At 60.9% G+C, this 57671-nt stretch carries 44 protein-coding genes; 23 read left to right on the forward strand and 21 right to left on the reverse strand.

The window, feature by feature from the left end; genetic code table 11:
• Positions 1–242: 242 nt before the first annotated feature.
• From C5J24_RS10725 to C5J24_RS10760, 8 genes are all read right to left on the reverse strand, one after another.
• Entirely contained in the window at positions 243–1154 is a 912-nt protein-coding gene (locus C5J24_RS10725; protein ID WP_105417780.1) for a bifunctional 2-polyprenyl-6-hydroxyphenol methylase/3-demethylubiquinol 3-O-methyltransferase UbiG, read from the reverse strand.
• The gene (locus C5J24_RS10730; RefSeq protein WP_105417782.1) at positions 1151–1867 is read right to left on the reverse strand and encodes a ThiF family adenylyltransferase; all 717 of its coding nucleotides are present in this window, start codon (positions 1865–1867) and stop codon (positions 1151–1153) included. The genes C5J24_RS10725 and C5J24_RS10730 overlap by 4 nt, the downstream gene beginning before the upstream one ends.
• Positions 1868–1931: 64 nt before the next feature.
• Positions 1932–3380, reverse strand: a complete 1449-nt coding sequence (locus C5J24_RS10735; protein ID WP_105417784.1) for an HEXXH motif-containing putative peptide modification protein — start codon at positions 3378–3380, stop codon at positions 1932–1934.
• 272 nt (positions 3381–3652) lie between these two features.
• Positions 3653–5350: a S8 family serine peptidase gene (locus C5J24_RS10740; protein WP_245437563.1), complete on the reverse strand. Its 1698-nt coding sequence runs from the start codon at positions 5348–5350 to the stop codon at positions 3653–3655.
• A 33-nt stretch (positions 5351–5383) separates the two neighbouring features.
• Positions 5384–6409: a phosphatase PAP2 family protein gene (locus tag C5J24_RS10745; RefSeq protein WP_105417786.1), complete on the reverse strand. Its 1026-nt coding sequence runs from the start codon at positions 6407–6409 to the stop codon at positions 5384–5386.
• A 39-nt stretch (positions 6410–6448) separates the two neighbouring features.
• Positions 6449–8401, reverse strand: coding sequence for an SARP family transcriptional regulator (locus tag C5J24_RS10750; RefSeq protein ID WP_205836935.1), 1953 nt, complete (start codon positions 8399–8401; stop codon positions 6449–6451).
• Between the two features lie 289 nt (positions 8402–8690).
• On the reverse strand, positions 8691–10412 hold the full coding sequence (locus C5J24_RS10755) for a M28 family peptidase (RefSeq protein ID WP_105417788.1): 1722 nt from the start codon (positions 10410–10412) through the stop codon (positions 8691–8693).
• Positions 10413–10590: 178 nt separating this feature from the next.
• Entirely contained in the window at positions 10591–11391 is an 801-nt protein-coding gene (locus tag C5J24_RS10760; RefSeq protein WP_046665647.1) for an IclR family transcriptional regulator, read from the reverse strand.
• 285 nt (positions 11392–11676) lie between these two features.
• Here C5J24_RS10760 and C5J24_RS10765 point away from each other — a divergent pair, with 285 nt between their 5' ends.
• The 10 genes from C5J24_RS10765 (at position 11677) to C5J24_RS10810 (ending at position 24691) form a co-directional block, all read left to right on the forward strand.
• Complete coding sequence (locus C5J24_RS10765; protein ID WP_105417792.1) at positions 11677–13329, forward strand: ABC transporter substrate-binding protein; 1653 nt, start codon at positions 11677–11679, stop codon at positions 13327–13329.
• Positions 13330–13450: 121 nt separating this feature from the next.
• Positions 13451–14428, forward strand: coding sequence for an ABC transporter permease (locus tag C5J24_RS10770; protein WP_105417794.1), 978 nt, complete (start codon positions 13451–13453; stop codon positions 14426–14428).
• Positions 14421–15335, forward strand: a complete 915-nt coding sequence (locus tag C5J24_RS10775; protein WP_105417796.1) for an ABC transporter permease — start codon at positions 14421–14423, stop codon at positions 15333–15335. The genes C5J24_RS10770 and C5J24_RS10775 overlap by 8 nt, the downstream gene beginning before the upstream one ends.
• A complete protein-coding gene (locus tag C5J24_RS10780) occupies positions 15332–16348 on the forward strand; it encodes an ABC transporter ATP-binding protein (RefSeq protein ID WP_105417797.1) in 1017 nt (338 codons plus the stop codon). Before C5J24_RS10775 ends, C5J24_RS10780 begins: the two co-directional genes overlap by 4 nt.
• 98 nt (positions 16349–16446) lie before the next feature.
• A complete protein-coding gene (locus C5J24_RS10785; RefSeq protein ID WP_205836939.1) occupies positions 16447–17349 on the forward strand; it encodes an oligopeptide/dipeptide ABC transporter ATP-binding protein in 903 nt (300 codons plus the stop codon).
• Positions 17350–17361: 12 nt separating this feature from the next.
• The gene (locus C5J24_RS10790; protein WP_105417799.1) at positions 17362–18369 is read left to right on the forward strand and encodes an NADPH:quinone reductase; all 1008 of its coding nucleotides are present in this window, start codon (positions 17362–17364) and stop codon (positions 18367–18369) included.
• A complete protein-coding gene (locus C5J24_RS10795; RefSeq protein WP_105417801.1) occupies positions 18366–20252 on the forward strand; it encodes a hydantoinase B/oxoprolinase family protein in 1887 nt (628 codons plus the stop codon). Before C5J24_RS10790 ends, C5J24_RS10795 begins: the two co-directional genes overlap by 4 nt.
• Positions 20239–22296 carry a hydantoinase/oxoprolinase family protein gene (locus tag C5J24_RS10800; RefSeq protein ID WP_105417803.1) on the forward strand — a complete coding sequence of 686 codons (2058 nt, stop codon included), beginning with the start codon at positions 20239–20241 and terminating at the stop codon, positions 22294–22296. The genes C5J24_RS10795 and C5J24_RS10800 overlap by 14 nt, the downstream gene beginning before the upstream one ends.
• Positions 22289–23665, forward strand: coding sequence for a M20/M25/M40 family metallo-hydrolase (locus C5J24_RS10805; RefSeq protein WP_105417805.1), 1377 nt, complete (start codon positions 22289–22291; stop codon positions 23663–23665). The genes C5J24_RS10800 and C5J24_RS10805 overlap by 8 nt, the downstream gene beginning before the upstream one ends.
• 267 nt (positions 23666–23932) lie before the next feature.
• The gene (locus C5J24_RS10810) at positions 23933–24691 is read left to right on the forward strand and encodes a GGDEF domain-containing protein (RefSeq protein WP_105417807.1); all 759 of its coding nucleotides are present in this window, start codon (positions 23933–23935) and stop codon (positions 24689–24691) included.
• A 64-nt stretch (positions 24692–24755) separates the two neighbouring features.
• On the opposite strand, the gene C5J24_RS10815 is transcribed toward C5J24_RS10810, so the two are convergent.
• The 7 genes from C5J24_RS10815 to C5J24_RS10845 form a co-directional block, all read right to left on the reverse strand.
• Positions 24756–25880 (reverse strand): glycoside hydrolase, encoded by a 1125-nt coding sequence (locus C5J24_RS10815; RefSeq protein ID WP_105417809.1) that lies wholly within the window; start codon positions 25878–25880, stop codon positions 24756–24758.
• A 4-nt stretch (positions 25881–25884) separates the two neighbouring features.
• On the reverse strand, positions 25885–27057 hold the full coding sequence (locus C5J24_RS10820) for a polysaccharide pyruvyl transferase family protein (protein WP_105417811.1): 1173 nt from the start codon (positions 27055–27057) through the stop codon (positions 25885–25887).
• Positions 27058–27111: 54 nt separating this feature from the next.
• Positions 27112–28290: a polysaccharide pyruvyl transferase family protein gene (locus C5J24_RS10825; protein WP_105402681.1), complete on the reverse strand. Its 1179-nt coding sequence runs from the start codon at positions 28288–28290 to the stop codon at positions 27112–27114.
• 39 nt (positions 28291–28329) lie between these two features.
• Positions 28330–31008 (reverse strand): glycosyltransferase, encoded by a 2679-nt coding sequence (locus C5J24_RS10830; RefSeq protein WP_105417813.1) that lies wholly within the window; start codon positions 31006–31008, stop codon positions 28330–28332.
• Positions 30998–32479, reverse strand: coding sequence for a DUF6212 domain-containing protein (locus C5J24_RS10835; protein WP_105417815.1), 1482 nt, complete (start codon positions 32477–32479; stop codon positions 30998–31000). The genes C5J24_RS10830 and C5J24_RS10835 overlap by 11 nt, the downstream gene beginning before the upstream one ends.
• A gap of 180 nt (positions 32480–32659) precedes the next feature.
• Positions 32660–33907 carry a glycosyltransferase family 4 protein gene (locus tag C5J24_RS10840; RefSeq protein ID WP_105417817.1) on the reverse strand — a complete coding sequence of 416 codons (1248 nt, stop codon included), beginning with the start codon at positions 33905–33907 and terminating at the stop codon, positions 32660–32662.
• Between the two features lie 43 nt (positions 33908–33950).
• Positions 33951–34463: a MarR family transcriptional regulator gene (locus tag C5J24_RS10845; protein WP_371674243.1), complete on the reverse strand. Its 513-nt coding sequence runs from the start codon at positions 34461–34463 to the stop codon at positions 33951–33953.
• 255 nt (positions 34464–34718) lie between these two features.
• On the opposite strand from C5J24_RS10845, the gene C5J24_RS10850 reads away from it, so the two are divergent.
• The 9 genes from C5J24_RS10850 to C5J24_RS10890 all read left to right on the forward strand — a co-directional run bounded on the left by C5J24_RS10850 (position 34719) and on the right by C5J24_RS10890 (position 47577).
• Positions 34719–36479, forward strand: coding sequence for a type I secretion system permease/ATPase (locus C5J24_RS10850; protein WP_105417819.1), 1761 nt, complete (start codon positions 34719–34721; stop codon positions 36477–36479).
• 17 nt (positions 36480–36496) lie between these two features.
• Entirely contained in the window at positions 36497–37897 is a 1401-nt protein-coding gene (locus C5J24_RS10855; RefSeq protein ID WP_105418405.1) for an HlyD family type I secretion periplasmic adaptor subunit, read from the forward strand.
• Between the two features lie 272 nt (positions 37898–38169).
• Complete coding sequence (locus C5J24_RS10860) at positions 38170–38829, forward strand: calcium-binding protein (protein WP_105417821.1); 660 nt, start codon at positions 38170–38172, stop codon at positions 38827–38829.
• Positions 38830–38894: 65 nt separating this feature from the next.
• Entirely contained in the window at positions 38895–41150 is a 2256-nt protein-coding gene (locus tag C5J24_RS10865) for a glycosyltransferase family 2 protein (RefSeq protein ID WP_105418410.1), read from the forward strand.
• Entirely contained in the window at positions 41147–41986 is an 840-nt protein-coding gene (locus tag C5J24_RS10870) for a class I SAM-dependent methyltransferase (RefSeq protein ID WP_105417823.1), read from the forward strand. The genes C5J24_RS10865 and C5J24_RS10870 overlap by 4 nt, the downstream gene beginning before the upstream one ends.
• A complete protein-coding gene (locus C5J24_RS10875; protein ID WP_105417825.1) occupies positions 41983–43245 on the forward strand; it encodes a glycosyltransferase family 4 protein in 1263 nt (420 codons plus the stop codon). Before C5J24_RS10870 ends, C5J24_RS10875 begins: the two co-directional genes overlap by 4 nt.
• Positions 43242–43973, forward strand: a complete 732-nt coding sequence (locus C5J24_RS10880) for a hypothetical protein (protein ID WP_105417827.1) — start codon at positions 43242–43244, stop codon at positions 43971–43973. The genes C5J24_RS10875 and C5J24_RS10880 overlap by 4 nt, the downstream gene beginning before the upstream one ends.
• A gap of 17 nt (positions 43974–43990) precedes the next feature.
• A complete protein-coding gene (locus C5J24_RS10885) occupies positions 43991–46261 on the forward strand; it encodes a glycosyltransferase family 2 protein (RefSeq protein ID WP_105417829.1) in 2271 nt (756 codons plus the stop codon).
• Entirely contained in the window at positions 46258–47577 is a 1320-nt protein-coding gene (locus C5J24_RS10890) for a glycosyltransferase family 4 protein (protein ID WP_105417831.1), read from the forward strand. The genes C5J24_RS10885 and C5J24_RS10890 overlap by 4 nt, the downstream gene beginning before the upstream one ends.
• A gap of 81 nt (positions 47578–47658) precedes the next feature.
• Here C5J24_RS10890 and C5J24_RS10895 read toward each other — a convergent pair whose 3' ends face one another.
• Complete coding sequence (locus C5J24_RS10895; RefSeq protein WP_105417834.1) at positions 47659–48612, reverse strand: hypothetical protein; 954 nt, start codon at positions 48610–48612, stop codon at positions 47659–47661.
• A gap of 372 nt (positions 48613–48984) precedes the next feature.
• Between C5J24_RS10895 and rfbC the strand changes: the two genes are divergently transcribed.
• The 4 genes from rfbC to rfbA are packed head-to-tail and all read left to right on the forward strand — an operon-like array spanning position 48985 to position 52433.
• On the forward strand, positions 48985–49557 hold the full coding sequence (rfbC, locus tag C5J24_RS10900) for a dTDP-4-dehydrorhamnose 3,5-epimerase (RefSeq protein ID WP_105418414.1): 573 nt from the start codon (positions 48985–48987) through the stop codon (positions 49555–49557).
• Positions 49558–49567: 10 nt separating this feature from the next.
• On the forward strand, positions 49568–50629 hold the full coding sequence (gene rfbB / locus C5J24_RS10905) for a dTDP-glucose 4,6-dehydratase (RefSeq protein WP_105417836.1): 1062 nt from the start codon (positions 49568–49570) through the stop codon (positions 50627–50629).
• Positions 50629–51573 carry a dTDP-4-dehydrorhamnose reductase gene (gene rfbD, locus C5J24_RS10910; protein WP_371674246.1) on the forward strand — a complete coding sequence of 315 codons (945 nt, stop codon included), beginning with the start codon at positions 50629–50631 and terminating at the stop codon, positions 51571–51573. The genes rfbB and rfbD overlap by 1 nt, the downstream gene beginning before the upstream one ends.
• The gene (gene rfbA / locus C5J24_RS10915; RefSeq protein WP_105402666.1) at positions 51570–52433 is read left to right on the forward strand and encodes a glucose-1-phosphate thymidylyltransferase RfbA; all 864 of its coding nucleotides are present in this window, start codon (positions 51570–51572) and stop codon (positions 52431–52433) included. Before rfbD ends, rfbA begins: the two co-directional genes overlap by 4 nt.
• 215 nt (positions 52434–52648) lie before the next feature.
• Here the strand turns inward: rfbA and C5J24_RS10920 are convergent, their stop codons facing one another.
• From C5J24_RS10920 to C5J24_RS10940, 5 genes are all read right to left on the reverse strand, one after another.
• Positions 52649–52861, reverse strand: coding sequence for a hypothetical protein (locus C5J24_RS10920; protein WP_105417840.1), 213 nt, complete (start codon positions 52859–52861; stop codon positions 52649–52651).
• 185 nt (positions 52862–53046) lie between these two features.
• Positions 53047–54105: an ABC transporter ATP-binding protein gene (locus C5J24_RS10925; RefSeq protein ID WP_105402664.1), complete on the reverse strand. Its 1059-nt coding sequence runs from the start codon at positions 54103–54105 to the stop codon at positions 53047–53049.
• A gap of 86 nt (positions 54106–54191) precedes the next feature.
• Positions 54192–55082, reverse strand: a complete 891-nt coding sequence (locus tag C5J24_RS10930) for a carbohydrate ABC transporter permease (protein ID WP_105417842.1) — start codon at positions 55080–55082, stop codon at positions 54192–54194.
• Between the two features lie 2 nt (positions 55083–55084).
• Entirely contained in the window at positions 55085–56053 is a 969-nt protein-coding gene (locus C5J24_RS10935; protein ID WP_105402662.1) for a carbohydrate ABC transporter permease, read from the reverse strand.
• A 62-nt stretch (positions 56054–56115) separates the two neighbouring features.
• Entirely contained in the window at positions 56116–57474 is a 1359-nt protein-coding gene (locus C5J24_RS10940) for an ABC transporter substrate-binding protein (protein WP_105417844.1), read from the reverse strand.
• Between the last annotated feature and the right edge of the window lie 197 nt (positions 57475–57671).

The raw sequence follows: 57671 nt of genomic DNA on the forward strand, positions 1-57671 counted from the left end.
GTCAGGCGGCGCCGGAGAGCCGGATGTCATGGGAAATGAGCCGCTACAACTGAAATGGAATGTGCGCCGGACCTTCGATCGGAGGCTCTCCCGACGTGACTAACGGCGCAACCGTGGCCAAAACCGAAAATTTTATCGCAGCATTGCCGTCGTAAAAGCTTGGCTTCCACGACGGACGTTGTCTGAGCGCGCCTGCTGTTTTCAGGAAAACGTGGGAGACAATTTGGGTTATGATTCCGGTTTTATGAATATGCGCTTCGCAGGCCAACCGCTCTTGCGGCCTCCCTCCAAAAGCTGCATCCGACCACGGTCTGGCGACGAACGGAAGCATGGCGATTGGACGTGATCGCTTCGAACGCCATCGGGACTTCTGCGCGTTTGCGGTGCGTCACGCCTTCGGCGACGATCTGTTCGCCGGCGCGCGCGACCAGCAGATAAGGGTGTCGGTGATGCGCCAGCTTGCTGATCAGCCGGCGGCGTTTCGCCATTGCCTCCGCCAGTTCCTGCATCTTTGGAACGGTGTGCAGGATATCGCGCGCCAGCCGGGCTGCAGCGCTGTCTTCAAAATGGAACCGAGGCAGCCGCTTGATTTTCCCGACGCTCAATCCCGCGTCTTCGTGAACGGACACGATGTCGTCCAGTCCGTCAGGCATCCACCCCAGGCCGAACGTTTCTTTCTCCTCCTGGCGAAGAGAAGGAGGCGCATCGGCGTCGTAGACATAGTGGCAATCCATCAGGAGACCGCCGGGCCTCAGACATCTCGCCACCATCCGGTAGAGATCCAGCGGCCGCTCGAAAAAGGCAGCACTTCCTCCGCAGATGATGACATCTGCCTCCGATATGATGTCCGGGAGCGCGGCAATGTCGACGCAGGAAAATATCGCCGCCGACTCCTCCCGCCGTGCGACCTCTCGCGCGACCTCGATTATCGCCGGATTTTCGTCCACACCGATTACTTCGGCTTGCGGAAAAGCCCGTGCAACCCTGCGGCTGATCCAGCCGGTGTTGCAGCCGAAGTCGACGATTTTCCGCGAGCCGCTGGGAAAGGCGGCAAGGATCGCCTCCATCATTGCTTCCCCGCCAGGCGGTACGTTCTTCTGTTTCAAAGCTGCGACGATCGAGAAATAGTAGTCCTGGGAAGAGAGGGGCTTCATGGCTGACACACCTTGCAATCGAGGTTCTTGGAAACAGGATGGAGCGAGGCGTGGCCCGTGGCCGGATTGAAGAGCCAGCGATGGCCGCGCAATGAACTGCGGTGGGTCAGGCGTTCGATGGTGATCTGCGAAACCGCAAAACAAGCGATCAGGGCGTTATCGGCCGGCGACGGCGGCGCTGCAACCCCCGTGTCGACCGATGCCGGCGATGTCGAGCAGCAGAAAGGGCAGGCATCACCCGGCTGCGCCACCAGTGGCCCGGCGACACAAAACGGTCCGACCTGGCCGACATGCAGGTAAGGCGGAGGCTCCGGCGCCGTCGCGTGATATTCCGCCAGGAATTGGCCGGCCAGGCAAACGTCGTCCTCTGCAAGTAGCAGGAAAGGTTTACGTGTCCGGGCCAGAGTGAGCCGGGCAGCTTCCGCCCCATCGGCGAACTGGGTCATGATTGCGACCGCGGCGGAAAAGCGGGAGGCGAGATAGGTTGCCAACCGGTCGCTCTTTGATCGACCGGTATCCTCCGCCGCCGCCCCGCTCATCTGTCTTTGGCTGCTCTCTTCGATGCGGTCGCCGTCCACCAGGAAGAATTTGCGAGCCCCGAGCGCTGCAAGCTGGGAGGCGATCTGGGAGCCGAGGCCTCCGCATCCGACAATTATGAAATCCGTGTCGTGAATGACATCGAAGAGATCGGCATGATATTCGAAGGCTCTCATGATCGTTTACCTTGCTTGAACCGGTCGGGAACTGCTGAGAATTCACAGGAACCGCGCCCACCCATCACGCATGCTCCATCACCGTCGAAACTGACGTTCCCGCCAGCGCGACATCTTGGATGGACAACTCGTCGGGAGGCTGCCTGGCGGCTTTGCGGATCACATGGAGCCGGCCATCGTACCAGAGGCTCAGACCATCGCCGCTGCTCTGCAGCATCGGGCGGCCCATTCGCGGGTCGATGGGCTGCTCCCCCCGCAAAAGCACCTGCCCGAGATCCCAGGCCTGACGATCCACGACACACAGGCGCTGGGCATAATAGGCCTTGCGCCGAGCCGGCGGCTCGCATTCCAGAAGCCGGTCGATGAGCGCCAGGATTGCGGCGCCCCAGGATGGAATGACGGCGATGTCCCGGAGGTCGAGAAGAACATCGCCGCCCAGACGCTCGACCCCCTCGCGGGCGATATCGATGAGCGGTATCAGGCGGGCAGCATACGCAATGACAAAAGCTGCTTCCCGCGCTCGGTGCTCAGGCGGTGCTCTGAAAGGCAAGCATGCGATGCGGACGGCGCACTCCCAGGGAATGGCGTAGGCCGTATGCAGGATGCTTTCGAGCGTCTGTAAACTGTGTGTGTATGGCGATACGTATCGCATCTCCACGGGCAGCGATAACGGCGCGGCTACCGTATACAGCCGCAGCAGGACATGCCCCGCTTCGCGCAGAAGCTCAGCGGCAGTCGCCGGATAGTCTTCGGCGTCCAATTTTTCCTGCGACAGGACCACGATGGCACTCCCCGGCAGGTCGCCGGAGCTGGAGAACGAGCTTATCGCACCGCGCCGGGTGCCGATATAAAGTGTGTGAAGGCCCGCAGTCAGCCGTTGATAGCCACCGGGATCGACGCTCGAAATCAACTCGATTGCCTTGGTGAGATGATCGTCGATCCTGTCCAGGTCATGGTCGCTCATCTGGGCCTGCTCGAAGCCGGGATCGGCCGGCCGGCAATGAGCGATGCGCTTGCGCATGGTGCGGCTCGCGTCCAGACTGTCGATCGGGACGAGACCGATACCACAGGCAAGCCGGCGGGCTGGACGGCGCTCGAGAGCAAGGTCCTCGGCCACGAGATCAGGCTGCAGGCTGTGGTCTACAACTTCAGAACTGGCGCCGTCGACGTAGCTTTCCAGCCCGCGCTGAAGCTCGTCCATCCAAGCCGCCAATGCGGGAGACCGGTAAGGGTCGCTTCGCACGGGCAGGAAGGCTGTGGTGGGCAGGAACGCGTCGGCATCATGATATCCGCCATCGGCAAGGCCTGGAAAATAACGGGCCAATGCCTCGACCCTTTCTCCGCAACCCGGCAGTTCGGAAGCGGCGGCAAGAATTCGGGCATAACGGGGTCGCTGTTTCAGCATGTTGCCCGTTGCAGCCGCATTGACGAAACCGGGCTTTGAAAAGAGCGGATTGCGCTGGAGCAAGGCTCTGGCCTGATCCGCCAACGGCTCGATCTGATAAGCAGACATCTTAAGCTCTCCTCGCCCCGGACGCTTCGAACCTCATCATGAGGCGCGCCACTTCAGGGAAGATTAGTTGCCACCAGAACCGGCCGTACCGACGGCCCTCCGGCTTTGAAACCACGATCTCGTCTAGTCTTCCGTTGAGAGGAGCTTCTTGTGGACCCGTCATCGGCACGCCAGCACCGCGTTAAACTTCCGTGAAAAGGAAGCTAAACCGACAAAAAAGCCCCCTTTTTTTAGGGGGCTTTAATCCTGGTGACCTTTGCCGAGAATCGGCCTTACGGAGACAATACGGCAGCGATGGCTGCCGGGACATCGGGCAGGCCGAACCCGAAGAAATAGCTCATATCGAGAGCATCTTCGCCATCCGCATTCATGCAGTCGGCGGTCAATGCGCGTATTCCCGGCGCGACCATCGCATCCAGCCGGGCCGTGGACTGGAGGATTGACTTGACCAAAGGGCCGGAGAGCCGTGCATCGCCACCGTTCTTGGTCTTATGGGCCCGCTGGATCAAGGCGCATATGCCCCCCACCTGTGCGGAGGCTCCCGACGTGCCCCCGAACGTGGTGTAGTAGCCTCCACCAATGCCGGGATTGGCTGCGGACGGCACCATGGACGACCACGGATCCGCCCCCCGGTCGTAACCGAATGCGCCGGGCAGGTCGGTCGTCAGCAGAGAGAAGTGAGAATACCTGTATTCCCGCAGCCCGAATGCCTCATGGTCATGTTGCGCGGCGAAAGGGGACAGGCGGTCGACGCGCAACTGATGACGATTGAAGACTTCGCCGTCATCGGATGGCGAGACGACCGTAAGTCCCTCTCCGTAATTGCTGTATCCCGAGCGGTAACCCTCGACCGTGACCGCGCCGACGGCGATTATCCCGTTGTCATCGGCAGTCAGGTTGGCCGGATAGATCAACTGACTTTCGCCGCTGTTTCCCGCAGCGCAAACGATTGGAATGTGATGGCTGATGGCGACGATGAGCTGCTTGAGGATATGCCACGCTCTATCAGGGTTCGATCCCTTTTGCGGGGCTTTGGGCTCCAGCTCGGCGCCCCCCTGCTCGGCCAGCGAAATACGGGCGAACAGATCGGCAGCAATTTGATTTTTCCAGCGTTCGAGATCGGCCTTCAATTCGTTCTTCGGAATAACCCGACTGCGCTTCGGGTCCGGCAAGCCGCGTGGCAGGACGATGACATCGACGCGCTGATGATAGGCGTAGAGGAACGCGGCGATGAACTGCAGGACATCGTCCTCGAAAGAGGTCCTGATCGAGATCACCCGGGAGAAGGGATCGACACCGAAATAGGGAAGAACGTTGCGATTGGCGCTCGGGCATGGCGTGCCGCCAGCACCGGAGAATACGTCCTCCGGGAGAGCCGAGGGACCTCCGTCCTGCGTCGCCACGGCCGGTTCTCCGGCAATCAGGCCGGCACAGCAGGTGCCGTGGGAAGCAAAAAGCGACTCCGGGTGGAACAGCCGTCGCACGACGCCCTGAGAGGCTGCATATTCCGCGACAATGTCGTCGAGATATTCGCGATCATCGTCGGATAGACCGAGATTTCCCAACGGCGCGATATCAAGCCCGGCGAAGAAGGCCTGCTTTTCCTCACGGTCGAAGGATGTGGTCGCATCGAGGATTTCGGCGACGCGCGAACCGTAGCGATGGCTCGTAAGGTCGATCGAGGCTTCACGGTCAAGCCGGGTCGCCAAATTCGGATGATCGGGCGCTATCCCGACATCGATCAGCGCCACGCGGGCGGGATGGACAAGACCGGCAGCCGCAATCGTATCCCAGACACTTCCCCCGATCTCCGGGTCGGGGACGGGACGCGCCGCAGTCTCGTTCTCGGACGGCGGTACGATCGGCGGCGAACCGTAGTCGGCATCGATGACGCCCAACGCCGTCAGATGCCAGAGATAGTAGTAATTCATCGGCGCGGCCTGCGGCGCTTCCATGTCGGCGGACGTCATGATCTTCGTTCTCCCCAAAGAATAAAATCGGCCTCAAACCCATTCGTCGTGGACCGCCTGGAAAAGCGGCCCGAACGCGTCATGGAGGTATGGAGCGAAACGCCGCGCCAGGTCCCGGCCGGCTTGCGTGTCGCTCGGATAATGCAATCCGGCCCATTCGCGATTTTCAGCGACGTTCTGCGCGATGCGGGCGAGTTCGTCCGTTGCCGGATGTTCGGGCAGGATCGTCGAGAAAGCGAATACAATCGAAAAACACTGGAAGGCATGGTTGCTGGGATAGGATTCGTGCACCGGCACGGGCAGAAGCGGTCGCAACAGGGATTCGAACTGGTTCGGCCGGAGCCTGTTGAACTGGCTCTTGTAGAGAAGCCCGACATATTCGCAGGCGGTCAAGATCGCCTGAAACAAGCCCTCGGTCTGTTCGTACCCGCCGATGTCCTCGATGTACAAGGCGCGGGTAAATTCCGACACGGAAATGGTCGCTTCGGCCTGGATGTCGGGCAATCGCCGCGCCCGCTCACGATCGCGCCGCTGCATGGACAGCAGCACCGCCGCTTCCAGCCGCGTGTAATCCGGACCGGGTGGTGGCGGGATGTCGAGCATTTCCCATGTAAAGCGCCGCGCGGCCGTGAACGCGTTGCGCGACGGCTGCTGGTGCAATCGGCGCAATTCGAACGCCGGGATGAGTTGCGACACGCCGAGGCTCGCGCCATCCATCGTCGACTTGTTTTTGTTCTTGTTCTTATTTTTGTTCTTATTCTTGTTCTTGTTCAGCGTGGCCTTGTTGAGAACCGACTTGTTGGCGACGCCCTTGTTGAGAACCGAGGCAGCTGCCGCCATCGTCGACATCATCAACGGAGGCTCGTCTATGGATAGGTCCTCCTCGGGCAAATGAGCAGGCGCAGGCGGAACGGGGGGCGACGGCTCCACCGCCACCGGAATGGCCTCGACAGGCCTCGGTTCGCAAGGGAGAACCGTATCCGTTTCAACTCTAAATTTATAAGAATTCAGAAAATCTACAATCTTTGATTGTTCTTCCAAATTTGCTTCCCCTACCATACCCCAACCTCCCCAAATGAGATCATCGTGAATGTTGCCTTAGCGAATTCTGGCACCAGCCTTGATCAGGCCGTCGAGCAACAGCTTGCCGCCGCCGGTGCTGAGCAATGGATAGCCCGTGCCGCGAAACGAGGTTATGGAAAACCCGTTTTCAACCTTATCAAGCCGTTCCACATATTGATGTGCAGCCTCCAAATTGCCCGTGTGAGCGTGGCTGGAAGCGAGATAGCGCAACAGGCTATTGAAGTTCGGGCGGGAATGCAGGGCATCCTCGCCTGCGGCTATTGCCGCCACGTGGTCTCCCGCCAACCCGGCGCTGATGCATTTCGTCGTATCGAAATAATATTTATGAGGGCTGTAGACGCCGAGTTCCTGCACCCACCGCGCCATTGCGCTGGCCTTCTCCGGCTGCCCCGCATAGCAATGCAGCATGGCATAGAGGTCCCAACCCAGCGGCAAGGCCGGGTTCAGACGGATCGACTTCTCGAACAGACCGGCTGCGTAGTCGTATTCCCGGAATAGGAAAGAATGCACATGCCCGACCAGCGCCAGGGAGACGGAGTTGTTGGGATCGAGTTCGAGAGCCTTTCGCGCATAGGCTTGGGCCTCTTCGATCAGATGCGCGTCCAGCGCGCTAAAGCGCTGGCCGACCTGGAATGTGCGGATGAAGGACAGCCAGGCGAAGGCAGACGCTCGCGGCTGATATTGAATCTGCTCCTGCAACCGCTTTTCCGCTTTTTCGAGATCGCCTCTCGAAAGTCGAAAGATCGCGTTGACCGCATCGATGAAGAGACCATCGCGGGTCAGGCGGCCGTCGCCGGCGCTCAACTCATGAAACAGCGACAACTGGTCGACCGCCTGGCTGATCAGAGCCGCGGCGACGCCGTATTCGGACCGCTCCATCTGGGTGCGACCGATCATACGGCTGCCAAGCCATATGATTCGGTTGTCGAGCAGATGCTTGATCGCCAGCTCCACCAGCACCTGACTGCCATCGAACGTCAGCCGCAGTTGAAGGCACAGCGGAAGGCCCATCTTTCGATCCGGTTGCCCAAGATGCGGGTCGAAGGAGAGATCGGTGATGCCGAGCCCCAATCCGTCGAAGATCGCCTTGGCGAGCAGGTTCTGAAACTGCAATGCCGCGATCTGCCCCCCATCTCCGGCGCCGAGGACGATCGGCGGCTGGAGAGCGATGGTCCACTGAATATTGTCCGGCGACGGCGGCTTGTCCGGATCATTGCCCGCAGCTGCCGAGGGGATATTGGTCGGGCGCTGGTCAGGCAGGCCTGTCAAAGGCAAGAGTGCTGACAGCGTGCTGACGTCGCGGCGAGGTTGCTGCCGAGGTTCGAACACATCATCGACGCGCCCTTCTTCGATGCGTCGGTACCAGTTCTGTCTCTCGACCGTCAGCCAGTCCTCGAATTCAGGATCGCGGATATCCATGCCTTCGAGCAGTTCGTCGGTGATCTGATCGACCAGGCGCTCGCTGCGCAGCATCTCCTCGGTGTCGAGCGTGATGCGGTCCATGTCCAGCCACACGGTGTTCTTGTCAGCGATGATCAGATCTCGAGACGAACCCAGGGCTTTATGAATATCGAGCAGGGCCTGCCTCAGGCTGGCAGCCGCCTGATCCTCGGACCGGTCGCTCCACAATTTGTCTCTCAGCCAAACCCGCGAGCGCGATCCCCGCGCAGACAGAGCAAGCATTGCAAGAATTGCCTGAGCCTTCTGGGACCTGGGTGTGGCCGATTTCCCTTTGCTGTCGACGAGACTGAACGGGCCAAGCAGGTACATCCGGAACACTGCATGTTTTGCATCCATGCGATCCATTGGCCCAACTCGTCTTGTGCCCCTCTCGATCATCTCATCGAACCTGGGCTGCCCGTCCAGCAGACAGTCTGACACAAAAGCGGCCCTTGACAAGAGCGCTACAGGCGCACCTGCGATTCGGCAGCGCATGTCAGCGTTGTGACCATCGACGAACTGAAGCATAAAAAGCATCCTTGGAAACCGCAAATCTGCCCTAGCGCGCCGCTGTCAAAGCAGCGTCAAAACAGCGTTAAAGTCGAGACGTCGAGCTTTGCGAATGCCGGCGACAGACACGAATCCATGAATTCGACTCAGACAAATGCAACTCTATATTGCCACCAGGCTGGCAAGAGCAGCCGGCAGATGCAGTCGTGAGGAGAGAATGACAGATGCTAGGTCGTCGAGGTGAAGCCGTGAGCAAAAAAAGCCCGCGCCAGCCTCCCGGCGCGGGCTTTTGTCCAGGTGTTGACGATCAGGCAGCGCGAACCAGCTGTTCTGCTTGGCGCAGCGCCGAGATCACCCGGTTCTGGCCACGCACGAGTTGGGTCTTGGCGAAACCGAGCTTCTCAGGGCCGAGCTTGTCGAGATCGGCTGCCGTCGAGATGGTCGGCAGTTCCGGGATCGGCAGGGCCGGGTCGTGGCGGAAACGCTGCTCGCGGGTGTAGTTGAGCGGCACCAGGATGCGGGCGAGCCTCTGGATCACGTGATTGGCACTCTTCGCTTCGATCTTGCCGCTGTCGATCCCGGCGTAGAATGCGGCGAGTGCTTCGGCCAGGGACTCGACCGCCTTGCGGCTCGGCGAAAGGTCGAAGCGGTCGCCGGCCTTCTTCTGGTAGGTGTCGACCGTGTGGATCAACTCTCGTGCCGTCGCACGCCAGTCGAAGGGCAGGATCTTTGCATTGGCATTGCGCAGCACGGCCAGCAGGTAGACCTTGATGTCGCGCAGCATGATGTCCTTGTCGGCGATCTCCAGCGTATCGTTTTCGGTGTGCCAGGCGATATTGGCGCCGCAGCCGCCGACCGTGTAGTAGCCCTTTTCCTCGCGGTCGCGTTCCGTCATGGTCGAGGACAGCATCAGGTAGCTCGACAGACCTATATTGTTGAAGGAATAGTCGCCGGCGCGATGCGGGCGTTCGGCCTCAGCTTTCTTGCCGGCCACTTCCTCGATGACGTCGGAGAGGAAGGCTTCCGTCTCGGTCATCATGCAGAGATTGATGAATTCGGTCGCCCAGCGGCAGCCGGGGCTGTCGCAATTGACCGAGGCGACGCAGTTTTCGTCGAGATCGAGCGCGAAATTGTCCGAGAACCAGGTGGAGCCGGCATAACGGCCGGTCGAATGGCCGGGCCACCAGCAGATGCGGATCGAGCGCCTCAGCTTGTCGCGGTTGGCCCACAGCACGCGGGCGATTTCGAGCAGCGTCGCGTCACCGGTGGCATTGTCGCCGACACCGACATCCCAGCTGTCGAGATGGCCGTGCAGGAAGACGTATCTGTCCGGCTCCTCGGTGCCCTTGATGAACACTTCAGGCAGCTTCGACTTGAACCAGCCCTCTTCCATGTCGGCGAAGATGGTGACCTCGGCGCCGGTCCTGGCGAGCTCGATCAGCGCATCGCCGCTCTCACGGTTGACGGCGACGGCCGGGATCGACGGCTTGCGCGGCAGGTCGTCGAGATCGGGCGTGCCCCAGACGGTGGTGCAGGTGCCCCAGTGGATGTCGACGCCGGGATTGATGGCGATGACGCCGACCGCGCCGAGTTCCGTGAACTGCGAAACGAGACCCGGATTGGCAAAACCTTCCGAGAGGACCACCTTGCCGCGGACCCGGGCGGCGAGTTCGCCGGTGCCGTCGACGGTCTTCTCGAACATGGTCGAGATCGCCTTCGGCTGCAGGCTGGCGATGTAAACGATCTCGCCCCTCACTCCGCTCGATGCGTCCAGCGAATAGGACGGCGGCTTGGCGCGAAAGGTCTTATCCCCTGCTTCGACGCGGGCGAGGCCGGGTAAACTGAGGAAGAGGTCGGCCTCATGCATCTTGACTTCGACGCCGTGCTTGGCGAGCCGCGCGGCAACCTCGTCCATGGCGCGGTTCACATCGGTCGGATGCTCACGCTTGTAGGTCGCAAAGCTCTCTACCAGAGCCCAGGGTTCATCCAGCTTCACCGCTCCCAGAACGGCAGATTCGATCTCGTTCATATCCGGCACTCCCCAACTTGTTTTATCTAGTGAAACTATGTTTCACAAAACTTGAAAACGCTAACAGAGGTTGGGGGACCCCGCAAGCGGCTTCGAAGGGCTAGAAATCGCACTGACGAAAACGGGCGCCGAAGCGCCCGCGAATTTCCGGATGATTGGAGACAGGTTCTATCGGGCCTCAAGCCCTTGATTTCACGAGGCCGTTTTCGCCCGGGCCATGGATCGAAAGACGCTCGGATATTTCCGCAGCGGCGTCGAGGGCGGCCTTCAAATGGCTTTCGCGCCGCTCCTCGTCGAAACGGGCCACAGCGCCGGCGACCGAGATCGAGGCGATGATGGTGCCGTCGGCGCCGGTGATCGGGGCGGCGACGGAGAAGGCGCCCTCGTCGAGATCGTTGAGCACGATATTGTAGCCGTTGGCGCGGATGCGTTCGAGTGCCTGGCGTAGTTTAGCCCGGTCGGTGATCGTGTAGGGCGTGAAGGCTTCAAGCGGCTGGGAAAGGGCCGCATCAATGACCGACGGATCTGCGTAAGCCAGCAGAAGCAGCGACCCGCCGCCCGCATGCAATGGGCCGTTGCGTCCCGCCTGGGCAAAAAGCCGGATCGAATGGCGGCCGGCGCGGGTTGCCAGAACGTAGGTCTTCAGGCCTTCGCGCACAACAAGGTTGACGTTCTCGGATGTCTGGTCGCGGAGCGCATCCATGACCGGCCGGGCAGCGTAAAGCAGGGCGCCGTCCTTGCCAAGGCGCTCGCCGAGTACGCCGATGCGGTAGCCGAGCGAGAATTCGGCACGCTCCGGATCGCGCGATACGAAGCCGCGCTCCTCCAGGGTGTGGAGCAGGCGGAAGACCAGCGATTTGGTCATCCCCAGAGATTTGGCAAGCGACGTGACGCCCTGGTCCGGACGATCGGCAAGGGCTTCGAGAAGGGCCAGCGCCCGGTCCACGGCCGCGATCTTGTAGTCTTTTGGTTCGGTCATCGGATGGTCTCCTCCGGCATCTGATTTGGATTGCTTGAAGCTTCTTGCAATCTTCTTGGAATGTGTTTTACTCGCTCTCAATGCGAAACGATGTTTCACACAATAAAACATTGAGAGCCAGGTTGCAAACCCTTCAAAGGCGCTCATGAATTTATTCTGTGGATTGAGTATCGGCATTGAACGCGCGGGAAACGTGTTCGAAGGCCGATTTCGGATTTGCGATGCGGAGGGAGAAAACCCTTTGCCACATAAGAAAATAGTCAAGCTATTCAGAGGAGAACGACCATGAAGTCCCTTTTGAGAATTGCATTCGCAGCTTTTGTGGTGACGGCCATCGCACTGCCCGCATGGGCCGGCGATCCGATCCGCAAGATCACCGTCCTGTCCCGTCCGCAGGCCGGCCAGCAGGCAGAATTCCAGTCCGTCCAGCTGATCGCCCAGGAATGGCGCAAGCTTGGCCTCGATGTCGAAGTCCGGGCGATCCCCTGGGAACAGATGTCCGACGAGGTCTGGTACAAGCGCGACCAGTGGGACTCCACCGCCTGGCAGATGGTCGGCCGTCCTGAGCGCTCAGATCCGGACGAGCTCATCTTCAACCTCTTCCATTCCTCGACCGCCAAGGACGGCTACAATTTCGCGGGCTACCTGAACAAGGACTACGATGCGACCGCCGAAGCCCAGCGCGGCGAGATCGATCCGGCCAAGCGCAAGGCGCTGGTCTTCAAGGCGCAGGAGATTCTTTCCAAGGATCAGCCCTACATGATGCTCGTGCATCCGAAGTCGACCTTTGCTTTCGACAAGACCGTCTGGAAGCCGGAATCGGTCGTCAACCAGAGCGGTATCGGCATCCGCAACACCTGGACCTTCCTCGGTGTCGAGCCCGCGGGTGCCAAGAAGGACCTGATCATCAACTCGTCCGACAATATCAAGGCGATCAACCCGCTCTATATCTCGGGCAGCGTCGACAGCTGGATCACCGAACTCGTCTGGGACCGCCTGCTGCGCGTCGGCCCGGATGGCCTGCCGAAGGCGTGGGCCGCCGAGAGCTTCACCTGGAAGGACGGCACCACGGTCGACGTGAAGCTGAAGTCCGGCATGAAGTGGCATGACGGCAAGCCGGTCACGCCTGATGACGTCAAGTTCTCGTTCGAGGCGGCGGTCGGCGGCGAAGCCCCGATGTACAAGCCCTTCGCGACGAACATCGACTCGATCACCACGAATGGCGACGCCATCACCTTCAAGCTGAAGAAGCCGGCCGCCTCCTTCGTTACGTCCAGCCTTGCCAAGGTCAACCTGATCCCGAAGCACATCTGGGAACCGATCCTGAAGGACCTCGCCGCCAAGCCAGAGACTGCCGAAAGCTATCAGGAACAGATGCCGATCGGCTCCGGCCCGTTCAAGTTCACCAGCTGGGCGAAAAACGAATCCGTCACGCTTGCAGCCAACAAGGATCACTTCGCGGCGCCGAAAGTCGATCGCTGGATCCTGCGTATCGTACCGAATGCCGAAGCCGCGCTCGGCATGCTGCGCTCGGGTGAAATCAACTTCATGGGCGAGTTCACCGGCGATCCGCAGGTGCTCATCGATGCGGCAAAGAAAGACGGCGACCTGGAAGTGGTTTCCACCGTCGACATGGGCTTCCGCTACATCGCCTTCAACGAACGTCGCGCGCCCTTCAACGACCCGGCCTTCCGTCGCGCACTTTCCGAAGCGGTCGACCGCCAGCTGATCGTCAAGGCTGCCTACAAGAGCTTCGCGGTCGGTTCGAACTCCATCGTCTCGCCGGCGCTCGAGTTCTGGCATGACAAGTCGGTCGTCGACAGTTTCAAGACCGGTCAGGCCGTTGCGGCCAAGACCCTGAAGGATGCCGGCTATACGCTGGAAGGCGGCAAGCTGCGTTATCCGGGTGACACCAAGGAAACCATCGCCGCCAAGTAATCTTCATGGGAGGCGGTGAGTTCTCCCAGGCGCCGCCTCCCTTTTTGCCTGACGCTTGACATCGGCAGCCTCGCCTTGTCCTCCCAAGGCGGCGCCGAGCCAAGAGAAGGAATTTTTTCAGATGAAAAATTTCAAGGCTGTGGGCAGCAGGTTGCTGCAGCTCGCACTTGTTTTATGGGCGGTGGTGACCATCCTGTTTCTGATGTTCCGGCTGATGCCGGGCAATCCGATGGCCGCCTATATCGACCCGACCTTTACGCTCGAGCAGCAGCAGCAGCTGATGGCCCAGTTTGGCCTCGACAAACCGCTGTGGCATCAATACCTGATCTATCTCGGTAATCTTCTGCAGGGCGAGCTCGGCCAGAGTTTTCGCTATCGCGAACCGGTCGGCCAGCGCATCTGGATCCTGCTGCCGAACACACTGATCCTCACCTTCTCCTCGCTGATCGTCGCCTATGTCTTCGGCATTCTCGCTGGCGCCTATCTCGCCTGGCGCCGCGGCAGCTGGGTGGAGCAGGCGGCCATTCCGCTGGTGCTCACCACCCGCGCCATGCCGGAGTTCTGGCTCGGCATGGTGATGCTGGCGATCTTCTCGTTTTCGCTCGGCTGGCTGCCGGCCGGCGGCACGCGCGCCCCGGGCAACGAATATTCCGGCTTTCTCGATCTCTATACCTCGCGCGATTTCCTCGCCCATCTGGCGCTGCCGGCGGCGACCTTGGCGATCTACAGCCAAGGCCTGCCGCTTCTCCTGATGCGCTCCAACATGCTCGACGTGATGAAGGAGGATTTCGTCACCATGGCCCGCATCAAGGGCTTGTCGACCTGGACCGTGATGGTGCGTCACGCCGCCCGCAACGCGCTGCTGCCGGTGATGACCTCGTTTGCGATCGCCGTCGGCTATCAGCTGCAGGGCAATGTCGTGGTGGAATCGGTGTTCTCCTGGCCAGGCCTCGGCCGCGAACTGGTCAACGCCGTTGCCGCTTCCGACTATCCGCTGGCGCAGGGTGCCTTCCTGATGATCGCGCTCGTGGTGATCTTCATGAATCTGCTCGCCGACCTGCTCTATGCGTTCCTCGATCCGAGGATTTCCCATGCCTGAGATCGCCGCACCCGCCATCACCAAGCCGAGACGCCCCAATATTATTGCCCGGATGTTTCGCGCACTGAGACTGCCGATGAACGACCCGTTCGCGGTCGCCGGTCTCCTCATCTATCTGGTGTTCGTCGTCGTCGCCGTGTTCGCCGATCAGATCGCCACACATGACCCGACCGAAATTCTCTACACGCCAGCCTACGATCTCGCGGCGGACCTCCGGCCGGGGCAGGATGATTTCCTCATGGGAACCACCAGCCTCGGCCGGGACATCTTCTCGCAACTCGTCTACGGCAGCCGCTCGGCGCTGCTGATCGGCATCACCGCCGCCTTCATGGTGGCTCTGATCGGCTCGGTCATCGGCCTCGTCGCCGGTTATTTCGGTCGCTGGGTGGACGCCATCCTGATGCGGCTCGCGGATATCGCCTTCGGCATTCCATTTCTGCCATTCGTCATCGTGCTGGCGGCCTTCCTGCGACCTTCGATCTGGAACGTCGTCATCGCCATGGCACTGGTGCTGTGGCGCGATACCGCCCGCGTCATCCGCAGCCAGGTGCTGACGCTTCGGACCCGCGGTTATGTCGAGGCGGCGCGGGTGGCGGGGTCTTCCGACGTCAAGATCATCCTGCGCCATATCGCGCCCAACATCCTGCCGCTGTCCTTCCTTTACGGATCGATCGCGATCGGCTGGGCGATCCTGACCGAAGCGTCGATCAGTTTCCTGGGCTTCGGCGATCCCAATTCGATCAGCTGGGGCTACATGCTGCAGGATGCGTTTGCCAGCCAGGCGCTCGCCAAACAGGCCTTCTACTGGTTCGTGCCCCCGGGCATCTGCATCATCCTCGTCGTCAGCGCGGGCTTCTTCATCACCCGCGGTTATGAAAACATCCTCTTCCCGAAGTTGAGCCGATGAGCGAACCTCTTCTTTCCGTCAGAGATCTTCGGGTCAGCTATCAGGTGGGGCGCAATTTCGTCCATGCCGTGGATGGCGCGAGCTTCGACATTCCACGTGGCTCGATCACCGGGCTCGTCGGCGAATCCGGCTGCGGCAAGACGACGGTTGCCCGGGCACTGACGCGGGTGATTGCCGAGAATGCGGCAATCACCGGTGGCCAGATTCTGTTTGACGGCAAGGATCTGGCCAAGATCCCCGAAAAGGATATGAACGCACTGCGCTGGCGCGACATCGCCTTCATTCCCCAGAGCGCCATGAACTCCCTCGATCCGGTCTATACGGTCGAATACCAGCTCGACGAAGTGCTGCGCCGCCGCGGCGGCCTGAACCGCAAACAGTCCCGTGCCCGTTCCGAGGAACTGTTCGAGATGGTCGGCATCGATGCCAACCGCTTGACCGACTACCCGCACCAGTTCTCCGGCGGCATGCGCCAGCGCGTCGCGATTGCCCTGGCGCTCGCGCTCGATCCGAAGCTGATCATCGCCGACGAGCCGGTGACGGCGCTCGACGTCATCGTGCAGCGGCAGATCCTCGACCAGTTGAAGGAGCTGCAGACGCGGCTCGGCGTTTCGGTCATCCTCGTCACCCACGACATCTCGGTTGTCGCCTATATCTGCGACCGTACCGTCGTCATGTATGCGGGCAAGGTCGCCGAATCCGGCACGATGCAGGCGGCGCTGACGGCGCCGTCGCATCCCTACACGATGGGCCTGCGCAACGCTTTCCCGGATCTGCAGGGGGCCGCCGCCGGCATCCTGACGCCGATCGAAGGCGCACCGCCGAACCTCGCCTCTCCGCCGGCCGGCTGCCGCTTCAAGCCGCGCTGTCCTTTCGCGCTCGACATTTGCGGCACCGAGCCGCCGATCGTTGAAGTCGCGCCGGGCCATCCGGTGCTTTGCCATCGTGCTAACGAGAGCGCTGCCCTGCGTATCGAAGCCGCCAGGACGGAGACATGGATGGCCCCGGCATGAACCCCGCCACCGAAAAAAACGTCAACAAGAAACCGGATATCCTGGTCTCGGTCTTCGATGCCAAGCTGCATTATGCCGTCGGCGGCGCGTTCGCGGCGATGCGCGGCAAGTCGACGGTGGTGAAAGCCGTCGATGGCGTCAGCTTCGATATCCGGCGGGGCGAAAGCGTCGGCCTGCTCGGCGAATCCGGCTGCGGCAAGACCTCGATGGGCCGGCTGCTGCTGAAGCTCGAGGAAAAGACCGGCGGCACGATCCATTTCGACGGCGAGGAAATCGGCGCCGTGCGCGGCAGCGGGTTGAAGAAATTCCGCTCCAAGGCGCAACTGATCTTCCAGAACCCGTTCGATGCGATCAATCCGCGCTTCACCATCCGCCAGACGCTGGCCGAGCCGCTGGAAAATGCCGACATTCCGAGGCGCGAGCGCGAGGCCCGGATCATCACGGCGCTGGAATTGGTGAAGCTGCCGGAGCCTGCGCAGTTTCTCGACCGTTATCCGCATCACCTGTCCGGCGGCCAGTTGCAGCGCGTTGTGATGGCGCGGGCGCTGATCCTGCAGCCGGAATTCGTGGTGGCCGACGAACCGGTGTCGATGCTCGACGTCTCGGTGCGTGCCGGCGTGCTCAACGTTTTCCGCGATGTGCGCGACCGGCTAGGCCTCACCGCCATCTATATCAGCCACGATCTGGCGCTGGTGCGTTACGTCTGCGAGCGGACGATCGTCATGTATCTCGGCCGGATCATGGAAGACGGACCGACCGAGGATATCGTCCGCGAGCCGCTGCACCCCTACACCAAGGCGCTGGTTGCTGCCGTCCCCGTGCCGAATCCCGACCAGAGCCACGAGCCGTTGCCGATCGGCCGCGGCGCGCCGGACCCGCGCAATCCACCCTCCGGCTGCGTTTTTCGCGACCGGTGTCCGGCGGCCCATGCGCGCTGTGCGGCCGAGGTGCCCCAGCCGAAACCGGTCGGAACCCGCACTGTTGCCTGTCACCTGTACTGATTGGAGTTGTTGATGCTTGCCGCCTCCTACACACGCACCGGTCCTGCCGCGGAGGTTCTGTCCGTGGCTGAGATGGCTGCACCGATCGCCGGTCCCGGCGAGGTGCTGGTGCGTGTGCATGCGTCCGGCATCAACCCGGCCGACGTCAAACGCCGTGGCGGCTGGCGCGGCATGGGCATGGATCACAAGCTGATCATTCCGCATACGGATGGTGCCGGCGAGATCGTCGGCGCCGGGGCGGGCGTCGATCCGGCGCGCATCGGCGAACGGGTCTGGATATGGAATGCCCAGGGCGGATACGGCGAAGCGGGCCGCGCGTTCGGCACCGCAGCCGAGTTTATCGCAATCGCCTCCCATCAGGCGGTGAGGCTTGCCGATAGCCTGAGTTTCGCCGACGGCGCCAATCTCGGCGTGCCGGCCATGACCGCCTATCGCGCGATTTTCTCCGACGGTCCGGTTACCGGGCAGACGATATTCGTGAACGGTGCGGCCGGTGCGGTCGGTCATTTTGCGGTGCAGATGGCGGTTGCCGGCGGAGCGCGGGTGATCGGTACGGTCAGTACGCCGGAAGCCGCAGTGCACGTGAGGCAAGCCGGCGCTTTTGCGACGATCGACCGCAAGTGCGAAGACGTATCCGCCCGCATCCTCGAACTGACCGGGGCCCAGGGCATCGATCGCGTCGTTGAGGTCGATTTCGGGGCAAACCTGGAGCTCGACGCGGCCGTGCTGAAACGCAACGGCACCGTTGCCTCCTATTCGTCGAGCAGCAATCCGACGCCTGTGCTTCCCTATTACGCCTTTGCAGCCAAGGGCGCCAACCTGCGCTTCATCCAGGGTTTTCTGATCCCGGAGGATCAGCGGCTGGCGGGTGAAAGGACGATCGCCGAGCTTGCCGATGCCGGCAGGCTCAAGGTCGCCATCGGCGCGACATTCCCACTCGAAGACATCGCCAAGGCCCATGAGCGCGTCGAGCGCGGTGGCCTTGGCAATGTCGTCGTTCTGATCGGAGCTGCCCAATGAGCACCCGATCGATCCATTCCACAGCATCCAACGAGGATTCCAAGATGTACAATCCCAAGGAAAGCGAAAGCACGCCCGCCAGGGTGGTAAAACCGGAAGGGTCCGTCTGCGATCCCGTCTCGCTCGAAATCATCCGTGGCGCGATCGCTGCCGCCCAGTCGGAAATGGAAGCGCTGCTTGAGCGCACCGCGATCTCCGCCTTTATCCGCGAGAAGAAAGATTTTTATACGGCGCTCTTCGATGGCGACGGCGTGATGGCGGTCGGGTCGATGGTGCCTGTCTTCGGCGACATGACCGGCCCGGTGTTCGACAAGTTCCCGGCCGATACGATGAAGCCTGGCGATCTCTACTGGTACAATGACTGCTACGGTTCGCGCGGTGCCGTTTCGCATTCCAACGACCAGGTTCTGCTGGCGCCGGTCTTCAAGGATGGCAAGCGTTGCGCCTTCGTGATGAGCTGGGCGCATTTCGCCGACATCGGCGGCATGCGGCCGGGCTCGATCAGCCCGGATGCGACCGACATCTATCAGGAAGGCATCATCATTCCGGTCACCAAGCTGATGGATGGGGGGGTCACCAACGAGGCGACGCTTGATATCTTCCACCGCAATTCCCGCTTCCCGGAGCAGAGCATCGGCGACATGCGGGCGCTGATGGCGAGCGTCGATGTGGGCGTCAAGCGCATCGGCGAGATCCTCGACCGCTTCGGCTCTGATGTTGTGGAAGATGCGCTGGCGCAGCTGCTCACCCGCACCCGCAAGCTGGTGCGCTCCAAGCTGGCCGAGACCTTCGATTACGGCACCCATAAATTCACCGACGCGATCGACAGCGACGGCCATGGCAACGGCCCGTTCAAGATGCGCCTCGCATTGACCCGCGAGAAGCTGGCGAATGGCGAGGACAAGTTCACCTTCGATGCCACCGAGTCCGACGATCAGGCGCCCGGTCCGGTCAATTTCCTGATGAACCGCGGTGTGCCGGGCATGGCGCTCGGTCTTTTCTACCTCGGTGGCGATCCGGGCCAGGTGTGCAATGCCGGCGGCCCGCAGGCGCTGGACGCCGTCAACCTGCGCCAGGGCTCCTTCCTGCAGCCGAATTTCCCCGCGGCACTCGGCATGCGTGGCTTGACCATGATGCGCGTGCTGTCGGCCTTGAACGGCCTCGTCAACACGGCGGGCGGCAAGGCGCCGGCTTCCAATTCGGCCTATGTCATCACCATCATGCGCGGCAACTACAAGGATGACGCGGGCGAATTGAAGCGCTTCCTGCTCGCCGACGGCATCGGCGTCGGTTACGGCGCGCGGCCGGATTCGGATGGCATCGATGCGGTCTATTTCGTGGCGCAGGAGAACTACCCGGTCGAGTTCCTGGAAGTCGGGTATCCGGTGCGCCTGCGCACCTACGGCATCGTCAAGGACTCCGGCGGCGCCGGCAAGTTCCGCGGCGGCTGCGGCATCATCCGCGAATACGAAATCCTCGCGGAAGACATGATGCTTGCGGTGCGCATCGACAGCGTCAAGAACCCGCCCTGGGGCATCAATGGCGGCATGGGCGGCGGCACCGGCCGCGTCACCATCAATCCTGGCCGGCCGGACCAGCGCATGGTTCCGCCGCTTTCGGACGGCAACAGGCTGGTCAAGGGCGACGTGCTGCGCATGGAGACCGGCGGGGGCGGAGGTTTTGGCCATCCGTTCGACCGCAATCTCGATGCCATTCTCGAAGACGTGCTCGGCGGCTTCGTCAGCGCCGAGGCCGCCGAACGCCTCTATGGCGTCGTCGTGAAGGGCACCAAGGTTGACCACGCGTCTACCGCCGCACTGCGCGCCAACCGTCCCGCTACCCGTGCATTCCATCGTCAGGAGTATGTCGATGTCCTCGCCTGAGAGCTTTATCGATACGTCCCTTTCCGTTGCCGTCGATATCGGCGGCACCTTCACCGACGTTGCCCTTCTCGACCGGGCCACCGGCAAGGTCTGGCGAGCGAAGACGCCGAGCGTGCCCTCCGATCCTTCGGAAGCGTTCCTCAACGGTATCCGCCTGGCGCTGACCGATGCCGGCCGCGAGGCCTCCTCGCTCGGTCAGGTCCTGCATGGCACGACCGTCGCGACCAACATGATCTTGGAAGACAAGGGCGCCCGCACGGCGCTGGTCACTACCAAGGGTTTTCGCCATGTGTTGAACATTGGCCGCCAGGATATTCCCCGCAAGGCGAACCTTTACACCTGGGTGAAGCCGGAGCGGCCGGTGCCGGCATCGCGCATCGTCGAGATCAATGAACGCATCGCTGCCGGCGGTGCGGTGCTCGACGCGCTGAGCGAGGACAGCGTGCGGATTGCGGCCGAGGCGATCCGCGGCATGGACGTGGAGGCCGTCGCCGTCTGCCTGCTGCATGCGTTTGCCAATCCGGTGCATGAAAAGCGCGCCGCGGAGATCCTTCGCGCAGAACTGCCGCATCTCGCCGTCACCACCTCGACCGACGTGCTGCCCGTTGTGCGCGAATTCGAACGCACGCTGACGACCGTGCTCAACGCCACCGTCATGCCCGGCGTCACCACCTATGTCGGACGCCTCGAAAAGCGGCTTGAGGACGAGAAGGTCGCGGCCCCGCTGCTGCTGATGCAGTCGAATGGCGGTGTCGCCGGTGCGGCGACCATCCGCCAGGCTCCGGCGCTGACGGCACTGTCCGGTCCCGCCGCCGGCGTGGTCGGTGCGCGCTCGGTTGCCGCCGCCTGCGGCATCAAGGATATCATCACCGTCGATATCGGCGGCACCAGCGCCGATATCTGCCTCATCAAGGATGGCAAGATCGGGCTGACCCAACACGGCAAGGTCGGCGAATGGCCGCTGCCGCTGCCGATGGTCGACATGGTGACGATCGGCGCGGGAGGCGGCTCGATCGCCAAGGTTGCTGACGGCACGCTGACCGTCGGTCCGCAGAGCGCCGGTGCCCGGCCGGGCCCGGCCGCCTATGGCCATGGTGGGGAGAACCCGACGGTGACCGACGCCCATGTCGTGCTCGGACATCTGCCGGCCCGCCTGCTCGGGGGCCGCATGGCGCTCGATGTCGAAGCTGCCCGCAAGGCGGTCGACGGCAAGGTCGCCAACCCGCTCGGTCTTTCGACGGTGACGGCGGCGCGCGGCATTCTCGCCATCGTCGACAACCATATGGTCGGTGCGGTGCGCGTCGTCTCGGTCGAGCGCGGCCACGATCCGCGCGACTTCACCCTGGTGCCGTTCGGCGGCGCCGGTCCCTTGCATGGCTGCGCGCTTGCCGAACTGCTCGGCATTTCCCGTGTCATGATCGCGCCGGCTCCGGGTATTCTCTGCGCCGACGGCCTGCTGGCCGCCGACCTCAAGGCGGAGTTCAGCCGCACGCTGCCGAAGGCCGGTGCCGTAGATGTCTCGACCGCCAACGGCATCATCGCCGAGCTCAAGACCCAGGCCTCCGCCTGGTTCGACACCGAAGGCGTGGCGGAAAAGGACCGCCGCATCGCGACCGTCGCCTTGCTGCGATACCACGGCCAGGGCGGTGAGCTTGCCGTTACCTGGGGTGAGACCCGCGAGGATGTCGAGGCTGCGTTTGCCGCCGAGCACAAGGCGCTCTACGGTTTTGCACTGGAAGCGGCGATCGAACTGGTGACCCTGCGGGTCGAAGCCGCCGGCATGACGGTCGAACCGCCGCCGGCAATTCTCCAGAAGGGTTCCGACGTCACTCCGGTCGACCATGTGCCGGTGCATTTTGAAAGCGGCGTGACGAGCGTTCCGGTCGTCGACCGTTTGACGCTTGGTGCCGGCGCCACGTTCCAAGGCCCGATGATCCTCACCCAGCTCGACACGACAACATTGGTCGCACCCGGGTGGAGCGGCACGGTGCACGGTTCCGGCGCCCTCCTTCTGACAGCCAAGCAGGATGCATGGGATGACTGAGCAAAAGAGCGATCTGGAGCGCGTCTTCGCGCATATCGAGGAAAACCGCGAGAATTTCATCAAGCGGGTGATGGATTATGTCCGCCATCCCTCGATCAGCGCCCAGAACAAGGGCATCGCGGAGGTGGCGGCCATCCTCGTTGACATGCTGAACGGCATGGGCATGGAGGCGGTCACCATCCCCACGAAAAACCATCCGATGGTGCTCGGCCGCATGGAAAAGCAGCCGGGCAAGCCGACCGTTCTTCTCTACGGCCATTACGACGTGCAGCCGCCGGAGCCCTACGAACTTTGGGACAGCCCGCCCTTCGAGCCGACGATCCGCAACGGGCGCATCTATGCGCGCGGCATCGGCGACAACAAGGGTCAGCATTTCGCCCAGCTGATGGCGCTGGAATCGCATCTGAAGGTGACCGGCGAACTGCCCTGCAACGTCATCTTCCTGCTGGAAGGCGAAGAGGAAATCGGCAGCCCGCACATCGCCGAATTCGTGGCTGAACATGCCGACAAGCTGAATGCCGCCGATCTGGTCGTCACCTCCGACGGTCCGCTGCATGAATCCGATACGCCGATCATCACCTTTGGCGTACGCGGTGTCGCATCCTTCGAACTACGCGCAAAGACCGCCAATCGCGATGCCCATTCCGGCAATTTCGGCGGGGTCATGCCGAACGCGATCTGGAAGCTCGTCCATCTGCTGGCAACGATGAAGAACGACAAGGGCGAGATTACCATCGACGGCCTGCATGAGGCTGTCGTGCCGCCGACCAACATGGAGCGCGAGGCGGTCGACAAGCTGCCGCTCGATCTCGATGCGATCAAGGCCGATCTCGGCATCAAGGAACTCGACCAGCCGCTCGACCGCAGCTATTTTGACCGGCTGATGTTCCACCCGACGCTGACCATCAACGGCCTGCATGGCGGTTACGGCGGGCCGGGCCAGAAGACGGTTCTGCCCTGCGAGGCGTTTGCCAAATGCGACATCCGCCTGGTCGAAAGCCTGACGCCGGATTACGTGTTCGAGAAGGTACGGGCGCATGTCGCCGCCCACGCGCCCGACGTGGAGTTCGTACCGCTCAACGCCATGCTGCCGTCGAAAACGCCGATGGACAGCCCGTTCGCGCCGATCATCCAGGACGCGATCTTTACCGCCCGTGGCGTTGAGCCGCTGCTCTACCCAACCGTTGGCGGATCACTTCCGGATTACGTGTTCACGAAAATCCTGAAGAAACCGGCGTTCGTCGTGCCTTACGCCAATGCGGACGAGGCCAACCATGCGCCGAACGAGAACCTGAAGCTGGATCTGTTCATTGCAGGCATCAGGACGGGGGCGGCGCTGCTGACGAAACTGAGTGAGATGAAGCGGTAATGCGAAAAGTCTTCTGCTTTTGTGCCGAGAGAAATCTCGCCAGGCGCCGAGGCAGAACGGCGGCATTTCGCGCTCCTCCTCCCTGTGGATGCGGTTGTAACGAGGCTGCATCGATACGAACCGCGACCAGCCATTCTGCCGCTACAGCCCGATCGCCTTCCGATCAAATTCTTCATGCCCATTGTTAAAATACCATAAGGTTTGTTCACGTGGTATTTTCACGCGATGTCTCAAAGATACACTCTACCGCAAAAGCCCCCTCAACCGATGACCCTGTATTTCCGTTTTCGCCAAGCTTTAGACATACCGCATATCAAGATGGCAATGCTCCGCACCGTCGCCATTGCAATTGGAGCGATCGCGATTGCTTGGCCATTAAGCCTGCTTGTTCCCCAACGTCCGTTCTGGGTGGAATTGACAGCCGTGGCGTTGATATCGGCGGCCGTTACATTTCCGCTTCAATTGGCGCTTTATCTGCGCAACCAATCGCTTCGTGATACCCAAGAAGAGCTTCGGCACGCGCTCGGTCGCAACCCCGTCACAGGCACAATGCGCGCCGGCGAATTTGCGAATTCGGTCGAGCATGCGATGGAACGCAGGCGCACAAGCAGTACGGAAAGCTCCGATGGCGTCTTATTCGTTCTCAAGGTTGATGATTTCGATGCAATCGACCGCCGTTACGGTCCACAATGGGCTGATACGCTGCTTCAATCGATGGTCCGGATCGTATATTCTTCCGTGCGCCATAGTGACCTTGTCGCCCGCCTTGCCTCAGACGAACTTGGCATCTATCTGCCCGGCACGACAATGGAAAATGCCAGCAACATCTGCGAGCGCATCCGCGGGCAGATAAAGGAAACCACATTCACAGCCGGGCAGGAGCGCCAGATATCGGTGACGGTGCGGCTTGGCGGCACCAGGGTCGAGCAGCAAGCCGACTTTCAGGCGCTGCGCGAGGCTGCCAACCGCGCCGCCATCGCGGAGGAGGAAGCTGGCTCGCCCCTATTCCGGGAGCGGTTTTCTTGAACGGGAAACTCTAGCGTCTTCCGCGCATATCCGGCCTTTGCGATCTTTCAGATCGTGGATTTTCCTACTTCGCGTCAACCTTTCCCGTTTTCGTGGCTGCGACGCCGGCCGGGCTTAAGGTGCCGCAACGCCAGACGCTATAGACCGCTTGGGTGTCCCAGTCATAATAGAAGGCCGCTCTCAGCCTTCCTTCATCCATCAGTTCGTCAAAGCTGCGGCGCACGGCACGAACCGCCACTTCCCGCGCGCGATCGTCCAGGGGACAGGAAAATGCAGTGTTGGCAATGCCCCACTCGGTTACCCAGCACGGCTTGCCCTCCCCCTCAGGCCGGCAGAAATCGAGAAGCGTTCCGACATAGCGTGCCAGCGCCGCATCGTCCTTGCGCCCTGGATAGAGGTGAATTCCATAACCATCGACCAGCGCGTCGATATTTCGCTCCCGCAGGAGTGAAATGAATTCGCCGGGGTCGAGCCGTTCCATGCCCCGGCTATCGGCCTCGCTTGTGCCGACATCGGACAGCCCGGCCGAAATCAAAAACGCCTCGCGGCTATGGACCGTCGCCTGCAACTCCTCCCGCGTGATGCGAACGGCACCGACATAAGCGTCGAGCCCGCGCCCGAAGGCCGTGCGGTCTGCGACTTCCGAAACGTTGCGCGGCGTCCGTCGCCCGGGCTTCTCGTAGACGACGAGGTCGCCGTTATAGGCGCTGTAGTTTATCTCGTTTCCGGGCTCAACGGCGTCGATGCGGATGCCCATGTCGTCGATGCGGCGAAGGGCCGAGCGCAACTGCGACCGGTACAGATCGAGGTCGAGATCCGAAAGCCGCTGAACATCCCAGATACGGCCGAAACCGGTGCGGGGACGCGCGCCCGGGGGATAATAATCCTTGTTCCCGAGCTGGATCTCAAGAAGGACTTTCAGCCCCAACCGGTCCGCGATCTCGAGCGCATCGATGCTCTTGTCCACCGGCCTCGACAGCGAAAGCCGGACATGGGTGATGCCACTCGCCGCGATTTCCTTCAGTATACGCTCCTGGTCGGCGCGAGAAAGCCAGGCGAGGTTGACCCGGTTGACGCCGATGCGGTCGGTAGCCACATCGCGCGCGTCCGCCGGCGGCACTTGGGCAAACGCCCAGAGCACCGCCAGCGCACAGGCAAGGATCGCGCGCACCTGCACCGCCACCGTCATCCGCTCAAAGTCCGATCTGCCCCAGAGCACTGCGGAAATTCGCCTCGCAAGCGGAATAGCGGTCGATCACGGCCTGCGTGTCGATCTTGCCGAGGAAGTTGGCGAGATAGGCGCGCTTATCCGTCTCCCTGTTCCAGGTGGAGGCCTCGATATAAGGAAAGCCGATGAATTCCAGCATTTCCCGCATGCGGTCATCGACGGCGATCATCAGGGCGGGCGTGCCGGCCTGCATGCCGATGATGCAGCCATGGAAGCGGCGGCCGAAGCAGAGATCGCGCTCGGACATCGCCCCGCGCCACTGGTTCGTGTCGAAGTAGACCAGCAACTCGTATTTCCGCTGCCATTTCTCCGAATGCTTGTATTCCGTGCCCCCGGTGATGCGCGCACTCGACCGGTCATAGGCGATGTCAGTGTCGCCGCCGGTCAGGGAAAGGTTGTAGGCAACAAGTTCGTCCTGGACGACATAGCTTGCGACGCTGTCGGGCTTGAGCAGCGCGTGGGCGTCGACGATCGTATCGGCAACGCTGCCAAGATAACCGCCGAAGGCGATCTTCTGGGCTTCCGCCAGCGCCGGGTTGGCAAGCGCGGTCAGCGAACGTTTCATCTCGCTTGGCGAGAAATAGAGTGACGGGCAGCCCGTCGGCTTGACGAACTTCATCCCCTGCTCCCGTAGGAATTCGGCGGTGAAGTAACCGCGCGTGAGGAAGAAACTCTCCTTGTTCCGCAACACGTCCAGGAACTTGAGCGTACCGGCCGGCAGTTGATCCTTGAGGCCCTCCTTGCGCTGAATGCCGATGCCCATCACCACGACCGGCATCGTCAGCTTCGCAAAGATTTCCGCCTCGAGATCGGCGGAATAGCCGGGGCGCAGCAGATTGGCGGAGGCGAAGACGCATAGATCGAACTCGCGGTTCACCTGCTCGAAAATCTCGTTCGACTCCCGATTGTTGGCCAGGTGCCAGAACGGCAGATAGGTGACGTTATGGCCGCGCAGGCTCTCGGCCGCTCCCTCGCCGATCAGGTAGTTGCCGGTATTGGCGATCTTCCTGACCTGCGCGATCAGATCCCTTTTTGTCCTCGTCTCGTCGAAATAGGGCCGATGGATAACGGTCGTACCGGAGACGTCCGCAATCGTTCGCTGCAGATAGGAGGGAATGCCCGTAAGCAAGATACGCATGACTGTCCTCTGAACCGAAGGGTGATGGCCCGCAGGCCCGTGGATAGGGCCTCGCTAGAGACCGATGCCGATTTCGCGAAGCGTGGTGCGGAAGGCGCTCTCGCGATCGGAATACCGGTCGACGAGTTCGCTCGTGTTGAGCTGCGACAGATGGTCGGCCACGAACTCGGCGCGGTTCTCCGCCTTGTCGACCTCCATGATGTCGACAGCCGGCAGGCCGGTGAAGCCCAGCATCTCGCGCATGCGGTCGTCCACCGCCACCATCAGACTGGGCACGGCCGCCTGCATGGCGATGATCGAGCCGTGAAAACGCCGGCCGAAATTGAAATCCATCGACGAGGCCCAGCCGCGCCACTGGTTGTTGTCAAAGAAGGTGCGAACCTCGAACCGCTGCTTCTCCCGCTCAATGCCGGGATAAGTCAGATCGCCGATCATCCGGCCCGACGCGGAATCATAGACACGGCCCTCGTCATTGGGCTCTACCTTCATATCGAAGTGAAGGAACTCGTCCTGCACGACGTATGGCGGTACGGTATCCTGCGGAGCGAGCGCGTTCGCATCCACGATCGCATCCTGATTGCCGCCGAGATAGCCCGAAAAAATGGTCTTCGCCTGGCCGATCTTGACGCTCGGAAGCTTCCTCATCGACCGGCGCATGTTGTCAGGCATGAAATAGACGGAGGGGCAGCCGGTCGGGCGCACGAAGGAGAAGCCCTGATCCTTCAGGAAGCCGGCGGACTCGTAGCCGCGCGTCAGGAAATAATGCTCTCGCTCCTTTAGGACGGCCAGAAGCCGCTTAGTTCCTTCCGGAAGATTGTTTTCCAGGTCCTTGCGGTTCTGCAATCCGATACCCAGCATGACGATCGGCATGTTGAGCCGGCTCAGCACATCCGCCTCGGCATCTGCGGAAAGCCCCTTGCGCAACAGGTTCGCGCAGGTGAAGACACAGATATCGAAATTGGCGTTGAACTCATCGAACCCGCTGCCGCTCTTGCTCAGATTGTAGAGATGCCAGAACGGAACCTGCTTGGCATGCGGAGCGAGTGCCCGCAGGGCGCCTTCGCCGATGAGGTAGTTCCCGGTATTGCTGATGTTGCTCAGCTCCTGCAGGAACTCCTCTTTCGTTTCCGGCTGCTTCTGCCGCTCTGAATAGGAGACGGACGAACCATGGGCGCCATTGGCAAGGCGCGTGTAGTGACCAGGAATACCCGTCACGAGAATTCGCGGACGCATTCGACTAGACCTTTCTGTTTCAAAGAAGCGGCTCGGCGATCAGCCAGCTGCCGCGACCACGGGATTTGCCGTCGCCTGCTCGCGAAAGATCGCGGCGCGGGACAGTGACGAATTTTTTACGGACCGATCGCTCCAGGCGATGAAATCCGAGAAGGAGGACGTCCAAGACCGGTGCGCGGCGGTTCTGATGCAGCCCTCCATGAGCGGCGCAAGGCGTGCGCGATTGCGCGCGACCTCTTCAATGATGCGTGCCATCTCCCTCACCATCTGAGGATCGGAAGCAGCGTCGATGAGTATGCCGTCCTCGCCGTCGCAAATGAGCTCGTCCACCGCGCCAACCGCGGTCGCGATGGGCACGCAGCCGAGCTGCTGTGCCTCGGCGATCATCAGCGGCGCGCCCTCCCACCGTGACGGCATGAGGAGAACATCGGCCCAGCCGAGCGCCTTGATCAGATCCTTGCTCGCAAAGACCGGCGGACGCACGTCGACACCGAGGTCCTTCAGCCGCTCACTCCAGGAGACCCTGGAATCGGCGAGGATTTCCCCTCCGATGGCCCGGGCGTCGAAGGCGAGGTTGGAGGCCCGCAATTCCGCGAGCACTGCCGCCAGCCTGTCGATGCCCTTCTGCTGGTCAAACCGGCCCATGTAAAGAATCCGCAAGCGGTCATCCTTGCGCTCAATACGCCTGACGGCAAGGACCTCCGCCAAGGCTTTGGGCGGCACCGAGAAGCTCGCGCCGTTCGCAACGGCGAAGACCTTCTCGTGCGGGACACCGTAGCTGTGCAGATAGATCTTGAGCTGTTCGGAGCAGGTCAGGAAGGCATCGTAGCAATGCTCGTGGGCAATCGCTGCAAAGGGCTGGCCGGCGGGCCTCTTGAAGGCCGTGTTGTCCACGACGTGCAGGTAGCAGGCCGTGCGCGTGCCTTCGGAGCGCAGTCGCGCGATAAGGGGATGGACGGCCATCACGTGGTTGTTGATGACCAGGTCGAAGCCGGAAAGCTGCCCCTTGAGCGCCTGCCAGTCGACCGAATGCTCCTCGGCGATGAAGTCCTGTCCCAGGAAGGAACCCGACCCTCCCCAGGCCGGAATGCCCGCCTCCCAGAAATGGATGTAGTCGAAGCTGGAATCGAATTCGTCGATCACGTCCATCCGGGACGTGCCGAGCACGAAGAGGTGGGTTTCGTAACCGGCCGCCTTCAACTCCCGGGCCGCGGCATAAACGACCTTTTCAGCCCCGCCGAACGAGGCGTTCGGCACCAGCAGCGCCACGGTGCGCTTGCCCTCGTTATGCCCGAGCGGCAGGACCGGCGATCCTCCGATCTCCTTGCGCAACGCCTTGTGGAGATCGGTATAGGGTACCAGCCGCGCCGGACGCCAGGTCCACCGCCTGCCCGCCGTCTCGCGGAGGGGGCTTGAGGCAATCGCGTTGAGGCAATTGATCATCACCTGCTGAGGCGTGATGAGGGCGCGGCGCGGGAGGCTTCTTGGAAAAGGGAAGCGCACTTTCAGAATGGCCGATGTCGGCCATACCTGCTGGCTTGCGATCGAGGCGAACCAGTCGACGGCATTGTTCTGGACCACGTCCTGGGCGATCCGGGTCGACAGGAAGACGAGGTCGGCGGGGCCGATTTTTTGTGCGCCCGGACCATGAATGACCGGCTCGATCTTGCGCTGGGAAGCATCGTTGGCGAGCTGGACGAAGACGACATTACTCACCTCGCTCAGGCGCTCGAGATGAGCAAGCACGTTCGGCAGCATGCGCGAGCGCCGCAGCAGGTCGAGCGCCGCGCCGCTTCCGGCGACCAGGAATGGCGGAAAATGTTCGTTGTCCGGTTCGCCGATATTGCCCCAGAAGGCCGGGATGATGTCATCGAGGCGAAGCATCGTCGGTGGCTTGGTGGGATCGGTGAAGAAGGAGATCGCCGTATCTTCCGTCCGCGCAAACAGGTAACGCGGGCAATCCTCGTGCTCGAAATCCACCAGCATCGGGCGCTGGAACAACGGCATGTGACGTTTGCGCAGGAAGCTGACCGACGTAGCGCGGTCGCGGTTCGCCTCCTTGAAGCGGCTTTCCGCCCTCAGCCTGTATTCGAAGACGGTGTCGTGGCAGGGCATGCCGACGAAACCGTGCTCGATGCAGGACAGCCAGAATTCCCAATCCTCGAAACCGTTCTGCCGGTCGTCATTGAAGCGGACGCCGTCCTTGAAAACCTCGATCGAGATCATCGATCCCGTATCGCAGATATTGTCGGTGATGCAGTGCACCAGCCGCGAATAGCGATTGCCGTAATGGGCGCGCCAGCTGACCGAAAATGTGTCGATATTCGTGTAAACCCACCCGCAGCCGCTGGAGACGAGCTGCTGGTAAAGCGTCTTGATCGTGCCGGGAAGGATACGGTTGTCGGCATCGAGGAAATAGACGGCCTTCGCCTCGGGAAAGTGCTCGATGACGAAATCGATGGCACGATTGCGTGCGCCGCCCGGGCCGGCGTTCCGGCCGAATATGACATGGACGCAGGGATGGGCCGCGGCGTAGAGCAGCAGCTGATCGAACGTCTCATGGCGCGGATCGCCGTCAACAGAGACAACGATGACAATCCGGCAGTTGCCGGGATTGGAGGCAAGCACCGACTCGATCGCCTCAAGCGCAAGTGCCGCGTGACCGTAGAGAGGCATGGCCACGGCGATCAGGTCGGATGGCTCCCTGTTACCGGACATCGGCGGCCTCCGTAAATTGCTTGACCATCCTGAAGCCGGACACTTTCAGCCAGGAGAAGTCGACCGAATCCGTCACTGCGCGGCTGAGGATCATCAGATCCATCAGGCCGCGTGCCGGCTCGTCCAGCTGGATGTTGATGTTGACGACCTCGCTGGAGCTGACTTCGCGCCATCCGCTGAAGAATGTCGATGGTCTGGCCGTGCCCTTTCGCGCGATCTCGGCCACTTCGGAACGCGCATTCGAATTTGCCGGCGCAAGCAGGAAGCTGACCGCCGCAGGTTTGCCTTCCGGATGGTCGATAAAGGCGCTCACCGAAAAAGATATCGTTCCGGGCTCGACGGCGCCGCTGACCGCGCCGGCCGATATGCCACTCGGCAACGGGTGGCAGACGATGGCATGCTCATGCTCGAGGAAGCGCACCGTCTGGAATTCCGGGACGATGGGCGTGACCGAAACGTCGGCGACCTGGCTCAAGGTCGCGACCGCCAGGCGATAGTCGACAGTGTACTGGCCTTCGAGCAGGTTGCTCGGCGCTATCATGTTGGGTGTTCTGGTCGGCTTGACCCCGGGCAACCCCGTGAACACCTTGAACGCCAGCGGGCGCAGGTCGAGATCCGGATGCGGCAGTTCCGAGCGCGCCGAATAACGCTCGCCGGCGATCGGATAGCCGAGCGAAAGGCCGACGGTCTCCGGCCCGGTCGCGGAAATCCGCAGCTTCAATGTACGTGCAGCTCCTCCACAGGCGCGGGGCAGCGAGAAGAAATTCCAGTTCGGCACGAGCTGCGCATAGGGGACAGTCCATTCGGCAACCCCTTCGCCGCTCTCGAGATAGCTCAACGCGACGACAAGCTCTCCGCTGATCCTGGGCACCGAGTGAAAGTGAAGGGCAAACCCCGCCACGCCAAGGCTCGATACCGGCAGAAGCTGTTCGATAAAGGCTGCGGCAAGCAGCGGCCCGATCCCCTCGTCCTTCGGATCAGCATAGGGATCGTGGGAGAAAATCTCCGAAACCGGCTCCCAGTTTCGCGCCTGGAACGCATCCTCGAGCGCTCGGTAGTTTTCCAGCAGCGTTTCTCGTTCCCTTCTCAGGATCGCAAGCTCGGAGGTGATCGAGGCGCTGTATCGCGCAAGCCGGCCGACACTGCCTTCAGTCAAAGCCTGCAGAAGCGGGAGGCTTTCCGGCCTGTTTGCGGGATCAAGCCGCCGGATAGGAACGGCCGGGATCGTCCCCAGTGGTCCAAGCAGCGCCAAACCCGCCTGCAGATCCGCCTCGCCCTCGTCCGAATAGGCGACGGCGACCAATGGAAAAGCATTCTGCAATGTCACCGGAGGAAGGCCATCGGCATCGAGGAAAACGACCTGATGTTCGATATCGCTTCCTTCGAAGCAGGAGCGATCCCGGGCCGATGCCGCGATCAGCTTTCTCGTCACCAGTTGTTTCCCAATGCCGGAAGACGTCAAATTTAGCACGCACCGCCCCTGAAGAATTACCCTGCAACAAAGAACAATATTCCGGATAACCGAATTTTTTCAAAGTCATCCTGCGTCTTCTGGGGGAAGCCTAACAACTAACATTGCAGTGCACAATAACAAAATTCAACCGATATAAAGAAATAAACTCCAAATATACTTTGAAAATTGAAGTAATAATCATGCGGCCGTTCCATGGGCGCTTCGAAACGGTTTCCCGGCCAATTTTTCAATAATATTCTGTTGACGATGAAGGCATTCCGCTAACCGGAAACGCCTCTCGACTGTCCGGCGGGCCGCAGCGCGCATCCCGAGGTGACGTTCCGGATTCGCGAGGGCGCCAAGAATCGCCTCGGCGAGTGCATCCGTATCGAAGAACGGCACCAAAAGACCATTCTTGCCGGAACGTATGACCTCCTGAACGGGCGCGGTATCGGACCCGATGACCAGCGCGCCACAGGCCATCGCCTCCAGCACCGACCAGGACAGGACAAAGGGATAGGTCAGGTACAGATGCGCGGAGGAGATCTGGTAGATCTGCCGTAAGAGCGAATGCGGCACCGCGCCGGGAAAGACGATATTCTCCCGCGGTATGTCCAGGGACTTGAGGAGATGATCCTTCCATGCCCCCCCGCCCGGCGGCGGCACGCCATAGCTGACACCGTCTCCTCCGACGCAGACGAACAGAGCATCGGAGCGCTGGTGCACGACCTTGGCGGCAGCCTCCAGAACCTGCGGGAATCCGCGATACGGCTCGAGATCGCGCGCGACAAAGGTGACGATGGGAGGACCATCGGCCGTCAACACGCGTCCATCCGGAAGCGTGGCCGAAGCTGTCGGGTCGGGTCGAAACCGCACCGTATCGATCCCCTCGTGACACACCGAAATGCGTCCCTGGGCGTCGGCAGGATAGAGACTTCTCTGCCAATGGGTGGGGCTGATGCCGGCCTCGATAGCCTCGAGGGACAGGAGTTGCGCGATATTGCGCAGCCGCAGTCTCTTGCGGGTCTCCAGATCGGGCCGATCGTCAGGGGAGAACCCGATATCCGCCCCTTCCGACCGGTAGAAGAACTCGCAATATCCCAATACGGGCACCTGCGGGAGCACATCCTTCAGAAACATCATGCTTCCCCAGCCGATATGGCCGACGACGACATCGGGCACCAGCCCCTGCCTCACCATGGCATCGAGCGTCTCGGCGACGCGATGGCCGATTCGCGCATGGTGATCGGGAGTAGCCATGTGTCGGGCCATATGCGGATCCGCACGCGGGCCCGCTTCCGCTCGATGTCGAATGACGCGAACGGAAGGGATCTTCTGATCTATGGTCTCGGTGATGAGGCTGACCTCATTGCCCAGCTGTGCAAGCTGGGCGGCCAGGGCAGCGAACTGGCCGAAACCCCGTCGATGAACAAACGCCACGTGCATCGCGTCTATTCCCCCACGGCCAGGCGCACGGCCTCACCACCACTCAAACGCCGTACCGTGAGGTGCTGCCCCAGGCCAGTTCGAGCTGATGCAGTGTCTGGAAGGCCGTTTCAAGCATCCGTTGCTCCTGGTCGCCACGATTCACCGCGCGCTCATAGGTCATCGCGGCCTCCCGGAGATTGGCTCTGAGCTGCCGCCCCTTCTCCGTCAACTTGATGCGTGCGGACCGCTTGTCGCGCTGGGAGGCAACCCGATCGATGTAGTCACCATCACCAAGCTGTTTCAGATAGTAGGAAACGTTGGAGCCGACATAATGGCCCCGATCCAAAAGCTCGGCGACCGAGAGCTCCGAATCGCCGATTGCCAGCAGGATCATCGCCTGTGCCGGCCCGATATCGTCAACCCGAAGCTTGGTCAGCTCCGCACGGATCAGACCCGAGAACCGCCTGCTTGCCCGCTCCATGAGGCGAGCGAGTTCGAAATATGTAACCTGTTGGAGGGCCCCAAACTCGGCATCCTGAGAATGCTTGGGGTCTGTCTGTGCCGCCTGACCCATTTGAACTGTTAGTTCGCCACTCAGCTCTACAGGCAAATTAAGCACAACTTCTTCTTTCATCCCAATCTCCGTTTCAGGAAACTACTTCAAAAATTGAAGTAATATTCAACTACGCCCAATCCCCCCAATCGCCATGAGCTTGCACAAGCCCTCCGTTATGTGCCAGATTGGAGGAAGCAATACTATCCTTCGGTTTAGCTATAACCAAAACGTCCTCCGACTGATTGATCTAACGTTAACCTGAGGCAAATTGCCATGCGCGATACTGTTCAAAATGAGACAACAATCAAGGGGCAAATTCGCAGAGGCCGGAAAGAAAGCAGCCCAGGGTTGCTGGTATCGCAAGCCAAGCGTGTATTTTTGTCGGGACTGCTTTATGCCGCAGCGCTCAGCGTGTGTCTGAATTTATTACAGCTGACGATGCCTCTGTTCATGCTGCAGGTTCATGACCGGGTGCTTAACAGTCAGAGCATGGACACGCTGGGAATGCTCGTCATCCTGGCCATAGGCGCCCTGATCGTGCTCGGTGTTCTGGAATTCATCCGCGCCCTTTCGTTCCAGGCCATGGGAGGTGCGCTTGTGCGCAGACTGAACATGCCCATCCTGGCGGCCGCCGTTCAGGCCTCGGTCGACCAGGGCCTGTCGCGCGCGACGCAGTCGCTTCGGGACATCTCGGAATTGCGAAGCTTTTTGACCTCGTCGGCAGTCACGGCACCCCTCGATGCGGCGTGGTCTCCAATTTTCCTCGGCGCCCTTTTCCTTTTGCATCCGCTCTTTGGCCTCATCGGAGCCGTTTCCGCCGCTCTGCTTCTCTGCGGCGGACTGGTTACGGACATTTTGACACGCCAACTCACCAAGGAGGCGAATCAGACGAATATCGAGGCGGTGTCCAAGATTGGCGCTTCGCTGCGACATTCCGAGGCAATCGAGGCAATGGGCATGCTGCCGGCCCTGGCGGCCCGTTGGCGTGCCCTGCAGCTGCAAGCCCTCAGCGCCTATGAAACGAGCGGGAGCAGGAGCAAGGCGATGTCGTCCATTACCCGCAGCCTGCGCTATTCCATCCAGATCATCACCCTCGCGGCCGGTGCCTATCTGGTGCTGCAGCAGGAAATCACGCCCGGCGCAATGATGGCATCGAGCATCCTGGTCGGGCGCCTCCTGATCCCTTTCGATTCGCTCATCGACAATTGGCGGCAGTGGGTGCTGGCGGCAGCGGCCTGGCATCGTCTCGAGGCCATCCTCGCGGCGGACGTTGCGATCCGCCAGACGATGCCGACGCCGCATTCGTCGGGCGACATCGTCGTCGACAAGCTCATTTACGCGGCCCCCGGCCTGGATGTGCCGATCATCAAGGGCATTTCTTTCTCCCTCTCTCCGGGCGAGGTTCTGGGCGTGATCGGCCCTTCCGCCGCGGGCAAATCGACGCTTGCGCGCCTGCTGGTCGGTATCCTGCGCCCCACATCCGGTGGCGTCTTCCTCGACGGCAACAATACCTATCTCTGGGAGCGCAGCTCGTTCGGCCAGGGTGTCGGATACCTGCCGCAATCCGTCTCGCTTCTGGAAGGCACCATTCGGGAAAACATCGGGCGAATGGCGGACAGCGATCCATACAAGGTCCTGGAGGCGGCGCGACTGGCCGACATCCATGAAATGGTCGGGCGCCTGCCGCTCGGCTACGACACGCCGGTCGGCGACGGACATCTGACCCTTTCCGGAGGCCAGCGGCAGCGCATCGCGTTGGCGCGCTGCCTCTACAATCAACCGCGCCTCATCGTGCTCGACGAGCCGAACGCAAATCTGGACGCGATCGGCGAGCGGGCCCTTATCCGCGCGATCGAGCGCGCTCGCGAAAGTGGCGCCATCGTCATCATCATCGCTCACCGGCCGGCTATCATGCAGGTCGCCGACAAGCTGCTCGTGCTTGAAAACGGCCGCGTCACCCAGTTCGGACCGCGTACGTCCGTGATTCCGGTAGCGGGGCCGGGCGAAACAACCCGCGAGGTAGCCGCAATATGACCGCGCAGAAACCTCTCCTGGTTGAGAAAAAACCGCTCGCGATCCGCGCCGATCTTTCCGAGCGTCAGATCCAGCGATATCAGCCGGCCTTGCCGGATGCCGCCCCGTCGAACCCGGAGTTCGACCAATTCGACAACCGTTCACCGCTGCGAGGTCTCGTCATTGCGGGGCTTGCCACGATCCTCGTGTCGTTCGGGGGATTTTTTGCCTGGGGGTTTTCGGTTGAGCTCAGCAGCGCCACGGTCGCCAACGGCACGATCATCGTCGATTCGAAACGAAAAACCATCAGCCATTTCGAAGGCGGCGTGATGAACCGATTGCTCGTCCAGGAGGGCGACAAGGTCACCGTCGGTCAGCCCCTGATCGAACTGGAGGATACGCGTGCCCGTTCCAGCCTCCGGTCGCTCCAGGCCCGGCGCATCGGCCTGATCGCCAAACTGGCTCGACTGAAATCCGAACAGAACGACGCGCCGCAAATCAGTTTTCCAAGCGATTTCGGCGACGCCTGGGATGTTGCGATGGACGACTCCGTCAGGGCGGAGACGATATTTTTTGAAAAGCGGCGCGAGACCAAGGTCGGACGCGTCGAGGTCCAGAGAAAAACGATCGAGGAACACCTCGAACTGGCGGCGTCATACGATATCCAGATCGAGGCGATCGACCGGCAAATCGGCTTCATCAGGGAGCACCGCGCGGCGATGGACTCATTGGTGAAGATAGGCGCCGTACCGCGTACCCAGGTCATCGAGATCGACTCCAGACTCAGCGATCTCGCGAGGCAAAGGGGCGAGCTCGTCGGCAACAAGGCCCAATCCGAAAAGGCCGCAGCCGGGGCGCAGCTTGCGCTGACCGGGATCGAAAGCGACTTTCAATCGACGATTGCCGGCGAAATCACCACCGCACGCGTCGATCTTGCCGACGTCGAACAACAGATCACCGCTTCGAAGGACGTGCTGCGGCGGCTTGAAATCCGCTCTCCGCAGGATGGCATCATCAGCAACATCCTGTTGCGCACCCCCGGCAGCGCGGTCACGCCCGGCCAGCCGTTGCTTGAGATCGTCCCGGAAAACGAACCGCTGCTGGTCGAGATGCGCGTCAATCCTCGCGACGTCGACAGCATCGCCGTCGGCTCGCATACCCAGGTCCGGCTGACGGCCTATAACCAACGGTCCCGCCTGCCGATGGAAGGTACAATCACGTATGTCGCCGCGGACCAGTCGGTCGATGAGAAATCAAACAGTGCTTATTTCGTCGCGCGCGCCAAACTCGACCCGGCATCGCTTGAGGCAAACCCTGATGTGCGCCTCTATCCCGGCATGCCGGCAGAAGTGCTGATCATTCACGCGTCACGCCGCGCGATCGACTACATCACCTCTCCCGTCCTCGAAAGTTTCCATCGCGCTTTCAGGGAAGATTAGTGTCCAGGTTACAAGAAATGCTGCATAGCAGAAACTATTTCAAATATTGAAGTTATTCCAAAGTAAAATACGGCAACTTTAATTTATAAGATGGCCCATTATCGAAACAATGTGCCATTAATATTCAATTCAGGAAATATATTTCCCAACATCTGACATTTTAGCTCCGGGTTATGCTTGCGCTTCTGTTTTTTGCAGTGCACATTTCAAGCGCGAAATCGTCGCACCCTGCGCCGACAACGCACTCATACAAACCTGAAGAGGAGAGGCAGATGGCCACATTGGAAGGCGGAGCATACGACGATGCCCTGTTCGGTTCCCGCTTCAACGACTTCATCCGCGCCCATGCGGGCGATGATTTCGTAAACGGCGGCAACGGACATGACACGGTGTTCGGCGGTGAGGGTGACGACATCCTGTTCGGCGGAAAGGGACATGATTCCCTGTTCGGCGGCGAGGGTAGCGACTTGTTGAACGGTGAAGCTGGCGACGACAATCTTGTCGGCGGCTGGGGTGATGATCTTCTTTACGGCGACAAGGGCAATGACACCCTGCTCGGCGGGCATGGCAGTGACCTTCTGTCCGGCGGCAAGGGTGCAGACATCCTCTACGGCGGCGACGGCAACGACATCATCGATGGCGGCGCTGGCAACGACCTCCTTGTCGGCGGTGCTGGCAATGACGTCTTCGTCTTCGGCGGCGGCGGCGGCAATGACGTCATTCTCGACTTCACCGCTGGCGAGGATATCCTGCAGATCTCGAAGGGCATCAATGGCCTCGACGTGACTTCGCCGGACGATCTGGCCTCGCGCATCACGCAGGTCGGCGGCAATGTCGTCGTGGATCTCGGCCATGGCGATACGCTCACATTGGTCAATGTCGACGCTGACGACATTCATGCCAATCCCGAGAACTACTTCACCGTTCACTGAGCATGATTTCTGCGCGCCCTGCCTCCTCCCGCGGGGCGCGCAACTCCGATCCAAAGGGGCAGCGTGTGACGTTCGACGAAGCGATAGACGCCACCGGCGTTTTTAGAAACGCAAAAATCTTTCGGCTCGGCACGGATTTGGCCATCCTTGTCTGGGATCTCCCCCCGGCCCTTCCCGCAACCACCAAGTGCCTGTTGTCGATGGATCGCTCGCCGGTACCGCTGGTCAGCATGATGCTTCCGCTCGGCCACGGAAGGCAACGCATGTTCTGGGCGATGCGGCCGGAACAGCAGCCGGTGAATGTGGACATCTGCACGGAACACGGCGGCATCGTCGAAACCGTCATGATGCCGCCGGCACGCATGCTCACGCCCCTCGATGTGGAAGCGCTGTTTACCGATCTTGCGCCGGGTTCCCGTATCAAGTTCGTCAACAACCTGCTGACCGTCTGGCGAAGCGCCTTTCGCATCACCGGTGACCATCTTTTCCATATGATCGTTGAAGACACCCTTCATGCGCTCGTGCCCGAACCGCAGGCCGCCGGCATCGTCTGCCAGGTTGCCCAGGGACGCCATCTGATCGAGACGGCGATCAATCCGGACCTCGGCGACATCGTAGCGATCTATGCGATCGGCGCGACTTCGATCGCACGCATGGCCGCAAGGCCTGTCCTCGGACGCAAAGCGAAAAGCGGCCTGCAACCCTGCCATTTCATCGCAGAGGCGCCTTTTCCCTCTCCTCCGTTTCTCATCGTCCTCCTGAGCAAGAATGGTGCTGCAATCCGCCAGCTTGCTGACGACAAGCCTCGCCATCCCAGCCTTCAGGCCTGGTGGAGCAAGAACCGTGAGGCCGTGGAGCTGCGCGAAATGGTCGTCCGTTGTCTCGCCACCTTGCCGGAAGGCAGCGCCGCGACGGCGATCGACCTTCAGGTCAGCGCCCCGCTGCCTGCAATCCGTATTGCCAAGTCGTCGATGCATCCGTCGGGGGAGGTCGATCTCGCCCTGGCGCTCGACGACGGCCTTCTGGCAGGCGGGTGGTTCCATGCACCGTCATCCGCCTTCGCCGGCATCGACTACGTCAAGGAGGACGGCACTGCCGTGCCGCTTGACGCAAACAGCTACAAATTCCCGGCATGGGCGGAAGGCAAGGATGAAAAGAGCAAGACCGATGTGACCGGCTTCGTTGCCTGGATCCCGCTGACGGAATCCCCCGGCCCGCTTCTGCAGCCGCGATTTCAGTTGCGCCTTGCTTCGGGAGCGGTCAGGCCGCTGATACCGAAGTTGCAACCTTTCGAGCCCGCAACGCAGCGAAACCATGTCCTGCGCGCCGTGCCGCCGCAGCATGCGGTCGACAGTGCCTTCCGCGCGATCCTCGCGCCTGCCCTGCAGGATATTGAACGGCGATTGGGCAAGACCATAGAGGTCGATTCCACGAAGGACTACAGCCTGTCCGAAACCACACCCCTCGTTTCGATTGTCATACCCCTCTACAAGGTCCTCGATTTCCTGCGTTTCCAACTGTCGGGAATGGCCACCGATCCGTGGCTCGTTGCCAATGCCGAGATCATCTTCGTCCTCGATTCACCGGAAGTCCAGGATGAGACGGAGCATATGCTGGGCGGCCTGCACCTGCTGCACGGGCTGCCGATGAAGCTGGTCATCATGAACCGCAACAGCGGCTACGCACGGGCCTGCAATGCCGGCGCACGTTTTGCCCGCGGCGCCGTTCTGGTCATGCTCAATTCGGATGTCGTGCCAAAGGGACCCGGTTGGCTTCAGGTGCTGTCGCGGCCGCTGCTGGAAAACAGCAGGCTCGGTGCCATCGGCCCTAAACTGCTCTTCGAAGACGGATCGCTGCAACATGCGGGCCTTTATTTTGGCCGCGACCAGCGCGGGATCTGGTTGAACCACCATTTCAACAAGGGCATGCCCGGCGACTATGCTCCCGCCCAGCAAGCCCGCGAGGTTCCCGGCGTCACCGGCGCCTGCCTCGTGACCCGCAGGGCCACCTACGAGCGCGTCGGCGGCTTCACCGAGGATTACGTGATCGGCGACTACGAGGACAGTGACCTCTGCCTCAAGATCCGCCGTCTCGGGCTCCAGATCGCCTATGAGCCGGCCGCCTGCCTGTATCATTTCGAGCGCCGCTCGATCCGCCGCAGCCAGGACTATATGCGCGGCGTCGCCAGCCAGTACAATTCCTGGCTGCACACCCAGCGCTGGGAAGACGACATCACCGACTTGATGGCGAACCAGTTCGGCAGAGATCAAGATCGCCCGGCCGCCACAAACGGCAGAAACCAGGAAAGGAACGCAGCGTGACACAGGTAGCACTCGTGCACCCTGCCAAGCCGGCTCGGCTGGTCGACGAGGACCGTGTTCGCTGGCTGCTCGAAGCCGTTCGGGGCAACCGCTTTCTGCCGCAGCCGGAACCCACCAATGTCTTCGTGGGGGACGGTGATTTTCGTGCGATCGGCGCAGAATTCCTCGGGCACTTCATCCGTATCGGCGGCCTGCGCGAAGAGGCCCGCGTGCTCGACATCGGTTGCGGTATCGGCCGGATGGCCGTGCCGCTCACCCAGTATCTCGATCCGCAGACGAGCCGCTACGATGGCATCGATCCGGTCGAGGGCGGCATCGACTGGTGCCAGCGGACGATCACGCCCGCCTACTCCAATTTCGCCTTCCAGCGACTGGATATCGCGCACGAACTCTACAATCCGAACGGCAAGGTCAGCGGCAGGACCCTGAGGCTTCCCTTTCCGGATCACCATTTCGACTTCGTCATCATGACGTCGGTGGTCACTCACCTGCCCCCTGCGGAAGTCCTCGTTTACCTCGCCGAGGTTCGCAGGGTCCTGTCATTCGGCGGGCGATTGTTCATGACAGCCTTCGTGGTCGACCGGATCGCGGCGGTAAACGAGCACGGGCGGCGCGATCCGCGCCTTGCGTTCCGCCGTTATGGCGAAAGCCCGTGCTGGTTCGTACCCAACCAGGCGCCGCTTGCGGCAGTCGGCTTCGAAGACGGCTTTCTCGACAGGGCGCTCGAACGCGCCGGCCTCTCCATCACCTTGAAATCGCTGGGCCATTGGCGCGGTACCAATGCGGCTCACCATCAGGATTTCATCGTGGCGAAGCGCCGGGGAAATGGCCGATGAGCAAGCGCATTCTGGTCGCGGCCCACAACCATCCGTCCCTTCACCCGGGCGGAACCGAGATATTTGCTCATGACCTGTTTCGCGCCTATCAGCGCGAGGGCCATGAAGCTCTGTTTCTCGGTGCCACAAACCATATTCATCGCGAAGCGAGACCAGGCACGAGCTTCCAGAGCATCGGCTCGGCGGGAGACGAAATCCTGCTGTGGTCCGGACATTTCGACCGCTTCTTCATGAGCCAGATCGACCTCTATGGTGTCGTGCCTGACATAGCGGAGCTGCTGCGCGATTTCCGGCCGGATGTGGTTCATCTCCATCATATGCTGCTGCTTGGCGCCGAGTTTCCCCACATCGTCCGCCGCACCCTGCCGGACTGCCAGATCGTCATGACACTCCACGACTACTACCCCATCTGCCATCATGACGGCCTGATGGTGCGCACTGGCACCAAGGAGCTTTGTCACCAGTCCAGCCCGGACCGCTGCCATGCCTGCTTCAAGGACATCCCGCTTGATCGCTTCGCTCTGCGCGAACGCCACCTGAAGGCCCTGCTGAGCACGGTCGACCACTTCGTCTCGCCAAGCGCCTTCTTGCGGGATCGCTACGTGCAATGGGGACTGGAGGCTGATACGATCAGCGTCATTCCCAATGGCATCCCCGTCCGCAAGACCGGGCTGCGGAGAGATCTGCTCCAGGGCGGCAAGCCGGTCTTCGGATATTTCGGCAATCTCAACCCCTGGAAAGGGGTGACCGTCTTGCTCGAGGCGGCGCGTCAGCTTCTTGCCGACGGCCTGGATTTCGAACTTCGCGTCCATGGCGGCGCGCCCTTCCAGAGCGAGACGTTCGTCGAGGAGATCAACAGGCGTTTTGCCGAAACATCCGGATCCGTGCAGGCCCGAGGCCCCTATCGACGCGAAGATATCGGCGATCTGGTGGCCGCGGTCGATTGCACCATCGTTCCTTCCGTCTGGTGGGAGAACGCGCCGCTGGTCATTCAGGAAGCCCAGGCGCAACGCCGCCCGGTCATCGCCAGCAATATCGGCGGAATGGCTGAAATGGTCGAGCATGGCGTCAACGGCCTGACCGTCCCACCCAATGATGCCCGGGCGCTCGCCGCGGCGATGCGCGACATCCTGGAAGACCCGAAACTGCTGCACCTGTTCGCGCAAAACGCCCGCAAGCCCGACGACATCGACACGACTGCCCGCCGCTATCTCGAGTGGATGGAGACGGCTCAGGTTCAGGCATTGGAGAGCGCATGACCAGTCCCGCCGAACGACCGGATGCCGCATCCGAACAGGACAACGTCAAGCCGATGAACGGCCGGGTGGACGCCGTCGACATGGGCAGGATTTTCGGCTGGGCATTCGACCCGATGGCGCCGGATCAACGGCTGACCATCCGTGTCCTTCTCGATGGCAAGGTAATTGCCGAGGCCGTTGCCGATCGCAACCGTCCAGACCTGCGGCGCAACGGTATCGGCGACGGCAAACACGCGTTCGAAATCGCGCTGCCCGATCCCCTCCATTCGCGGACCAACGATATCGTCGTCATGGCGCGCAATGAAAGCGGCTCCGAACAGGCTCTGCGTGTTCCGCAGCCGAACGAGCAGGCGGCCGAAGCCCTGATCGCAGCGCCGCTGGCAAAAGTGCTCGACAAACTCGATGTGCTGATGGCGTCGCAGCGGCAGTTGCAGGTCTCGCAGCGCTCCCTGCAGCGCGCACCGGAAATCGATGGGGACAAGGCCGAAACCACCGGCCTGACCGAAATGGGCAACGCCGTCGAAAACCTCAAGGTGGAGGTCAGCCAACGCTTGAATGACCTCGATGTCCACCTGATGCGGCTGGACGGGGTCGTGGCGGGGATGGAGAAGAACCTGAATACATTGAAGAAGCGGGCGAGCGCTGAATTCAAACCCATGTTGTTGCTGCTGTTCGTTCTCGTCGGATTTGCCGCTGGCGCCGGCCTTGCGCTGATTGCCAGGATTTGACCCAGGGAGGGCAAGGCATGCTGGTCACCGAACAATCCCCCACGGTTACCAATCCTCCGGTCACCAGCCCCCTGGTCGCCAAGCCAACACCCGCTAAGCAGGCGACAAGCAGGGCGATGCGCTCCGGCAGGGTCATCGGCTGCCGCGTCGACGAAACAACCCTGCTCATCATTGGCCTCGGCCAGGTCCCGGCCGGTGACGTGGCGGTTGGCGTCGGCGAAGACCAGGCCGACACGCGAAATGCATTTGTCTCGGAATGGCGTTCGGCCGCGTCCTCACCGCGGGCCAAGCACGGCTTTGCGGCACTCCTCCCGGCAGGGGACACGGACCTTGCCATGAGCACGATACGCTTTGGAGAGAAGGAGACCAGCGCGCCGTACATCTTTGCGCCCCGTCTTGCGTCAACGGAGGAAGCAGCCGCGCTCATGCTTGAGTCCGCCGGATCTCAGTCGGCCGCCGTCATAAACCGGCTCGTGGACGCGCTGATGACCGGCAATCTCAGCCGCCGCAGGCTTCTCACCATAACCGCGCTTTTACAGGCGACCCACGCCACTGATGGCTTCGTCGAGTTGATCGGTGAGAGCCATGACGGCGTGACATTCCTGCAGGGCTGGAGCCGCGGCATGGCACCCGGGCCTTGCCGGATGTCCCTGATCGGAAGGGCGACACCGGTGGTCGCGGAATGCGGTATAGCAACCTTTGCACGGCCCGACGCTCCTGATGGCGCCACCGGTTTTGTCGGCCTTCTGGAGACGGACGAGGCTGCCCGCGCTGCCGACATTGAAGGTCTGATCTTTCGAGGGCGCACCGGCTGGAGGCATGTTGCCATCCACCCTCGCAAGCGCATCGCCGATCCGCAGGAAACCCCCGAACATATCCGGTCGGTCCTGATGCGCACCCATGGCACGCCGGACGTGCTCCTGTCCCTGCGGGCCGCAGCCAACAGCTTCGAGGGCAAGGAAACCGTCTCCGGCCTGCCCTATCCCGTCCGGATGGGGATAGACAGCATTTTCGAGGCCGATGTGGCAAATCTCCTCATCTCCGGCTGGCTTTACGACCCCGATGGCCACGTCGCGACGGTTAGACTGCGCCGACGCGATGCTGCGACCCGCCTCGACGAACATTGGACGCGCTTCGATCGCCCCGACGTCACGGACAGTTTCAACGACCAGGCGCACCTTGTGCCGGGTCTGCGGGGAGATCAGCGCGCCCACGGCTTCATCGCCCACGCCCAGTTATCGGCTGAAGATCCCGGTGCCCCCACTTATTTCGAACTGACGCTGCAGGATTCGCGCCGCGCGTTTCTGCCAGTAAAACCGACACGCCTTTCGGCACGTTCGGCGGCATTGCGCCAGATCGGCTCGATTGATCCCGCCAACAGCGCGCTGCCGGGGATCGTCGATACACACATTGTTCCGTTCCTCAAACAATCATCAGGAAGATCAGCGCCGGTCATCGAAACCATCATAGATGCCGGATTCTTCGATGAAGAAAACGGCCCGCCGATCATCATTGGCGTCGGCGAGAGCGAGGAAGATATCTCCCCGCTGCTCGCCCTGCTTGCGCTCGATCCGGAAACCCGGGGCGCTCCGATCGTGATCGCCATGCCCGCCGAGCGGTTTCGCAGGCAGGCCACCCGCCTCAAGGAGCTCGCACGTTTCTATCGCCTTTCGGTCAGAATGGTGTCGACGAAGGGTATGGGCGACGTTTACGACATGCTGGAAGCGGGCACGCAGGCGCTTTCCTGTGAAACGGTCGTGTCGCTCTCCGCCTCGCTGATCCCGCATGGGACAGGCTGGTATGGCAAGCTCGTGGCCGCGGCTTCCACGATGAAAGGAAGCATCATCTCGCCTGTCCTCGCTTACGAAGACCATTCGGTTCGCTGGGCGGGAAGCTGGATTGACGACGGCAACGACGACCAACCGGTTGTGGGCCGCTACGCCGGATATCCGCTCAAAGCGGTGACCGACATGAAGGTGACCGGCATCGCGGCGGCATCGCTCGAATGCTGCATCATGCCCCGCGACGCCCTGTCGCGCGCGGGCGGCTTTTCCGGCGGCTATCTCGGCACGCAGGAAAAGGGTCTGGATCTCGGCCTCCGCCTCAGCCGGTCAGGATTCGACTCCTACTTGCTGCCGTCCGTGCAGATGTGGGGCTGCGACGACGCACGCGCCGGCGATAGTCCCGCGATGGCGGCTTTGGTGGAGGAGATCGACCGAAAGATCTTCAAGAGCCAATGGCTGCCTATCCTCACCGTTGAAAAGCACCTGGAAAAGAGGCCCGCATGAACGAGCAGCTTCGCGTCCTTGTCGTCTCGCATGCACATCCATCGGTCTCGCTCGGCGGGGCGGAAATTGCGTCCCACAACCTGCATCTCGGCCTGAAAGCATTGCCGAACGTGGAATCGGTTTATCTGGCCCGGATCGGACACCCGGTGCCGCGGCACGCCGCATCCGCACTGATGAGCCTGCGCCTTGTCGAGGACGAATTGCTGTTCCACACGGACGATTACGACCACTTCTTCCTGTCCAACGGCGATACTCGGGCGATCAGCCGGGACCTCTTGCGTTTTGCACGCGATCTCAGGCCCCATGTCATCCATTTCCACCATGTTCTCGGTATCGGCCTTGAAGCGCTCTATGCTTTGAGAGAAGCGTTTCCGCACGCCGCCATCATCGTCACCTTCCATGAATATCTGTCGATCTGCCACAATCACGGGCAGATGGTGAAACGGCCTTCCGGTCAGCTCTGTGAAACCGCGTCCCCGGTCGCCTGCCACGGCTGCTTTCCCGAGATCCCCGTCTCACGCTTCCTGAAGCGGGAATTGTTCGCCCGCGGCATGCTCGGCCTTGCCGACGCTTTCATCTCCCCCAGCCGGTTCCTGGCGGATCGCTATGCCGCATGGGGCATTGAAAGAGACAAGATCAGCGTGATCGAAAACGGCATCGCCATGGAAACGGCGGCGCCCGCGCGCGAGGTTCAAGGTGCCAAGCCACGCCGCAATCGCTTTGCCTATTTCGGACAAATGACCCCATTCAAGGGCGCCGATCTCCTGATCGAGGCCGTCTCGCGCATCCCGAAGGAGATATCGGGCGAAGACTCCTGCCTGATGATCTTCGGCGGCAATCTCGAGCGGCAGCCGGTCGAATTCCAGGAACGTATCAAGAAGCTCATCGCCGACGCCGGCCACCGCGTTCGCTTCTACGGCGCCTACCAGAATGCGGACGTGCCGCGTCTCATGCGTTCCGTCGACTGGGTGGTTCTGCCGTCCGTCTGGTGGGAAAACTCGCCCGTTGTTATTCAGGAAGCTCTGCTCCACCGCAGGCCGATGATCTGCTCCGATATCGGCGGAATGGCCGAGAAGGTGCGCGACGGAAAGGACGGCCTGCACTTCCGCGCAGGCAGCAGCCAGGATCTCGCGGATCGCATCGTCGAGGTGCTGGGCGATGGCAAGATCTGGGAGCGGCTGCGCGTTTCCATGCGCCAACCCGCCGACCGCGCCGCCTGTGCGCGCGAACACGTCAAACTCTATCGCACATTGCTACGGCGGAAACTCGATGCCGCGATCGCCGAAAGCCCCAAGCTTCTCTCGCCCGCGCTTTAAAGACACTCGTTTCGAGAAACGCTGAGGGACCGGCCTTCTTCGCGAAGGCTGCCTTGTCTCGGCAGGCTCGGCAACATTCGGTCACGAATGCGCAGCGCCTGCCGCTGTCAGCCGCGCGATGCGGCCGTCCAGTTCCTCCAGCCGGCGGCCGAAGCCGAGATTGTCCGGCTGATACTCAATGGCGTCCGCAAGCATGGCCCGCGCCGTCACAAGCTCACCGTCGCGAATATGGCGGTTGGCCCGATGGTAGAGGAAGTTTGCCTGCTCGACAGGAGAGAAATTTGGGCCGAAGCGCGCGTGAAACCTGTCGGCCCAGGCCCGATGCCGAGCAATCGCCGTCATGGCGATCTGATAGGGCCGCATTGGCGCGGTCACGCGCGCTGCGCGGGCGAGACCGCGCAGACCCGGAAGATCGTCTGCGCGGCAGGCCTCGATCAGCGACAGCGCGCGCGCCGTCCCGGTAAAGGCGCGAACGGTGCCATGACCGGTCATATGGACAGGCACCAGTTGGGTCCTCTCCTGTAGCGCCGTGATCCGAACCGCGTGCTGGTGATCGACGGTGTGAAACGGATCGAAGAACAGATAGGCCCGGCCTGCCGCGTGATCAGGCGCGATCCCCATATTGGCATGAAGGTCGGGCGAGAAATGGCGCGCAAACCTGCCGTCGAAGGGAACAGCCTTCGGATCGATGGAGACTTGCGGGCAGAAGGCGACGGCAACTGTGGCGTTGAAGCGCCTCCGATAGCGCAATGCCGCATAGCCGCCCTGCGAATGCCCGTAGAGGATCCGCTCCGATGTCGCGTGAAGTATGGGCGCGGCCGCCTCGACGGCCTTGACGACGCTTGCCGCTGGAAACCAGTTCGGCCGCCTGCTGATGAAGCCGAGCGCCGAAATGCCGGCCTTCTCGCACAATCGCTGCCCCCAGAAACGACTGCCGTTCGCCCTCATTTCCATTTCGTTAAATGTGACGAGAAGGTAGGGAGACGACCCGGAACGATGTATCACCTCCAAATTTTCATCTGAAAATATGATCATATGGCCACCATTAAGCGGTTCTGGAATAAAACTAATTCAAATTTTGAACTATATCTGCTCCATGATGTAATCATACGTAAATGTTGCTTAACATCAATAACATATTTACGCGCACGATTTGAAAATATATTCGTTAAGCTCCTATTTTTGGCTATAGGAATTTTACCTGGCTGCGAAAATACCAATCACGCCTCAACGTCCGCACAAGATGTTTCTCGCCTGCATTCGTTACCCTGGAGACACCGAGACGGCTTCGTTGCAACGGCACAAAACAAAAAGCCCTTTGGAGATGTCACGAATGATCCAGTGAACGCGGCCGGATGTGTCCATCACGTGGTTGAAATGATCGAGCGATCTGAGTGCGAGGAAGACATGCAATTTGAACGGACGAAAATCGCCGACGTCGTGCTGGTGACGCCCCAAAAAAATGGAGACCATCGCGGATATTTTTCAGAGACTTTCCGTTCTGACGTCTTTGGCCAAAACATCGGCGCCTTCAATTTCGTCCAGGATAACCAATCGCTTTCCGTAGAAGCTGGCACGGTGAGAGGATTGCACTTTCAGATTGAACCTCGCGCTCAAGGAAAGCTGGTCCGGTGCATCGCCGGTTCCATCCTCGATGTCGCAGTCGACATCCGGAGAGGATCACCGACTTTTGGACAATATGTCCAAGCGGAGCTGACCGCCGAGAACGGTTGCCAGGTCTGGATTCCCGCAGGGTTTGCACATGGGTTCTGCACTCTCCAGCCCAACAGCATCATCTCCTACAAGGTAACGGACTACCACAGCCGCGACCATGACCGCGGAATATTATGGAATGATCCAGAGCTCAACATCAGGTGGCCGGTGACAGCAGAAAGCGCCGTGCTTTCGCAGAGAGATCGGATGCAACCGTGTCTCGCCGAGCTTGAGACGACTTCATTCACAATAGCTGGTGGCAGCTAGGGAGCATGCAATGCGAGTCCTCGTTACCGGCGGCGCCGGGTTCATCGGATCGGCTGTCGTGCGTCATCTGGTTCTCGTTAAAAACTACGACGTCTTGACCGTAGATAAGCTGACTTATGCCGGCAACGTGGCGTCGCTCGCCACCGTCGAAAACAATCCGCGGCATCGTTTCCTTCAGGCAGACATTTGCAATCGAGCGGCGATGCAGGAGGCGTTCGACAGTTTCAAACCCAACCGAGTCATGCATCTGGCGGCGGAGAGCCACGTGGACCGCTCTATAACTGGCGCCCGCGACTTCATCGAAACCAACGTCATCGGCTCATTTACCTTGCTGGAGGCAGCCCGGCACCACTGGCAGGATCTCTTCGGCAAAGCTAAAACAGACTTTCGCTTTCTCCACGTCTCTACCGACGAGGTTTATGGCTCTCTCGGCGAGGGCGGATTGTTCACCGAAGAAACCCCCTACGATCCCTCTTCTCCCTATTCAGCGTCCAAAGCAGCCTCTGATCACCTCGCCAAGGCGTGGGCCCGCACCTATGGCATGCCGGTTATTGTCTCCAACTGCTCGAACAATTACGGCCCTTATCACTTCCCTGAAAAACTGATCCCGCTGATTGTGCTGAATGCTCTTGAGGGCAAAGCGCTGCCTGTTTACGGTAACGGCGCCAATATCCGCGACTGGCTATTTGTCGAGGACCACGCAAGGGCGCTGGACCTCATCGCCGAACGCGGGAGGATTGGCGAAACATACAATATCGGCGGCCGCAATGAGCGGCGCAACATAGAGGTGGTCAAGCGCATCTGCTCGATAGTGGATGCCCTTCGGCCGCAGAAAGCCCCACACGAGCGACTGATCACATATGTCACGGACCGGCCCGGGCATGACGCGCGCTACGCGATCGACGCCACCAAGCTCGAGGCGGAATTGGGTTGGAAGGCAGAAGAAAATTTCGATACCGGGATCGAAAAGACCGTCAACTGGTACCTGGAAAACGAATGGTGGTGGGCGCCGCTTCGTCAGGGATACGGCGGTGGCCGGCTCGGCCTCCTTAACGGATCCGGAGGCAAATGATGGCGCGGCGGTATGTGGTCACCGGACGTGGCGGGCAGGTCGCGCAGTCTCTGATCGAGCGAGCCGAGCACCACGGCGAGATAGAAATTATTCCGCTAGCAAGACCCGATCTCGACCTTGCCGATATCGGAACGATCGAAAAAGCTCTTGTGGAAGCGAGACCTGAACTGATCATCTCCGCTGCCGCCTATACTGCCGTCGACCAAGCGGAAAGCGACGCCGCCAAAGCTTTCGTCGTCAACGGCGCGGCCCTAAGCGAGATCGGTCGCGTGGCATCCAAGCTCAACGTGCCGATTATTCATTTGTCGACGGACTATGTCTTCGACGGCGACAAGTCTTCGCCTTATCAGGAGAGCGACCCTGTCGCCCCCCTCTGTGTTTATGGGCGGTCGAAGCTTGAGGGCGAACATCGTCTCATCGCGTCGGGGGCGGATTACGTCATCCTCAGGACCGCATGGGTCTACAGCCCCTTTAACAAGAACTTTTTGCGCACGATGTTACATCTTGCCGGAAGTCATGACGAACTCGCTGTCGTCGCCGATCAATACGGCAATCCAACATCTGCACTCGATATCGCCGATGCCATATTAACGGTTGCCGACAATTTGCTGTCGTCACGGGACCAGCGCCTGCGCGGCATGTTCCACATGGCGGGAAGCGGTGAGGCCAGCTGGGCAGACTTTGCTTCCGAGATCTTCCGCATATCTGCCGAGATGGGTGGCCCGTCTGCGATCGTCCATCCGATCCCGACTGCGCAATATCCGACACCGGCTCGCAGGCCAACCAATTCGAGGTTGGATTGCAGCAAACTCGAACAGATTCACGGCGTTCGACTGCCAGTCTGGAATATCGCGACCGCGACTACGGTGCAACGGCTCTTGGCCAGCGGCGCGCCGGAAAACAGGCCGGCATGGAAAAGGCATTTTGAGGAGAATTGTCGATGAAGGGTATCATTCTGGCTGGCGGCAACGGGACGCGGCTGCATCCGATGACGCTTGTCACGTCGAAACAGCTCATGCCCGTCTATGACAAGCCGATGATCTATTATCCGCTCTCGACGTTGATGCTGGCCGGAATACGCGACATCCTCATCATATCCACGCCGCATGATCTGCCCGATTTTCGCGGCCTGTTAGGCGACGGTTCGGCCTGGGGAATTTCGCTTTCCTATGCGGAACAGCCTTCACCTGCAGGTCTTGCTCAAGCTTACATCATCGGTGCCGATTTTGTCGGATCGGATCAGTCCTGCCTCATCCTCGGTGATAACATTTTCTACGGCCATGGCATCACGGAGCTTTTTGAAAGCGCCGCGGCGCGCAACGATGGCGCGACAGTGTTCGCCTATCATGTCCACGATCCGGAACGTTATGGCGTCGTGGAGTTCGACAAGGCAATGAAGGCGATCTCGATCGTCGAAAAGCCGACTGTCCCGAAATCCAACTGGGCGGTTACCGGACTCTATTTTTACGACAAGGACGTGGTCGACATTGCCGCAAACCTCAAGCCGTCGCTGCGCGGTGAACTGGAGATTACCGATGTCAACCGAGTCTATCTTGAACGCGGCAAGTTGAACGTCGAACAAATGGGCCGCGGTTTTGCTTGGCTCGACACCGGCACGCCCGAGAGTTTGTTGGAAGCAGGCAATTTTGTCGGCACTCTGCAGAAGCGGCAGGGCATCAAAATCAACAGCCCTGAAGAGGTCGCCTGGCGCAGGGGCTTTATAGATGACAAGCAACTGGAGGCCGTCGGCAAGAAGCTGGGCAAGAGCGAATATGGTAGATATCTACAAACGCTTTGTACCTAAATTCAAGCTTAGGCCCTGTTGAACAAAGTATGGCAGCCATATTTTGGCGGCCGCTAAGGCAAGAAATCCCGAAGGGATTTCCTGGTCTTGTCGTAGCGGGTGGAGGCGCGCCGGAACTGCTTGAGCCTGCCGGACATTCTCTCGCCCGGCATCAGCGAATTTAACATAAAGACGTGGTATGAGTTCCATCGCCAGCTATAAGCGCCACCTCTCGGTCATCGGGCCACTTTGTACCCTACCTTCTCCCTGTCCCAGGTCGTGTTCGTCACGCCTTTCTCGATCAGCTTGAATTTCTGAACTTTGCCGTTTTCAGTCAGCGGCAGCGCCTCAATGAAATCCAGGAAGCACGGCACGGAAAAATGACCCATCCGGGGCTGACAGAAGTCAATCAACTCCGAGGCACTGAGATCGAAGCCTTTTTTTAGCATTATCGATTCGCCGGCTTTGACACCTGCTGCCCCAGCGGCCGGTCGCCGTATCGCTCGGCCTGAAGGGAGACCATCTGAGGGAATGTCCGCATTGACGGACTGAATGTCTCCGTTAGCTGAAAGACCTTCGCCTCTCGAGATAATTCGATCTGAGGTGCGTTCATTGTTGTTCGTCCGCCTGCCCTTCAGTTTATCCGCTGTTCGCTTTGCTGGTCGAAGAGATGGACCTTCCAAGGATCGAATTTGACGCGAAGAACATCTCCTGGCCGCGTCGCAAATCGCTCCCGGAAAACACCGATGACCCGCTGCCCGGATATGTGCCCGACGACATGCGTTTCGGCGCCTGTCGGCTCGATGACGTCGACGACAAGGGGCAGGCCATCGTCATCGCTAATGGCAAGGTTTTCGGGGCGGATGCCATAAATGACCCGCCGCCCTTCGCTGGCGGAGACTGGAAGATCGGAAACCGGAAACCGGACATCGCCGATCCAGACCGCGCCTGCGGCATATCTGCCTGACAGGAAGTTCATCCCCGGCGAACCGATGAAACCTGCAACGAAGAGATTGGCCGGCCGATCGTAGAGGGCAAGAGGAGAACCGACCTGCTCGACGAAACCGTCGCGCATGACCACGATCTTGTCTGCCATGGTCATGGCTTCGATCTGGTCGTGCGTCACGTAGACCATAGTGCTGCCCAGCCTCTGGTGCAGCGCCTTGATCTCGCCGCGCATGATAACGCGCAGCTTGGCGTCCAGATTGGACAAAGGCTCGTCAAACAGGAACACCTGCGGATTGCGCACGATCGCCCGCCCCATCGCAACGCGCTGCCGCTGGCCGCCCGAAAGTTGCCGTGGATAACGCTCGAGCAGGGCTTCGAGGTCGAGAATTTTGGCGGCCTTTTCGACCTCGATGCGGATCTCAGCCTTTGCGTTGCCGCGCATCTGCAGGGAGAAACCCATGTTCTGGGCAACGGTCATGTGCGGATAGAGCGCATAGCTCTGGAAAACCATCGCGATATCCCGGTCCTTCGGGGACATGTCGTTGACGATGGTCGATCCGATATGGACCTGTCCGTCGCTGATTTCCTCCAGCCCGGCAATCATCCGCAGCAGTGTCGACTTTCCGCATCCCGACGGTCCGACCAGAACCACGAACTCACCGTCGTCGATATCGACGTTCACGCCATGAATGACCTGAGTCTGATTGTAGATCTTTCTGACATCGCGAAGATTTACGTTGGCCATGCTTCCATTCCTCGTTGCGCGCGCCGACTGTCCCGTCGGGCGCAGCGGTTGCCTTCCGCTCCAGGCGGATCGCAAGCCGTTGATGGTTATCCTTTGACAGCGCCGCCGAGTACGCCGCGTACGAAATATTTCTGAAGGGTGACGATCAGGACCAGGGGCACGATCACCGAGATGAAGGTCGCCGCAGTGAGCGTGTTGAGGCCACCTGCATTGGTCTGCGCCAGGCTTGCGACCTGCACCGTCAGCGGCGAAAGCGAGCCGGAGCCCAGGAAGATCAGCGGGATCAGGAGGTGGTTCCAGGCGATCATGAACTGCAGGATTGCCAGCGATGCGAGGACGGCTCCGGATAGCGGCAGGATGATCTGCAAGAATATTCGGGGTTCGGAAGCGCCGTCGATGCGTGCGGCTTCCACAAGATCGGATGGAATGCTGGCGAAGAAGCCGTAAAGGAGAAAGATCCCGAACGGCACCGTCAGCCCCATCTCTATGATCCACACCGGGATGAAGGTCCCGGTAAGGCCGAGCGCGAGAAAGAACTTCAGCATCGGCACCAACACGAGCTGGGGTGGAAGCACTTGGAACCCGACCATGGCGAGAAACAAGGCGATGCGCCCTCGAAACCGCATCCGGGCGAGCGTAAACGCCCCGATCGCGGAAAAGAGCACGGTGCCCAGGACGGTCGGGACCGTCAGGACGATCGAGTTCACGACGCTTCGGCCAACGCCGGTCAGGTACATCGCTTCGACATAGTTCGACAGCACTGGCCGCCACTCGATGAAGGCGTGCCACCACCCTGTCCGCGACGAGTCGCTTTCCGATCGGAAGGTCGTCACGAAAAGCGACAGGACAGGCGTGAACCAGACCAGGCAAAGCAAGAAGACCGCGGTGTGCAGTGCTACACCTTTCAGCCGGGTTCCGAGCTTCGACGTGGATTGCATCGGTGCGGACATGGTTCTGTGGCTTTCGATTGCGGACATCGTCACTCTCCTCCCCCCGACTTGATCTGCTTGATATTCATAAAGATCACGGGGGACGCCAGGATGAGGAGCAGGACAGCGATGGCGCTGGCCGTTCCCAGATTCTGCTTCACGAACAGCTCCGTATACATTCTGTTGGCGATCACATCGGTGCCAAAGGAGCCGTTGGTCATGACGTAGACGATGTCGAACACCTTGAGTGAGAAGATCGCCTGGGTCGTCAGGACTACGAGGATCGTTGGCCACAGCGAGGGAAGCGTCACGAACCGGAAGATCGCCCACTCCCCCGCTCCGTCTATGCGGGCCGCTTCGACCAGTTCGCGCGGCATGTTCTTGACGCCCGCGGACAGGATCAGGGTGGCGACGCCGATACTCATCCACACCGCGACGACGATCAGCGCATAGTTGTTGACGCTTCGGTCGATCAGCCAGGCGATCGGCATCCGGCCGGTAATCGCCGTCCAGATGGCGTTGAGCGTCCCGGTCTGGGGCTGCATCGGTGGCTCGTAGGTGTACATCATCTTCCAGATCACGGCGCCGGCGACGAAGGACATTGCGGTCGGCAGGATCAGGAAGGTTCTGGCGATGCGTTCGTACTTGACCCGGTCCAGCATGATGGCGGCCGAAAGCGCAAGCACGGCTGTCAGCAGGGGAAAGACGACGATCCACAGGACATTGTTGAACAGAACGGGTCGCATGGCGCTCCCGAATGCCCAAACGAAGTTGCTGAATCCGACCCACTTGCTGGCCGTGGCATCGCGGAAACTGAAAACGATCGATGCGGCAAGCGGATAGGCGATGACAAGCCCGACCAGAGCAAGGACAGGCGAGAGCCAGATCCACGGCCGCAGGCTGCTCTGGCGCTTCTGCGGAAACCTTCTGATCGCCAGTTCGCCCGGCAGGATGATGGCGAGGACGATCGCGGGCATTGCGAGAAGCCCGAGGACAAGCTGCAGGATCTGACTAGTCATGGTGCTTATTCCGTCTTGTGCCGAGAGCGACCTCAGGCCGCTCCCGGGATTGATCGTCCGAGTTATCTCGCAGCGTCAATGGACTGCAGGACGCTGTCGAGGCTGTCGGGATCGAGCACATATTGCACAATACCCTTCCACAAGGCTTGGATTACTGGCGGATCGACAACCTGGGTCGGCTGGGCGACAAGTGTCACACCCGGCTTGAGCAGCGTCTCGCGAGCCCGTTTGAGGACCGGGTTGGAATAGTCGCTCGGCTGAACCGCCTGACTGGCGACGGTCCAGTTACCAGCGGAAGCTACGAGCTTCTGCGCCTCGTCCGAAACGAGGTAGGACAAGAATGCCTTGACCTGCGGCGTATCCTTGAATGCCAGATAAAGCGTTCCGCCGAAGGTCTCATAGGCCGCATTTTCCGGCGTGCCCGGCACCGGCATGAAGTCCAGGTCCTCGATCGGCTTGACCTTTGGATAGATCAAGGTGGTCAGGCTGCCTGCATACGTCCCCCAAAGAAGAACCGAGCATTGCGGCGGCTCGTAGAAAAGTCCGGTACCGACTTTGACGGCGGGCGTCGACATGGCAGCAACCGGCCCTCCCGGAACCATCTTCGGATCGTGGGCGACTTTGCCGAACGCCTCGAAGGCTGCCTTCACTTCGGGAGCGGTCCAGGAAACCGAGCCATCGGCAAGACCTTTGAGGGTTTTCTGGCCGGACTTCTTGAGGATGTAGGCCTGGATCCAGTTGCCGGCGAGCGCTCCTGAAGAAGCACCTCGCTCGTCGGTATAACACCAGGGCGTCTTGCCGGCGTTGGCGCGCTTAACGGCCCATGCGTCGAATTGCTCCCAGGTCGGCGAATCTTTCGGGCCGTCATAGGTATGAGCGTTGTACCAGACCATGAAGTTGTTGAGTTCGGTCCAGACCCCGTAGATCTTGCCGTTCAAGCTTGCCGCATCGACAAGTCCGGCATCAAATTTACCCTTGATGGCGGCTTCGCCGACCATCGCGCCGATATCCTTCAAAGCGCCCTGCTTGGCGTAACGCATGAGGTTGTTGATATTGGTGGAACCGGCAAGATCCGGCGGATCACCCGCCTGGACGCGGGTCTGCAGCACCGCGGCAAAATCGGTCGTGCCCGTATAGTCAACGGTAATGCCGGTCGCCGCCTGGAAAGGCGCCCAGGCCGCCTTGAGCATATCAAGCTCCCGGCCGCCGTTGACGCCGAGAATGGACACCTTGCCACCGATCTTCTGCCCGCCGGTCAGTTTCGACGCATAAGCCTGCGCCGCATCGATGAGAGGCTTCGGAAGCTCCACCGCCTGGGCATGCACCATTCTGTCGGAGGATGCCAACGCCATCGCCACCACGAAACCCATGGATAGCAGTGTCGGCACGCGCGACGTCTTCTCAGTTTTTAGCAACACCATGATGTATTTACCTCCTGTTAGACGGCCATTCGCAAATTCTTGCGTTTGCGCGCACGACCGCTGCCGGCATCTCCCCGAAATGCAGGATGCTTACGGCTCGAACGTGTGCACATATTCCCGGCGCGGCTCCGGCCCGCCGTTTCCGTTTTCCGTGACTTATGACGCCAAGCTTCCAGGCTTATCCAGCGCAGTCACCG

Origin of the sequence: Neorhizobium sp. T25_27 (assembly GCF_002968565.1) — a bacterium.
Classification (GTDB): domain Bacteria; phylum Pseudomonadota; class Alphaproteobacteria; order Rhizobiales; family Rhizobiaceae; genus Neorhizobium; species Neorhizobium tomejilense.

Coding starts and splice junctions, on each gene's coding strand:
- C5J24_RS10730 (WP_105417782.1), bottom strand. CDS start 1,867: ATGAGAGCCTTCGAATATCATGCCGATCTCTTCGATGTCATTCACGAC.
- C5J24_RS10725 (WP_105417780.1), bottom strand. CDS start 1,154: ATGAAGCCCCTCTCTTCCCAGGACTACTATTTCTCGATCGTCGCAGCT.
- C5J24_RS10940 (WP_105417844.1), bottom strand. CDS start 57,474: ATGGTGTTGCTAAAAACTGAGAAGACGTCGCGCGTGCCGACACTGCTA.
- C5J24_RS10740 (WP_245437563.1), bottom strand. CDS start 5,350: ATGACGTCCGCCGACATGGAAGCGCCGCAGGCCGCGCCGATGAATTAC.
- C5J24_RS10765 (WP_105417792.1), top strand. CDS start 11,677: ATGAAGTCCCTTTTGAGAATTGCATTCGCAGCTTTTGTGGTGACGGCC.
- C5J24_RS10810 (WP_105417807.1), top strand. CDS start 23,933: ATGACCCTGTATTTCCGTTTTCGCCAAGCTTTAGACATACCGCATATC.
- C5J24_RS10820 (WP_105417811.1), bottom strand. CDS start 27,057: ATGCGTATCTTGCTTACGGGCATTCCCTCCTATCTGCAGCGAACGATT.
- C5J24_RS10930 (WP_105417842.1), bottom strand. CDS start 55,082: ATGTCCGCAATCGAAAGCCACAGAACCATGTCCGCACCGATGCAATCC.
- C5J24_RS10850 (WP_105417819.1), top strand. CDS start 34,719: ATGCGCGATACTGTTCAAAATGAGACAACAATCAAGGGGCAAATTCGC.
- C5J24_RS10795 (WP_105417801.1), top strand. CDS start 18,366: ATGAGCACCCGATCGATCCATTCCACAGCATCCAACGAGGATTCCAAG.
- C5J24_RS10760 (WP_046665647.1), bottom strand. CDS start 11,391: ATGACCGAACCAAAAGACTACAAGATCGCGGCCGTGGACCGGGCGCTG.
- C5J24_RS10920 (WP_105417840.1), bottom strand. CDS start 52,861: ATGCTAAAAAAAGGCTTCGATCTCAGTGCCTCGGAGTTGATTGACTTC.
- C5J24_RS10875 (WP_105417825.1), top strand. CDS start 41,983: ATGAGCAAGCGCATTCTGGTCGCGGCCCACAACCATCCGTCCCTTCAC.
- C5J24_RS10880 (WP_105417827.1), top strand. CDS start 43,242: ATGACCAGTCCCGCCGAACGACCGGATGCCGCATCCGAACAGGACAAC.
- C5J24_RS10840 (WP_105417817.1), bottom strand. CDS start 33,907: ATGCACGTGGCGTTTGTTCATCGACGGGGTTTCGGCCAGTTCGCTGCC.
- C5J24_RS10750 (WP_205836935.1), bottom strand. CDS start 8,401: ATGCTTCAGTTCGTCGATGGTCACAACGCTGACATGCGCTGCCGAATC.
- C5J24_RS10845 (WP_371674243.1), bottom strand. CDS start 34,463: ATGGGTCAGGCGGCACAGACAGACCCCAAGCATTCTCAGGATGCCGAG.
- C5J24_RS10805 (WP_105417805.1), top strand. CDS start 22,289: ATGACTGAGCAAAAGAGCGATCTGGAGCGCGTCTTCGCGCATATCGAG.
- rfbC (WP_105418414.1), top strand. CDS start 48,985: ATGCAATTTGAACGGACGAAAATCGCCGACGTCGTGCTGGTGACGCCC.
- C5J24_RS10825 (WP_105402681.1), bottom strand. CDS start 28,290: ATGCGTCCGCGAATTCTCGTGACGGGTATTCCTGGTCACTACACGCGC.
- rfbB (WP_105417836.1), top strand. CDS start 49,568: ATGCGAGTCCTCGTTACCGGCGGCGCCGGGTTCATCGGATCGGCTGTC.
- C5J24_RS10830 (WP_105417813.1), bottom strand. CDS start 31,008: ATGTCCGGTAACAGGGAGCCATCCGACCTGATCGCCGTGGCCATGCCT.
- C5J24_RS10890 (WP_105417831.1), top strand. CDS start 46,258: ATGAACGAGCAGCTTCGCGTCCTTGTCGTCTCGCATGCACATCCATCG.
- C5J24_RS10735 (WP_105417784.1), bottom strand. CDS start 3,380: ATGTCTGCTTATCAGATCGAGCCGTTGGCGGATCAGGCCAGAGCCTTG.
- C5J24_RS10935 (WP_105402662.1), bottom strand. CDS start 56,053: ATGACTAGTCAGATCCTGCAGCTTGTCCTCGGGCTTCTCGCAATGCCC.
- C5J24_RS10800 (WP_105417803.1), top strand. CDS start 20,239: ATGTCCTCGCCTGAGAGCTTTATCGATACGTCCCTTTCCGTTGCCGTC.
- C5J24_RS10860 (WP_105417821.1), top strand. CDS start 38,170: ATGGCCACATTGGAAGGCGGAGCATACGACGATGCCCTGTTCGGTTCC.
- rfbD (WP_371674246.1), top strand. CDS start 50,629: ATGGCGCGGCGGTATGTGGTCACCGGACGTGGCGGGCAGGTCGCGCAG.
- C5J24_RS10775 (WP_105417796.1), top strand. CDS start 14,421: ATGCCTGAGATCGCCGCACCCGCCATCACCAAGCCGAGACGCCCCAAT.
- C5J24_RS10770 (WP_105417794.1), top strand. CDS start 13,451: ATGAAAAATTTCAAGGCTGTGGGCAGCAGGTTGCTGCAGCTCGCACTT.
- rfbA (WP_105402666.1), top strand. CDS start 51,570: ATGAAGGGTATCATTCTGGCTGGCGGCAACGGGACGCGGCTGCATCCG.
- C5J24_RS10745 (WP_105417786.1), bottom strand. CDS start 6,409: ATGGTAGGGGAAGCAAATTTGGAAGAACAATCAAAGATTGTAGATTTT.
- C5J24_RS10780 (WP_105417797.1), top strand. CDS start 15,332: ATGAGCGAACCTCTTCTTTCCGTCAGAGATCTTCGGGTCAGCTATCAG.
- C5J24_RS10790 (WP_105417799.1), top strand. CDS start 17,362: ATGCTTGCCGCCTCCTACACACGCACCGGTCCTGCCGCGGAGGTTCTG.
- C5J24_RS10885 (WP_105417829.1), top strand. CDS start 43,991: ATGCTGGTCACCGAACAATCCCCCACGGTTACCAATCCTCCGGTCACC.
- C5J24_RS10785 (WP_205836939.1), top strand. CDS start 16,447: ATGCGCGGCAAGTCGACGGTGGTGAAAGCCGTCGATGGCGTCAGCTTC.
- C5J24_RS10755 (WP_105417788.1), bottom strand. CDS start 10,412: ATGAACGAGATCGAATCTGCCGTTCTGGGAGCGGTGAAGCTGGATGAA.
- C5J24_RS10815 (WP_105417809.1), bottom strand. CDS start 25,880: ATGACGGTGGCGGTGCAGGTGCGCGCGATCCTTGCCTGTGCGCTGGCG.
- C5J24_RS10895 (WP_105417834.1), bottom strand. CDS start 48,612: ATGATCATATTTTCAGATGAAAATTTGGAGGTGATACATCGTTCCGGG.
- C5J24_RS10925 (WP_105402664.1), bottom strand. CDS start 54,105: ATGGCCAACGTAAATCTTCGCGATGTCAGAAAGATCTACAATCAGACT.